Origin of the sequence: Microbacterium rhizosphaerae (genome assembly GCF_034120055.1) — a bacterium.
In the GTDB taxonomy this organism is placed as follows: Bacteria; Actinomycetota; Actinomycetes; order Actinomycetales; family Microbacteriaceae; genus Microbacterium; species Microbacterium rhizosphaerae.
On sequence record NZ_CP139368.1, the window covers coordinates 3,591,730 to 3,648,563 of the forward strand.

A 56,834-nucleotide genomic window follows, 5' to 3' on the forward strand; every position below is an offset into this window, starting at 1 on the left:
CTCATCTTCCACAGCACGGTGTCGCGGAGGACGCCAGCGTTCGTGACGAGGATGTCGAGCCCGCCGAACGTGTCGACCGCCGTGCGCACGAGCTCCTCAGCCGTCGACGTCGGGCCCACCGGGGCCACAACGGCGACTGCGCGACCTCCGGCCGCCTCGATCGACGCCACTGCGTCGGCTGCGGTGTCGGCATCCACATCGTTGATGACGACGGATGCGCCTTGCCGCGCCAGCTCCTGCGCGTATGCCAGTCCCAGCCCGCGTCCCGATCCGGTCACGACGGCGACCTTGCCCTCCAGCGTCATAGCTGCCTCTCCTCACTGCGGATTCCGTGGTTATGGAATCACACAATAATTGTGATTGTCAATCATTGAGTTGCAGCATCGTTGCTACGATGGCTCCGTGGGCAGCCTGGAGGAGACCGAGACCGCGCTGAGCGAGGACATCAGCTTCTTACTCGCGCGCGCCAGCGCTCTGTCCGTCGCCGCGGCGAACGCGGCGCTGGCGCCGCACGGGCTCCGGGCCCGCTCGTACTCCGTGCTCACGATCGTGGTCGAGGGGCTGAACCCGTCGCAGAAGGACCTCGCCGAGTTCCTCCGGCTCGATCCCAGCCAGGTGGTCGCCATCGTGGACGAGCTCGAAGGGCGCGGGCTGGTCGAACGAACGCCGGATCCGGCCGACCGGCGGGCGAAGATCATCACGCCGACGCCCGACGGCACCGAGCTGCAGGCGGACGCCGCGAGCGCCGTGAGTGAGGCCGAGCGGTCGACGCACGGGCTCCTGTCACCGAAGGAGCGCCGGCAGGTCGCGGAACTGCTGCGCCGTCTCGCCTTTCCGGGCGACCGATCCGCCTAGCCGCACGAGGGGGCCGCGCCGAGCGCGTACGCTTCCCCAGGGCGAACGTGAGGAGACCGCATGCGGACGGTGGCCGTCAGCGTGGTGCTCATCGCCCTGAGCGCGATCGCCGTCCTGACCGGCCTCCTGCCCGTCTCCGATGTCGTGCACCTGTGGGGGCGCGTCTGGCCGATCCTCCTCTTCGTGACCGCGATCACCGTCGTCGCCGAGCTCGCCGCGGCGGCCGGCGTCTTCACGGCGCTCGCACGTCAGGTCGCGCGCGGGGGCCGCGGGCGCGCCTGGCTGCTGTGGCTGCTCGTGGTCGCGGTGGCGGCGATCAGCACGGTGTTCCTGTCGCTGGACACCACCGCGGTGCTCCTCACCCCGGTCGTCGTCGTGCTCGCGCGCCAGGTCGGGCTGAATCCGCTGCCGTTCGCCCTCACGACGGTGTGGATGGCGAACACCGGCTCGCTGCTCCTGCCGATCTCGAACCTGACGAATCTCCTCGCGCAGCAGGCGATGGGCGATCTGCCGCCCGCGCAGTTCGTCGCGCTCATGTGGGCGGCCGCGCTCGTGGCCATGGTGCTCCCGATGGCGGTCGTGTTCCTGCTGTCCCGGCGCTCCCTGCTCGCCCGATACGAGCCCGCGGCGCGCGGCCGATCGTCCGACCCCGTGCTGTTCTGGACGACCGTCGCCGTGCTGATCGTGCTGATCCCGCTGCTCGTGTCGGGCATCCCGGTCTGGATGCCGTCGACGGCCGCCGCGCTCGTGCTGGCGGTGGCGTTCTTGGCACGCCAGCGAACCGCCGTCCGGCTCGGCCTCGTCCCCTGGCGCCTCCTGCTGTTCGCCGCCGCGCTCTTCCTGTTCGTCGCGGCGCTGCAGTCGGCCGGCCTCGGCGCGGTGCTCGGCCGCATCGCCGGTCAGGGCGAGTCGCCGCTCGCGCTGCTGCGCCTGTCACTGACCGGGATGCTGAGCGCCAACGCCGTCGACAACCTCCCCGCGTACCTCGCCCTCGAACCGGTCGCGGGCAGCCCGGTGCGCCTCGCCGCACTGCTGATCGGCGTCAACGTCGGCCCGCTCATCACGCCGTGGGCATCGCTCGCGACGCTGCTGTGGCACCAGCGCCTGACGGCGATGGATGCCGGCATCCGATGGCGCCGCTACATCCTGCTGGGCGCCGTCGTCGCACCGGTCACCGTCGTCGCATCCACCCTCGCGCTCGCACTGACGGCGTGAGCCGGACTCAGAGGCCCTGTGCGAGGCGGTAGTACGCCTGGTTCCAGCGCAGCTCGCGCTGGAAGCCGCGCGCGGTCGTGTCGTCGTCGATGACGAGCAGCTCCGTGCCGGCGATCTCCGCGAAGTCGCGGAACACCTCGATGCCGACCGCCGTGGTCATGACCGTGTGATGTGCGGCGCCGGCCGCCAGCCAGCACGCCGCGGAGGTCGCGAAGTCGGGCTGCGGCTTCCACACCGCGCGGCCGACGGGGAGGTTCGGGAGGTCGGGGGCCTCGACGTTGTCGACGACGTTGGCCACGAGCCGGAACCGATCGCGCATGTCGCTCATCGCGACGACGACGGCCGGGCCGGGGTCGGCCGTGAACACGAGCCGCACCGGGTCGTCCTTGCCGCCGATGCCCAGCGGGTGGATCTCCAGTCGGGGCTTCGCCGAGGTCAGCGACGGCGAGACCTCGAGCATGTGCGCGCCGAGGATCTTCTCGTCGCCCGCCACGAGGTCGTACGTGTAGTCCTCCATCAGGCTCGCGCCGCCGGGGAGGCCCGCGCCCATGACGTTCGCGACGCGTACGAGGATCGCCGTCTTCCAGTCGCCCTCGGCGCCGAAGCCGTAGCCCTCGGCCATGAGCCGCTGCACACCGAGACCGGGGAGCTGCTTCAGGGCGCCGAGGTCTTCGAACGATGTCGTGAAGGCGCCGAAGCCGCCCTCCTCGAGGAAGGAGCGCAGGCCCAGCTCGATCGCCGCACCGTCGCGCAGCGACTCGTGGCGGTCGCCGCCGGGCAGCAGTTCGGGCACGACGTCGTACTGCTCGAGGTACTCGTCGACGAGCACGTCGACGTCCGCGGAGGCGACGGCATCCACCGCCTCGGCCAGCTCGTTGACGCCCCACGTGTTGACCTGCACGCCGAAGCGGAGCTCCGCCTCGGTCTTGTCGCCCTCGGTGACCGCGACGTAGCGCATGTTGTCGCCGAAGCGGGCGAGCTTGAGGCTGCGCGCCGCCGCCCACCCAGCGGCGGCACGCTGCCAGTCTTCGATCTGCTGCCGCACGACCGGGTTCGAGACGTGCCCGACGACGGTCTTGCGCGCGACGCCCAGGCGCGTCTGGATGTAGCCGAACTCGCGGTCTCCGTGCGCGGCCTGGTTGAGGTTCATGAAGTCGAAGTCGATGTCGGCCCATGGCAGCTCGACGTTGGCCTGCGTGTGCAGGTGCAGCAGGGGCTTGCGCAGCGCGTCGAGGCCGCCGATCCACATCTTCGCGGGGCTGAACGTGTGCATCCACGCGATGACGCCGATCACGTCGTCACGCGAGTTCGCGTCGAGCGCGAGGCGACGGATGCCGTCCGCCTCGATCAGCACGGGCTTGAAGACGACGCGCACCGGCAGCTCGGACAGACCGGATGCCACGCCCTGCGCCTGCTCGGCCACCTGGCGCAGGGTCTCCTCGCCGTAGAGGCTCTGGCTGCCCGTGACGAACCACACCTCGTAGGTGTCGAGGGAGGTCGGCAGTGCGGTGCGGGTCATGCGGATGGTCCTTTCGGTTCCGGCGCTCAGCGGCCGGTGGCGAGGGTTCGGGCGGCGGCGGCCTCGACGGCGAGCCCGGCGCGGTAACGGTCGAGGTAGGCGGCGAAGCCGGCGACATCCGAGGGATCGGGGTCGGCGATGTCGATCGCGGCGCCCGAGAAGACGCGGTCGTCGAGGTAGGCGGCGAGGGAGGCGCCGGAGGCGGCGCGCGCGTAGGCCGCGAGCACGGCGATGCCCCACGCTCCGCCCTCGCTCGCGCTGTCGCCGACCGCGACCGGGGCATCGAGCGCCGCGGCGAGGAATCGCTGTGCGACCCCCGCCGTGCGGAAGAGCCCGCCGTGCGCGAACATGCGGTCGAGCTCGACGCCCTCGGCATCCAGCACCCGCATGCCGAGCGCGAGCGTGGCGAACACGCCGTAGACCTGGGCCCGCGCGAAGTTGCCGAGCGTGAAGGCGCTGTCGGGCGTGCGGACGACAAGCGGACGCCCTTCGTCGAGCCCCACGATCGGCTCGCCCGCGAGCTGGTTGTAGGCGAGGAGTCCCCCGGCATCGGCGTCGCCGTCGAGCGCTTCGCGCAGCAGCACGTCGAACACGGCGTCGGTGTCGACTGCGGTACCGGCGGCAGCCGCAGAGCCCTCCGAGAGCGCGGCTCGGGGGCGCCCTGAAAGCGCCGCGGCGAAGCGGCCGAACAGCCCGGCCCAGGCGCCCAGCTCGCTCGCGCCGTTGTTGCAGTGGACCATGGCCACGGCGTCCCCGCACGGCGTCGTCACGAGATCGAGCTCGTGGTGCACGCTCTCGAGCGGCCGCTCCAGCACGACCATCGCGAAGATGCTGGTGCCCGCGCTGACGTTGCCGGTGCGGGGCGCGACGGCGTTCGTCGCGACCATCCCGGTGCCGGCATCGCCCTCGGGCGGGCAGAACGGGATGCCGGCGGCCAGCGAACCGGTCGGGTCGAGGAGCCCCGCGCCCTCCGCGGTCAGCGCCCCGCCGGGCGACCCGGCGGTGAGCACGCGCGGCAGCAGCGTCGACAGGGCGGGGATCCGCCCGGCGGCGAGGCCGTCGTAGGTCGCGAGGAGGAACGCGTCGTAGTCGCGCGTCGCCGAGTCGATCGGGAACATGCCCGAGGCGTCGCCGACGCCGAGCACCTTCTCGCCCGTGAGCCTCCAGTGCACATAGCCGGCGAGGGTCGTGACGAACCGCACGTCGGGCACGTGCGGTTCGCCGTCGAGCACGGCCTGGTGCAGGTGCGCGATCGACCAGCGCAGCGGGATGTTCAGGCCGAACAGCTCGGTCAGCTCGGCGGATGCGACGCCCGTGCTGGTGTTGCGCCACGTCCGGAACGGGACGAGCAGCTCGCCGTGCCCGTCGAACGCGAGGTAGCCGTGCATCATCGCGGAGACGCCGATGGCGCCGAACGTCGTCGGACGCACGCCGTGGCGGGACTCGGCATCCCGGACCAGGTCGGCGTAGGAGGCCTGCAGGCCCGCCCATACGTCCGCGAGGTCGTAGGTCCACAGGCCGTCCGCGAGGCGGTTCTCCCACTCGTGGGCGCCGGTGGCGAGCACGCTCGAGGGGTCGTCCGCATCCACGAGGCACGCCTTGATGCGCGTCGAGCCCAGCTCGATGCCGAGTGCGGTGCGGCCGGCGGCGAGGGAATCGGCGGCGGTCATGACGAGGTCCGCCGCGCGTCGGCCGCCTGGCCGTACACGTTCTGGTAGCGGCCGTACAGGCTGTCGATCGCCTGCTGCGGGATGGGGATGAGCGGCCCGGCCTGGCGCGCGATGTGCACGGTGCGGGCGACGTCCTCGACCATGACCGCGGCCTTGACGGCATCCTTCGCGGAGACGCCGATCGTGAACGGGCCGTGGTTCTGCATGAGCACCGCACGCGACCGGTGGCCGGTGAGGGTCTCGACGATCCCCCGGCCGATCGAGTCGTCGCCGATGATCGCGAACGGGCCGACCGGGATCGGGCCGCCGAACTCGTCGGCCATCGCCGTGATGACGCAGGGGATCTCCTCGCCACGCGCGGCCCACGCCACCGCATACGTGGAGTGCGTGTGCACGACGCCACCGACCTCGGGCATGTGGCGGTAGACGTAGGCGTGCGCGGCGGTGTCGCTCGACGGGCTGCGCTCGCTGCCGGGGCTGCCCGGCACGACGACGCCGTCGAGATCGCACAGGATCATGTTCTCCGGCGCGAGATCGTCGTACGAGACGCCCGACGGCTTGATGACGAACAGGTCGGCGCCCGGCACGCGGCCCGAGACGTTGCCGCCGGTCCACACCACGAGGCCGTACCGGACGAGCTCGCCGTGCAGCGCGGCCACTTCCGCGCGGACCCGCGCGATGGCGGCCTCGGTGCTCGGGTCGAACGTGGTCACGCTGCCTCCTCGGTGCGTCGTCTCTTGAATGTTACCGGTAACAGTCTCCGAACACCACGTGGTGGGCGCGGTGATCCGGCGAATATCGGGCGGATTCGTCCGAATCGCCCGATATTCGCCGGATCACCGGGCCTCGGCCGGATCCCGCAGCAGCACGTGCCCTCAGGCCCGCACCCCGGTCTCGACCGCGACCGCGACCGTGCGTCCGTCGGACGCGGTCACATCGTGTGTCGGGCCGGTCAGCCGCATCGTCGCCGAAGTGTCCCGCTCCTCGCACGAGGGACCGACCCACAGCTCGACATCGCCCGGCTCGACGATGCGAACCCCGCGGCGGTCGGTGAACGCGAGTCGCCCCGCAGGGACGTGGAACCGGACCACGGCCCGCTCCCCCGCCTCGAGCGGCACCCGCGCGTAGCCGACCAGCTGCGCCACGGGTCGGGTCACACTCGCGTAGACGTCGCGCGCATAGAGCTGCACGACATCCACACCGGCTCGGCTGCCCGTGTTCCCGACCTCGACGACCACCGTGAAGTCCGCATCCGTCTCCGACTCCGCCGGCGCGGTCAGGTGCACGTGCTCGAAGCTCGTGTACGTCAGTCCATGGCCGAACGGAAGCGCGGGGCGGCTGTCGGCGCTCGTGATCTCGGACGGGCCGCCCAGGATCGGATGCAGGTAGCTGTAGGGCTGCGCTCCGGCCGAGCGCGGGAGCGAGACCGGAAGCCGACCGGACGGGGCGGTGCGGCCGGACAGGATCTCGGCGATGCCGGCCCCCCCGGCTTCGCCCGGGAAGAAGGCCTGGAGGACCGCGGCCGGAGCCGACGCTCCGGACAGCGCCCACCCGATGGCGTACGGACGCCCGGAGAGCACGACCACGATGGTCGGCACCCCGGTCTTCACGACCTCGTCGGCAAGGCGTCGCTGCAGCCCCGGCAGCTCCAGGTCGTCGACGTCGTTGCCCTCACCCACCGTGCCGCGGCCGAACAGGCCGGCGCGATCTCCCACGACGACGATCGCGACATCCGCCGCTCGCGCCGCCGCGACCGCCTCCGGGATGCCGCTGGCGTCGTCGCCCTCGACGGCGCACCCGGGGACGACGTCGATCGCGGCATCCGGCAGTTCCGCCCGGAGGGCGCCGGCGAGGCTCGGCAGCTCGAGACCGAGGGGAACATCGGGATGGTGCGCGAGGACGTGGTTGACGAACGAGTAGCACCCCATGAGCGCCTCGGGCGAGTCGGCGTTCGGGCCGATCATCGCGATGCGGGCGTTCGCGGGCAGCTCCAGCGGCAGGATCCCGTCGTTCGAGAGCAGGACGACCGACTCGGCTGCCAGGCGCTGCGCGAGGTCGCGATGCGCCGGGGTGTCGAGGTCGATCTCGGTCGGAGGCTCGTCGAAGGTCGCGTCGAGCAGTCCGAGCTCCTCCTTCTCGGCCAGCACCCGCAGCACCGCACGGTCCACCAGGGACTCCTCGACGCGCCCGTCCCGCACCGCGTCTGCGAGCGGCGCGGCGAACGCGTCCCCCGTGGGCAGCTCGATGTCGATGCCGGCCGCGAGCGCGAGCGCGGCGGCGGCACCGAGGTCTTCGGCGACGGCGTGCATCGTGTGCAGGAAGGCGACGGCGAAGTAGTCCGAGACGACGACGCCGTCGAACCCCCAGCGCTCGCGCAGCACTCCGGTGAGAAGCTCGTCCGAGGAGGCGACCGGCACGCCGTCGATCTCGGCGTACGAGTTCATGACAGAGCGGACGCCGCCGTCGCGGACCGCCATCTCGAAGGGCGGCAGCAGCACATCGGCGAGCTCGCGCGGCCCCGCGTGCACGGGTGCGTGGTTGCGGCCCGCTCGCGAAGCCGAGTACCCCACGAAGTGCTTCAGGGTGGCATGGATGCCGGCATCCTGCAGTCCTCGCACGTACGCGGTGCCGATGGTGCCGACCACGTACGGGTCTTCCGCGATGCACTCGTCGACCCGCCCCCAGCGGGGGTCGCGGATGACGTCGAGCACCGGCGCGAGACCCTGATGGATGCCGAGCTGCCGCATCGACTCCCCGATGAGCCGCCCCATCTCCTCGACGAGGACCGGGTCGAACGACGCCCCCCACGCGAGTGGTGTGGGAAACGTCGCCGCCTTCCAGGCGGCGAGCCCCGTGAGGCACTCCTCGTGGACGATCGCCGGGATGCCCAGGCGCGTCTCCTCCTGCAGGCGGCGCTGCTCGCCCCACAGCCACGCGGCCCGCGCCACGGGATCGACCGGCCGCGTGCCGTAGACACGGGTCAGATGTCCGATGCCGTGGACCGTCGCATCCTCGTACTTCGTGGAGGTGGCCATCTCGCCCGCCATGGGGGCGACGAGATCGTCCCCCTGATCGACCCAGTACCCGACGAGCTGTGCAAGCTTCTCATCGAGATTCATCCGGGCATGCAGAGACCGCACACGCTCCGAAACCGCCGGTAGACCGACTTCACTCATCCCTTGACCGCTCCCGTGAGGCCGCCGACGATGCGGCGCTCGAACAGACTGAAGAACACGAGTGCGGGAATCATCGACAGCGACGTGAAGGCGAGCACTTTCGCCGTGTCGACAGAGTACTGCGACGAGAACGCCTGCACGCCGAGCGGAAGAGTGAACGTCGCGTTGTCGTTCAGGAGATACAGCGGCAGCAGGTAGCTGTTCCAGCTTCCGATGAAGGCGAGGATGCCGACGGTGATCACTCCGGGCACCGCGAGCGGGATCACCATCCGCCAGAAGAACCCGAGACGTCCGCATCCGTCGATGAACGCGGCCTCCTGGATCTCGTCGGGGATCGCGCGCAGGAACGGCACCAGGATGATGATCGTCGTCGGCAGCGCGAACGCGATCTGGGGCAGGAACACGCCCGGCAGCGAGTTGATGAGCCCGATGTCGCGCACCACGATGTACAGCGGCGTGATGGCGACGGTGATCGGGAACATCAGTCCCGCGGCGAACACCGCGTACAGCGCCCCGCGTCCGCGGAACCGGTACCTGGCGAGCACGTAGCTCGCCATGAGGCCGAGCACGACCACTCCCGCCGTGGTGGCGACCGCCACGATGGTCGAATTGAGCACGAGCGGCCAGAAGGAGCCCCCGGTGAGCACGTCGATGTAGTTGCTGAACACCCACGGCTTCGGCCATCCCGCCGGATCGACGGTGATCTGCGAGTTCGAGCGGAAGCCGCCGATGATGATGTACAGAACCGGCCCCAGCATCAGCGCGATCACGATGAGCGCGACGAAGTACACGGCTGGTGTCGCCGCGCGGAATCGAGAGCGCCGAGGCTGCGGCAGCTCGATCGTGTCAAGAGCCGCGGTCATCGGGCAGTCCTTTCGGTGAGCGCGCCGGCCGTGTCGCGACGCAGGACGAAGCGCTGGTACACGAGGGCGACGACGAGGGAGATGAGGAAGATCACGACCGCCACGGCGTTGCCGTAGCCGAAGTTGCCCGCGTTGCGGCCGTTGGCGACCATGTAGGTCGCCATGGTCGACGTGCCTGCCACGGGGGCGATGTACTGACCCCAGATGATGTACACGAGGTCGAAGAGCTGCAGCGCCCCGATGATCGACAGGAACGCCCAGATCCGCAGCGTCGGGCCCAGCAGCGGCACCGTGATGCGCCGCTGGATCTGCCAGTAGGTGGCGCCGTCGATCGCGGCCGCCTCGTACAGCTCGTCGGGGATGCCCTGGAGTCCGGCGAGGAACAGGATGACGGCGAACCCGACGTACTTCCAGGTGAGGATCGCGATCAGCGTCCAGATCGCGATGCTGGGGTCGGACAGCCACTCCCTCGCGAGACCGGAGAGCCCCAGGTCGTCGAGCAGACCGTTCAACGCGCCGTCGGTCGCGAGCATCAGGCTGAAGCCGGTGCCCACGACGACCTCGGCGATCACGTACGGCACGAAGATCAGGACGCGGATGAGCGACTGCCCGCGCATCTTCCGGTTGAGCAGGAGCGCCAGCAGCAGGGCGACCGGCCCCTGGATCACGAGGGACATCAGCACGATGAAGCCGTTGTGCGCCAGCGCCTCCTGGAACTGCGGATCCGTCAGGATCGTGACGTAGTTCTTGAGGCCGATGAAGTCGGTCGCCGGGCCGTAGCCGTGCCAGTTGAAGAAGCCGTAGTAGCCCGCCATGACGACGGGGAAGATGACGAAGCCGATGAAGAAGAGCAGCGCCGGCCCCACCAGCAGTGCCACCTCCAGACGACCGGACCAGCCGAGCCCTCGACGGCCGGGGCGCGGCGACGCCGGGGGCGGCGACATGTCGCCGCCCCCGGTCCGCTGCGCGAGATCCGTGCTCGGGCGATCGTCCGTCTTCGGTGTCTCGCGTATGGTCATGCGGAGTGCCTAGCCCTTCGCGCCGGCCTGGTTGGCGGACTGGATGAGCTGTGCCGGCGTGCTCTTGCCGGCGAGCATGTCGACGACGGCCACGTTGAGCGCGTTGCCCACGTTCTGCCCGAGGACGGTATCGAGCCACTGCGAGACGTACGGAGCCTTGTTGTAGGCCTCGAGGATCTGCTTGAGGTAGGGCTCGGTGACCTCCTTCTGCGCGACCGTGTTCACGGGCGGCGAGTTGTAGGCCTTGTAGTAGGCGACCTGCTGCGCGTTCGACCCGATGAAGTTCAGGAAGTCGACGCACTGCTTCGGGGCCTTGGCCGAGCACGAGTACCCGTCCACGCCGCCCATGATCGAGCCGGGCTCGCCCTTGCCGCCGGAGATCTCCGGGAAGGGGTACCACGCCAGGTCGGGCAGCGGCTTCTGGTCAGGCGTGAGCGACGCGATCACGCCGGGATCCCACGCGCCCATGAGCTCGCCCGCGGCCTTGTGGTTGGCGACGAGGCCTGCGGAGCTGCCCGCGCCCTGCTGAGCCGAGGTGGTGAGGAAGCCGTCGTTGAACGGCTTGGTCGCGGCGAAGTCGTTGACGTCCTTCGCGGCCTTCAGCCAGCACGGATCGTCGAAGTTCTTCGAGTCGCCGGTCTTCTCCATGACCGACGGCGAGCACTCGCGGAGCGCGAACCAGTAGAACCAGTGCGCGGCCGGCCATGCGTCCTTCGCGCCCAGAGCGAGGGGCGCGACACCCGAGGCCTTGAGCTTGGCGTTGGCCGCCTCGAACTCGTCGATGGTGGTCGGCGTCTGGGTGACGCCCGCCTTGTCGTAGAGGTCCTTGCTGTAGAAGATGCCGCCCGGCAGGACCGACAGGGGCATCGCCCACACCTTGTCCTGGTAGGTCTCGGCCTTGAAGGACCCGGCGGAGATGCCGCTCTTGGCCTCGCCGGTGACCTTGCCGGTGAGGTCCATGAGCTGGCCGGCCTGCACCATGGCGGCCATCTTGCCGCCGCCGCGCTGCAGGAAGATGTCCGGCGGGTCGCCCGCGTTGAGCGCGGTCTGGAGCTTGCCGTCCAGGTCCTCGTTCTGGATCGACTGCATCTTGATCGTGACGTTCGGGTTGGCCTTCTCGAACGCCGAGATGGCGTCCTTCCAGAACTGCTGACCCGGACCGGTCGTGGAGTTCTGCCAGAGCGTCATCGAGACCTTGCCGTCGCCGCCCTGACCCGAGCCGGCCGTGCTGCAGCCGGCGAGCGCCAGCGCACCGACGACGAGCGCGGCAGAACCCGCGAGGATCCTGTTGACTTTCATGTGATTACCGTTCTCTTCCTTGAGGAGCACCTCTGCTCCGGGGTGCGGTACAGCGCGATGGGAATCGCGCGAACTCGGTTCGGGGTCCGAGCGGGTAAAAGTCTGCGTCGGCAACAAATACTTGTCAAACGTTTTCGAAAACGATTTCCAACCGTTATGATTCGGGAGTCATGAAGCATCGCGCGACGATCAACGACGTGGCCGCCGCAGCCGGCGTGTCGGTGTCCACCGTGTCCAAGGCGGTGAACGGCCGATACGGCGTGTCCAGCCAGACGGTCGACCGGGTGCTCGCTGTCGTCGTCGAGCTCGGCTACGAGTCGAGCCTCATCGCCAGCAGCATGCGCTCGCGCACCACCGGGGTGATCGGGGTGCTCGTCGCGGACTTCGAACCGTTCAGTGCCGAGATCCTCAAGGGAGTCGGCCAGGCGCTGCGCCACTCGCGCCATGATCTGCTCGCCTACTCCGGCTCGCACGGCTCCGCGGACGGATGGGAGCGCCGCTCGCTCTCCCGGCTGAGCGGCACGCTCATCGACGGCGCCATCATGGTGACGCCGACGGTGGTGGATGCCGGCACCGAGGTGCCGGTCGTCGCAATCGATCCGCACACAGGTCCCGCCGATCTGCCGACGGTCGAGTCCGACAGCTTCGGGGGCGCGCTCCAGGCGACGCGTCATCTCATCGAGCTCGGCCACACCCGCATCGGGTTCATCGCGGGCCGCCCGGACCTGCGCTCGTCCATCGCACGGGATGCGGGCTACCGCCGCGCCCTCACGGAGGCCGGCCTGGCCGTCGACCCGACGCTCGTGGGCTCGGGCAGCTATCGCGCGGATGCCGTGCGCGAAGCCGCACTCGAGATGCTCGCCCGCGCCGACCGCCCGTCGGCGATCTTCGCGGCCAACGACATCACCGCCATCGAGATCATGAGGGTCGGCGCCGAGCTCGGGCTCGACGTTCCCGGGGACCTGTCGATCATCGGCTTCGACGACATCCCGGAGGGATCGAAGTCGACCCCCGCCCTTTCCACCGTCCGCCAGCCCATGCAGATGCTGGGCGCCGAGGCGGCGCGCCTGCTGCTCGCGCTCATGCAGGGCGAGACCCCCGACCCGATCCACCTCACGCTGCCGACGCGGCTGGTGCCGCGGGCGACCACCGCACCGCCGCGCACGAGCGCGGCCGGGATCCGCTGACAGCTAGGGCGTGGGCGCCGCGGTGGAGTCCCGCACGACGAGCTCGGGTGCCGCCGGCATCTCTTCGGTGTCGTCGCCCATCGCCGCCGCGACGCACCGGCGCGCCTCGCCGGTGATGTCGAGACGCACCGTGGTGAGCGCGGGTCGGTAGTACGCGGCATCCGGATTGTCGTCGAACCCGGTGATGCTGACGTCGGCCGGAACGCGCAGCCCGTGCTCCGCGAGCCCCGCGATGAGGCCGAGCGCCATCTGGTCGTTGGCCACCGCGATCGCCGTCGGGCCGTCCGGGGCGCGGACGGCCGCGGCGATCTCGCCCGCACGGGAGGCCGCATCCTTCGCCGACCAGTCGCCCGACCACTGCGGGCCGGCAGCGAGACCCGCGGCGGCGAGGCCGGCCTCGTGACCGGCGGCGCGGGCGCGCTCTTCGGTCCATTCCGCCGGACCGCCGAGCCGCGCGATGCGCGTGTGCCCGAGGGAGGCGAGGTGGGCCACCGCGAGCGCGGCGCCTTCGGACTGGCGCGCCGCGCCCGGTCCGTCGTGCATCGCCACGAGCGGGACACCGAGGCTGCGCGTCGCGAGCGCCTCGAGCGTGCGCGCATGCGGAGCGACGACGACGACCCCGTCGACGCCCTGACCGAGCACGTGCGCGAGAGCGTCGTCGACGGCGGCCGCGTCATCCGCCTGCGCATAGGCGGTGGCCACCCACCTCCCCCGCTCCCGGGCCGCGAGCGCGAGGGCGGCGATGGCGAAGGCGGGTCCGAACAGCGTCGAGTCGGAGGCGATCACCCCGAGGGTCCGCGTGCTGTTGGTGCCCAGTGTGCGCGCCGCGTTGTTCACGCGATATCCGAGCTCCGCCATCGCGAGCTCGACCTTGCGGCGGGTGTCGTCGCGGATGTGCGGGTGGTCGTTGATGACCCGCGACACCGTCTGCGTGGACACGCCCGCGGCCTGCGCGACGTCCCGCACCCCCACGCGGCCCGAGTGCTGCCGTGGCTTCGTCATGCGTCCTCCGCTGAACACGGTAGCGCCCGTGACGGAGACGCCCGTCGAAGGCTCGGTCACCACCACCATGAGCGGCCGCGCAGCAGGTCGCCGAAGTCCTCGGGCGAGCCGCGCCAGGGCTGCCGCGAGCCGAGGTAGCTGTCGACGACGGCCCGGCCCAGTTCATCGAGCTCGGGCGCCACGACCTGACCGTGCGCACGTTGGGCGAGGGCATCCATGAACCGCGCGAGACCGGGGTCGTCGCCGAGCCGGAAGAACGTCGTCTGCGTTCCCAGCCGCTGCACGTTGTCGAGCTCGTGCACCGTGATGGCGACTGTGCGGGGATCCGGCGGGTACGCGAACGCCACACGGCCGTCCGACTCGAGGTGCGCCGTCGGCTCGCCGTCGGTGACGACGAGCAGCACGGGCTGGGCGGCGGGATTGCGCCGGAAGTGCCGCTGGGCCAGCAGCAGCGCATGGTGGAGGTTCGTGCCCTTGTCCCACACGGCATCCCTCGCCGTCAGCTGCTCGATGTCCATCACTTCGGCGTAGCGGGAGAACGCGATGAGCTGCAGCTTGTCGCCGCGGAAGCGGCTCGAGATGAGGTGGTGCAACGCGAGCGCCGTGCGCTTCATGGGCACCCAGCGGCCGTCCATCGCCATCGAGAACGACGTGTCGACGAGCAGGGCGACGGCGGCCGTCGTGCGCTGCTCGGTCTCCACGACCTCGACGTCGCGCGTGTCCAGGTGCACCCCGGCGGATGCGTCTCCCCCGTCGGCGACCGTGCGCAGCACGGCGTTCGACACCGTGCGCGGGATGTCCCACGGCTCGGTGTCGCCGAAGGCCCATTCCCGCGTCGCGCCGGTGCGATCGCCCGCCGCTCCCGCCTGACGCGTCTCGCGCTGGCCGGCGCGCCCCGACTGGTGCGTCGCGATGTCGCGCAGCAGGGCGCGGCCGAGCTGGCGCATCGCGCGCGGGGTGAGCCGGAGCGCGCCGTCCGAGGCCCGCTGCAGCATCCCGGTGTCCTTCAGCTCCTGCTCGAGGTCGCGCAGGGCGCGGGCGCTGACAGCCGCATCCTCGCCGACGAGCCGCGCGAGCGCATCGAGGTCGATGTCGTCCATGCGCGCGCCGGGAGAGAACTGGCTCAGCTGGTCGCTCAGCGAGTCGAGGTCGGAGAGGTCCTGCATGACGCCGGTCGCCTCGCCGAGACCGGTCGGCTCATCGCCGGAGAAGGATGCCGAGCCCGTCCAGTCCTCGCCGGGCCGCAGCGAGCGCAGGTTGTCGTCCAGCCGCGAGAGCCCCTGCATGAGCTCCGGGGAGCCGAAGGCCTGAGCCGCGAGGTTCATGAGCTCCGCGCGCTGCTCGGGCGTCATCGAGTTCAGCATCCGCTGCGCGGCCGCTGAACGCTCTGCGAGGGTGTCCAGCAGCTCGTCGAGGTTCTGCGGATTCTCCGGGAACTGGTCCCCGTGCCGGCGCATGAACTCGTCGAAGTCCTCCTGCGTGTCCTCCCCCAGGCGGCGCTTCTCGAGCAGGTCGTTCAGGTCGTTCAGCATGTCGCGAACGGCCTGGCGGTCCTCATCCGTCGCGTTCTCGAGGGCATTCTTCATGCCTGCGAACCGCTGGTCCAGCAGCTCGCGGCCGAGCAGCTCCTTGATGCGCTCGTAGTCGGCACGCGCCGACGGGCTCTGCCACTCGTAGTCGGCGAGGTCGTTGACGGCGGCGGCCGTGCTCGGCGGAAGGTTCTCCATGCGCATCTCGGCGAACGCGCGGGCGTCCTCGTCCATCGCGACGTCGGTCGCGAGGCGCTTGCGCTCCTCGAGCACCGCGTGGTCGAGGAGCTTGCGGATCTCCTCCAGCGTGCCGTCGAGGCGGTGTCGCCGCAGCAGCTCCGAGCGCCGCTCGCGCACCCGCCGGGCGAGGTCGTCGAGTCCCTCGCGATCGCGGTCGCCGCGGCGGAGGTACTCGCGCATCGCGCGCTCCGCCGAGGTTCCCGACATCACCTCGGCGCCGATCGCCTCGAGCGCGGCCTGCACCGGAACGGGCGGCTCGAGCGGATCGCCGCCCGAGTATCTGCCGTAGCGCGAGGTGTGCTGCGGCACACGGTGGAAGCCGCGCACCATCAGACGGCCCTCCCGCGGCCGCGGACGGCGACCGGCATCCCGTCATCCATAGACCGTCTCCCCCGCTGCGCTGTCCTTGCCGATCCGGCGGTCGAGGTACAGGGCCTCGAGCAGCAGCTCGAGAGCGCCCGCACGCTCGCCCGGCGTGCCGGCATCGAGCCGCTCGGCGACCTTGTCGTACAGGTCTGACTCGCCGAGCACCGGCATCGCCTCGAGCACATCGGCCGCGGGCACCTGCTCGCCCGTCATCACCGTGGCGCCGTCGCGGACGGCCTCGACGAGGATCCGCGTGTCGAGCCCCGCCAGGTGCGCCCGCGCCGTCTCCGCGACGGCGGTCCGCAGGAGGTGCTCCAGGATGGCGCGCTCACGCCCCTCCTCGCCGGTCTCGAACTCGATCTTGCCGCCGAGCACGTCGACGGCGGTCTCGAGGTCGACCGGACGGGCGACCGCGACCTGCTCGTGCTGTCGTGTCGCGCGGTGCAGGGCGGCTGCGGCGATCGTCTCGGCGCCGGCGATCGCGAAGCGGGCCGAGACTCCCGCGCGCTGGTCGACGGCATCCGATTCGCGGAGGTTGCGCGTGAAGCGCGCCAGGATCTCGAGCAGGTGATCCGGCACCTGGGCCACGAGGTCGGCCTCCTGGCGGATGACGGCGATCTCCTCGTCGATCGTCTGGGGGTAGTGGGTGCGGATCTCGGCACCGAACCGGTCCTGCAGCGGCGTGATGATGCGACCGCGGTTCGTGTAGTCCTCCGGGTTCGCCGTGGCGACGATGAGGACGTCGAGGTCCAGCCGCAGGATGTAGCCCCGGATCTGGATGTCCCGCTCCTCCATGACGTTCAGGAGCGACACCTGGATGCGCTCGGCCAGGTCGGGCAGTTCGTTGATCGCGACGATGCCACGGTGGCTGCGCGGCACGAGCCCGTAGTGGATCGTCTCGGGATCGCCGAGCGACCGACCCTCCGCGACCCGGATCGGGTCGACATCGCCGATGAGGTCGGCGACCGAGGTGTCCGGCGTCGCCAGCTTCTCGGCGTACCGCTCGGTGCGGTGGCGCCACGCGACCGGCAGGTCGTCGCCGAGCTCGGCGGCGCGGCGCAGCGACGCGGGGGTGATCGGGTGGAAGGGATGCTCGCCGAGCTCGGAGCCCTCGATGACCGGCGACCAGTCGTCGAGGAGGCCGACGAGACTGCGCAGCAGGCGGGTCTTGCCCTGCCCGCGCTCACCGAGCAGGACGATGTCGTGGCCGGCCAGCAGAGCGCGCTCGAGCTGCGGGATGACGGTCGTGTCGAAGCCGTGGATGCCGGGCCACGGGTCGCTTCCCTCCGCGAGCGCGGCGAGGAGGTTCTCGCGGAGTTCGACGCGCAGGGGACGATGCGTGTGCCCCGACGCACGCAACTGTCCGGTCGTGGTGATCGCGGGAGGCGGCGTTGTCATGTCCAGAGAGTAGGTCTCCCGGACCCACCCGAGGGCCGATTTCAGCAGATCTTCATGAGCTCGGCGGGCAGTCGGCGCCCCACAGCTCCTCGTACCCGAGGCCGGGGGCCGTCGGAGCGGAGACGCGTCCGAACGCATCGACCTCGGGTCCGCGGGTCACCGGGTTGGACGTGACGAGGCTCTCGAAGTAGGTCGTGTTGGGGATGGACATGCACAGGTGGATGTTGGGCTGGCCCATGCCGTGCACCTCGGCCCTCAGGTGGAACGAATCGGCGAGATGGGCGATCCGCAGCGACCCGGTGATGCCGCCGCGCAGCACGGAGCCCGTCCGGACGGCGGACGCGCATCCGGACGCGATGAAGTCCGCCGTGTTCATGTGGGCGCCCGCGCTCACCTCCGCGACGAGGAGCGGCACGTCCACGCGCTCGGCCAGCTGCGTGTACGCCGTCACGCTGAATTCGCGCATGGGCTCCTCGTACCAGAGGTAGGAGGCGTCGCTCAGCGCGCGGCCGACATGGATGGCGTCCATCAGGTCGAATCCCGCTGATCCGTCGTACATGAGGGGGACGTCGTCGCCGACGTGCTCCCGCAGCGCGGTGATGAGCCGTACGTCCTCGCGAGCATCGCCCCACGCGTGCAGCTTGATCGCGCTGTAGCCGAGATCCAGGCACTGATCCGCGACGTCGAGGTACTCCTCGATGCTCGAGTACGTCACCGTCGAGGCGTACGCCGGGATCGAATCGCGGAACGATCCGATCAGCCGATGGACCGGCTCTCCGGCAGCCTTGCCGGCGATGTCCCACAGGGCGTCGTCGACGAGCCCGTGCACGTATGCGGGGAAGTACTCGATCCTGTCCAGCTCCCACATCCGGTGCCACAGCCACTCCCGTCGCAGCGGGTCCTGGCCGGTCAGTTCGTCGCGGAGGCGACGGTCCACGAGGTCGGTGAGGATGAGTCCCCGCGGGCACGGCGCATAGCCGCGGATCCCCTCATCGGTGGTGAGCACGAGCCAGCCCATGGTGCGGGCGGGATCCGACCCGGGCAGGCCGCGCCGCCACGCGAAGGCGGGCTGGGTGGCCGGCTCGTCGGAGAGGAGGACGTCGACGGAGACGATCTTCATGGAACTGATTCCTTCACGCTGGTGCCCACGGATCGGGAACGGCGGGGATGCGGAGCGCGCGACGCTCCGCAGTCCTCGTCATCCTTCGGAGAGCGCCGGTTCCGCGCGAGCGAGCACCGGCGTCGTGGACCCGGGCTGCCCGAGGTCGAAGTACTCGACCACGCCGGCAGTCAGCGGCGGCACCGTCCGTCCTCCCTGGTCGGAGCGCATCGAATCAGTCGCGAGCACACCTGTCGCGATCGCCTGACGGGCGGCGATCGGAGACGTCTCGGTCGTTCCTCCGTGTCGGACGAATCGGAGGAACTCGCCGATCAGCTTGGGGTCGGCTCCTCCGTGCGAGCCGACTTCGTTCGGGACGCGGACGACCTCGTCCGGCGCGGCGTAGCCCCCGCGCCGGGTGGTCCACACGTTGATGACGGCATCGACGGTGTCGCCCACGTTCTCCAGACGCCCTCTCGTCCCGATGACGGTGTAGTTGCGCCAGTAGTCGGGCGAGTAGTGGCACTGCTGGTAGGTCGCGAGCACACCGTTGTCCAGTTGCATCGTGACCAGAGAGAGGTCTTCGACGTCGACCCGCGGGTTGATGCCGGTCATCGTGCTGGGCGGCCAGTTCGACTCGCTGATCCAGTCGGTCATCATCTCACCGTCCGGCGTTCCGCGTTCGCCGTGGTCGCCGTAGACGGTGAGTCCCCCCATCCCGGCGACGCGTTCGGTGTACCCGTCCGCGAGCCAGTGGATGATGTCGATGTCGTGGGCGCCCTTCTGCAGCAGCAGGCTGGTGGAATGACGGCGCTCGGCGTGCCAGTCCTTGAAGTAGTAGTCGCCCCCATTGCCGACGAAGTGGCGCACCCAGATCGACTTCACCTCCCCGATCCGTCCGGATCGGATGATGTCGCGCATCGCGCGGGTGAAGGCCATGTGTCGCATGTTGTGCCCGACGTACAGCCGGGATCCCGTTCGCCGGGCCGTCTCCAGCATCGCGTCGGCATCCTCGATGCAGATCGCCATCGGCTTCTCGCAGAACACCGCCAATCCGGCCTCGAGGCAGGCGATGGTGATCGCGGCGTGCGTGTCGTCGGGTGCGAGGACGAAGACGGCGGCGATGCCGGAGCCGATCAGGTCGTCGAGGGAGTCGGTCACGAATGCGTCGGGGAATTGCGCACGAGCGCGGTCACGGGCGGTGGGAGACGGGTCGCAGATCGCACGGATCTCGACATCCGGGGTCTGTGCGAGCTCCTCGGCCATGAGGGCTCTGATCCCGAACCCGACGATTCCGACAGGGGTGGTCATGTGATGTGGGTCCTTTTCGAGGAATGGAGGGCTAACCCTTGACGCCGGAGAAGGCGATGCCCTTGATGAATTGGCGTTGCAGGACGAGGAAGACGACGATCATCGGCAGAGACGCGAGCAGGGCTCCGGCCATGAGAAGGGGGTCGTCCTTGAGGCGCAGGTCGGTCAGCAGCGTCAGTCCGACGCTGAGCGGCATGGAGTTCTCGTCGCTGGCGACGACGAGCGGCCACAGGAAGTCGTTCCACGACCAGAGGGAGGTCAGAACGATGAGGGCGATGATGCCGGGCTTGGCCAGGGGAAGCATCACATGCCAGAAGATCTGCCACTCATTGGCGCCGTCGAGGCGGGCGGCTTCTTCCATGTCGATCGGAAGGGATTGGAAGAACTGCCGCAGCAGGAAGGTTCCGAAGACGCTGAACAGCCCGGGCAGGGCGATTCCGAAGATCGTGTTCAGCATTCCGAGGTGCTGGATGATCTCGTACTGCGGAAGGATGAACAGCTGCCCGGGCACCATCAGGATGGCGAGGAATCCGATGAAGAGGATGTTCTTGCCCGGGAAGGTGAATCGGGCGAAGCCGTAGCCGGCCATCGTGCACAGCGCGACCTGTCCGATCGTTCGGATCACGGTCAGCAGGACCGAGTTGCCGAGGAGGTGCCAGAACGGGATGGTGTTGAGCACCTTGTCGTATGCCCGCGTCGTCGGCGGCAGCGGCAGCACCTGGGGCGGGACGGATGCCGCGACCGAGAGCGTCTTGAACGAGGTCAGGATCTCCCAGATGAACGGGAAGATCATCAGGACGGCGCCCGCGATGAGCAGCGTGTAGACGAGCCACAGACGACGCGATTGACGCTTCCGACCGCTCGATCGCGCGAGCGTGATGCTCATCGTCTCACTCATAGTGCACCCACTTCTTCTGCAGCCCGAACTGGATGGCGCTCAGGATCAGGATGATGACGAGCAGGACACACGCGATGGCGGCGGCATAGCCCTGATCGTGAGTCATGAAGCCCTTCTCGAAGAAGAGCGAGACCATGCTCCTCGAGGCCGGATAGGCCGGGTTGGTCGCCGGATCGATCATGAGGTAGATCAGGTCGAAGACCTGCATCGACGCGATGACGCTCAGAACGCACAACAGGAACGTCGTCGGAGAGATCAGCGGCACGGTGATGGAGAGGAACCTCCGTACCGGCCCGGCGCCATCGAGCTCCGCGGCCTCGTACAAGGACTCGGGCACGCCTTGGAGGCCGGCGATGAAGATGATGATCTGCGTGCCCAGCCCCATCCAGATTCCGACGAGAGCGACGACGACGACGTTCACCACGGGCGTCGACAGCCAGGCGACTCCGGGCAGACCGATCCCGCGAAGCACGGTGTTGATGATCCCGTTGTCGACGTTGAGGAGGAGGCGCCACACCAGCGACACGGCGACCGGCATCGTCACGACGGGCAGGAAGTAGATCACGCGGAACGTGCCGCGGAATCGGAGACCGGCCGTGTTCAGCAGCGCCGCGATCACCAGTGCGATCGGGATGCCGAGCAGGGCGATCCCCGCATAGAGCAGCGTGTTCAGCAACGCGCCACCCAGTTCGGGCTGGGTGAAGACGGTCACGAAGTTGTCGAGCCCCACCCAGCTGCTTCCGCCGAACGCGCCCACCTTCTCGAAGGCCATCTCGATTCCGCGAACGATCGGCCAGAAATAGAACGCTGCCAGCCCGACGAAGGCCGGCCCGATGAACAGCAGCGCCCACCAGTTGGACTTGCGGTTGCGTCTCCGCCGCGTGGGCGCACCGGGAATGGTGCGCCCACGCGTGGTGGAGATCTCTTGTTCGAGGACGGTCACCGACTACTCCTTGGCGAGCGCGTCGTTCATCTGCTTCGCGAGGTCCTGCAGCCCCTGCTCCGGGGTGGTCTTCCCCGAGTAGATGTTGTTGATCTGCGTGGCCTCGAAGGCGTTCCACACCGCCGTGTTCTTGGAGATCGGGTAGGGAGCAGCCACCTTCGCCTCGTCCAGGAAGATCTGTGCGTCCAGGTCGGGCAGCGCCTTCACCCAGTCCTGCTGGGTGCCGTTGTACGCGGGGATGACGGTGCCGGTCGTGGCCTGGATCTCCGCGGACTGCTTGCCGCTCAGGAACGCGGCGAGCTTCTCGGCCCAGCCGACGTTCTTGGACTTCGCATTGGCGACGTTCGCGAGACCGTGGATGACAGAGACGTTGCTGTCCGGACCGGCCGGCAGAGGTGCCACGCCCACGTGACCCTTCAGACCGTCCGCCTTGCTGTACGTGCCCGCGGCCCAGGAACCGTCCCAGAACATGCCCATCTTGCCCGAGCTGAACGTGTCGCCCGGCCAGGTGTCCGTGATCTGCTGCAGGCTCGGCGAGGAGCCGTTCTTGATCAGGTCGTTCCAGAAGTTGATCCCCTGCAGCGCCTCGGGCGAGTCGTAGCCGGACGTCTTGCCGTCGCTGCTGATGATGTGGCCGCCGGCCTGCAGGATCGTGTTGTAGAACGTCATCTGGCCGTACGGGGCGGATGCGGTGCCCCACACGCCCTTGGCCGGATCGGACAGCTTCTTCGCGTCGGCCTGGAACTCCTCCCACGTCCATCCCGCCTTGGGGTAGGCGAGGCCGGCGGCATCGAACAGCGCCTTGTTGTAATAGACACCGATGGTGTCGTAGTCCTTCGGAGCCCCATACAGCTTGCCGTTGTAGGTGTACAGGTCGACGAGGGACTTCGGGTAGTTGCCCTTGTCTCGGCCCACGGCGTCATCCAGGGGGGCGAGCTGGTTGTTCGAGGCGTACAGCTGGAAGTTCGGACCGTTCAGCCAGAACACGTCCGGGCCCGCGCCCGCGGTCAGCTGCGTCTGCAGTTTCGTCCAATAGTCCTTCGCGGGAACGACCACGATGTCGACCTTGACGTTCGGGTTCGACTTGGTGAACTCATCCGCGGCCTTCTTCAGAGCGGGCTGCTGATTCTGGTCCCAGATCGCGTAGTTCAGCGTCACGGGACCCTTCGACAAGCCGCCGTCGGCGGCGCTCGACGATGCCGAGCAGGCGCTGAGGGCGACCGCGGCGGCGGCGGCGACGCTTGTCGCGACCACGAATCGGTGAGGCATCTTCGCCACGATTCTCCTACTTTCTGTGCTGTGGAACTTTGGTTGCTGAAACGTTTAGTCTCTGGAGAGTACGACCTGTGCTTAAACGTTTCGGACTGCCATGATCTTGCATGTCGCAGACATCGGATGTCAAGGGTTCGGGACAAGTTGCATGAAGAACGCGACGAGGGCGCTCCCCTGTCGGATCAGCGCGCCGGCCGTGCAGTGCGATCAGCTGCCCACCGTCGACTGACGCGCGAACAGTTCCAGCTGCAGGTCGAGCAATCGGCCGGGCGGAGTATCCGGGCGATCTGCCCGCTCGAACAGGAACTCGGCGATCTGGCGTCCGAGCTCCGGCGACCCGACCGAGCTCAACCCGACCGCGGCGGACTGCGCGGCATCGCCGATGCCGATCACCGCGACGTCTTCGGGAACCCGGAGCCCGCGCTCTCGCGCGACCTGCATGGTCGCGTACCCGGCGAAGTCGGCCGACGCGAAGACAGCGGTAGGGCGGTCGGGCCTGCCGAGGAGCTCGTGTGCCGCTCGGTAGGGATCCACGAGATTCCGCTCGTAAGGCTGGATGTACCCGTCCGGCACGGGGATGCCCGCATCCGCCATCATCGCCCGATACGCGTTCAAGCGCTGGTCCTGCTCGCCGCCGTACTGCGAGGCGAGGAAGCCGATCGCCCGATGCCGCTCGAGCAGGTGCGTCATCGCGATCTCGCTCGCGCGCCGGTCGTCGAAGCGCACGACGTCGAACCCGCGGGGCTCGAGAGTGGACGAGTAGATCGCCACCTTGCCCGCCACCGCCCCGAGCTGCTCGACGCACTCCTCGGGGGTGGAGCCGACCGCTGCGGCGACGAACGCCGCGTCGAATTCGACGCGCTTCAGCGCCGCGGAGTAGTCCGTGTCGACCGCGATCAGCGCCGTGAGCCCGTGCTGGGGGGCCAGGGCGGTCACGGATTCCGCGATGCCCACGGTCCAGGGATCGCTCAGCATGTGCAGCACCAGCTGGAGAACGCCCGTGCGTCCGGTGCGGACCGATCTCGCCATCGAGTTCGGGCTGTACTCGAGCTCGCGGGCGGCCGCTTCGACGCGGGCCCTGGTCTCCGACGACACGCGCGCACCGCGGGCCCGCGAGCCGGTCAGCGCATAAGACGCGGTGGCCACCGAGACATCGGCGAGCGTCGCCACATCGCGGATGGTCACCCGCCGCACTGGATCCACGGTTCCTCCTCGGCCATCGGACGACGGCGCACGCAGGGCATATCCTAGGCGCCCCGCCGGACCCCGCTGCGGACGATCACGGCAACACCGGCGAGACAGACGATCATGCCGATGACCTCGGGCGGCCCGGGCCACGGCTCCTGACGCAGCGCGATGTTCTCGATGCGAACGACGATCGGGACCGCGAGCGAGAGTGTCGCGGCGAACACCGCGCCCTTCTCATGGATGAGGCGATGCTGCAGGAAGTAGACCGGAACGTAGATCGCGATTCCGAGCACGGCGAGCCACAGCCAGGCGGAGATGGGGAGCGAGAGGAGCCCAGGGAGCCGGCCGGACACGGCCTGCATCGCCAGCAGACCCGCCGTGCCGAACAGGAAGATCCCGAGCAGCAGATCATCGGGCACGTGCCCGCGCGAGATGTGGGCATAGTGCAGACCGTAGAGGGATGCCGCGCACAAAGCGATGATGCCGGCTCCGATGCCCATGACCACCACGACCGGCGAGACCTCCTTGTGATGGAACGAGCCGAGCGCGTACACCACGGCGCCGACGACCGTCAGCGCGACCGCCGCGATCGCCGCTGGTCGATGGCGGTGCGCCAAGAAGATGTGGCCGATCACGAGCGTGAGGGTCGGAACCATGGCAACGATCAGATTCGTGATCGACGCACCGACGAGGGCGATGGCGCTGAGGGATGCGGTGGAGTACGCGCTGACCCCGAGGATGCCGCTGACGAGCAGGACCCGTGGCCTCCGCACGAGTTGGCTGAGCGAGCGCGTGATCGTCGACCGACTGCGGAGCGCGATGAGGGCGAGGCCGATGCAGCTCAGCATCGACCTGCCCGTGGCCACGGCATCCGGTGGCTCGTGCTGGACGAGGTGGGCGGACACGACCCACGTCGCAGACAGGAGGAGGACCAGGCCCACCGACATGACCACGACGGCCCGGCCGGACGCAGATCGCGGATGCGTCGTGCTGTTCATGTCCCCGCGCCTCCCATTCGCCCCGCGCGAGCGGGACGTGGCGGCCGCATCTGGAAGGCCGCCGGTCGCGAGGGCGCGAGGTGCTTAATCGTTTAGATTACTGGCGGCCAGTCATGCAGAGACTGTCGAAGATGCGATCAGGGCACCGGGAGGAACCGCTCCGGCACGTTCTGGTACGCGATCGGCCGGAGGAAGCGATCGATCGCGTGGGTTCCGACACTGGTGTGCAGACTGCTCGTCGCGGCCGGGTAGGGCCCGCCGTGCTGCTGGCCCACCGCGACGGCGACGCCCGTGGGCCAGTCGTCCCACACGATGCGACCGACGCGGTCCTCCATCACGCCCAGCACCCGGCGGACGATCGCATCGTCCTCATCGTCCGCGTGGATCGTACCGGTGAGGGACCCCTCGACGGTGCCGAGCGCGTCGACGAGCTCGGCACCGTCGCGGTACCGGATCACGAGTGCCGCCGGGCCGAAGCACTCCACGATCGACGCGGGGTCGGCGAGCACCGACGCCGCGTCCGTCGCAAGGAGCAGCGCACGCGAAGCGCCTGCCTCGGACCTGCTCAGGATGCTCACCCCCGGGTGGTTCTCGAGCGCTGTGCTGGTGTCTTCGAATCCCGCGGTGATGCGCTCATTGAGCAGTTCGTGCAGGGACGCGTCGCGCACCGCCGAGAGCAGCGAATCGGGGACGGGCACCGACTCCGGCCAGAAGAGCAGTCCCGGCTTCGTGCAGTACTGTCCCGCGCCCAGGGTGAAGGAGGCGAAGAAGCCCGCGGCGATCTCGTCGCCCCGCGTGGCGGCTGCATGCGGGGCGACGACCGCCGGATTCACGCTGCCCAGCTCGCCGTAGAACGGGATCGGTGTGGGCCGGGCACACGCGATGTCGAACAGGGCTCGGCCGCCCTTCAGCGAGCCCGTGAAGGCCGCAGCGCCGACCCTCGGATCCTGGAGTGCACGGATTCCTGCCTGCGTGCCGGCGATGAGGGCCAGCGTGCCCGGCGGGCAGCCGTGCGCCTCCAGCACCGGTGCGACCACCTGCCAGGTCGCCACCGAGAGGCGCGGATGACCGGAGTGCGTCTTGACCACGACCGGGCAGCCCGCGGCCAGGGCGGACGCGGTGTCGGTGCCGGCGACGCTGAAGGCGAACGGGAAGTTGCTGGCCGCGAAGTTCAGGACCACCCCGATCGGCCGGTGGCTGCGGTACAGCTCGGGGCGCGGCGCGGGATCGGCCGCTGCATCCGCGGGGTCGTGATCCACGCGGAAGGCGGTGGATGCCGCCTGACCGTACAACTCGAGCTGGAACGCGGTGCGCTCGATCTCGCCCCGCAGCCGCCCCTCGGGCAGATGAGTCTCCTCACGCGCGATCGGGATCAGCGCTTCGGCTGCGTCGCGCAGAGCCGCCGCGGCGGCATCCAGAGCCCGGCGCCGGCCGTCGATGCCGAGAGCAGCCAGCGGACCGCGTGCCGCCGCCGCGGCGGCGAACACGGCGTCGAGCTCTGCATCGGTCGTCGCGGAGAGGGTCGCGGTCGGCGTCGGGGTGGTGGTGGTCATGTCGTGCTCCAAGGCGGGACGGGCTGAATCAGGGGTCGCGAGGGGATCGATCGCTCGTGGGTCGGGGTGCGGCTGTCTCAGGCGGGAGGCTGGCTGAGCTCCTTCAGAATCGAGGCCAGGCCGGGCTCCAGATCGGCGCGGCCGCGGAGCACGTCGGCGAGGGGGCGGTCGAGGTCCGCCCCGTAGAAGCTCTCGGCTGCCTGGATGTGCGCGAGCATCGCGGCGCGTGCGCCTTCTTCGTCCTGTGCGGCGATCCGGTCGCACAGGACGTCGTGCAGGTCGGCCCCGACGACGCGCGGGTCGCTGAGGCTTCGCGCCATCATCGCGTGGGCGAGCGTGCGGATGGAGGCGAACATGACCTGCAGCACGGGGTTCCCGGTCGCCTCGACGATCGCGGTGTGGAATTCGAGGTCGACATCCGCCGCCTCCGGAATCAGCGCGGTATCGAACCGGGCGACGAGCTCGTGCAGTCGGCGCAGGTCCGCCGTGCTCCTGTTGCGCGCCGCCAGTGCGGCGGCCGCCGGTTCCAGGACGGCTCGTGCCGCCATGAGGTCCTTGGCGGTGACCAGGCCCGAGCGGGCCAGCTGCTCAGCCGTGCCGGCTCCGAGAGCGGGCTGGAACTCGCGCACGAACGTGCCGCGACCACCCGCGGTCACGATGAGCTGCCGTTCCTGCAGGATCCGCAAGGCCTCACGGATCGCCGAGCGAGCGACCTCGAAGCGCTCCGCCAGTACGCGCTCCGAAGGGAGGCGTACGCCCGCCTGCCATCGGCCGGAGACGATCTCGTCCTCGAGTGCTGCGACGATCTGCGGCACTCCGCGGAAGCCGGGGCCGGGGCCGGGGATCTCGGATGTCAGGCGGTTGCTCATGCCACAGTCCTTCTTCGTCTTCCGCTGCCCGACCGGGATTGTGTCGGTGCGACCGGTCGGACCAACAGTATCTCCGGAGCGGGAGGGTTCTTCCAGGGCATCACGGGTGCTCAGTCCATCGGCCGGAGGCTCGCGCCGCCGTCCACCGTCAGCACCGACCCGGTCATGTACGACGCCATCCTGGAGCAGAGGAACAAGCAGGCATCCGCCACCGACTGTGTCGTCTGCAGCGCCCCCAGCGGGATGGCCGATCCGGCGCGTCGCCGGTAATCGTCGTTCGTCTGCCACTGGTGCAGCGCCATGCCGGCGCCGACGATGCCCGGGGCGATCGCGTTGGCGCGTATGCCATGCGGCGCGAGTTCCAGGGCGAACTGCCGCATCATCGCAGTGATCGCGGCCTTCGTGGCGATGTACGGGCCGATCTCGGGCCACGGATGCTCCGCCACCCAGGACGTCGTGAAGAGCAGGTGACCCGGCATCCCGCCGCTCGTCCATCGCCGAGCCGCCTGGCGGGCGGTCACGTACGCGCTCCTCAGATTCGACCGCACGAGCGCATCGAATCCGTCCAACGGGTAGTCGATGAGCGGATGGGTGCCCACCGCCCCGGCATGGCACATGACGATCGTCGGGAGGCGGCCTTCGTCCGTCAGCCGGTCGAGCACGCCGTCGATCGCTGCGGGGTCGGCCGCATCCACGCCGGTCGTCAGATCAACGGATTCGACGAGGGCGCCCCGCGCACGAAGGGTGTCGACGATCGTCTGCCCGAGTGCGCCGCCGCCGCCGGTGATGAGGATGCTCTCGCCGGAGAGATCCAGTGCCGCGTCCGTGTCCATCGTCTCCCCGAGCTCCAGTTGACAGGAATAGCCGTGCTCGACATACTAGCCCGAAAGTGGTCTGACCGGCAGTACCAGTCCTACCAGCCTGGTGCGCCCCGAGCTGAACAACGAGGTCCAGGACGATGTCCGCTCTTCTCGAAGTACGGGATGTTTCGAAGCGGTTCGGCGGTGTGCGCGCGCTCAGCGGCGTGTCGTTCAGCGTCGACGCCGGCGAGGTCGTCGGCCTGATGGGCGACAACGGTGCCGGCAAGAGCACGCTCATGAAGACGATCGCCGGCGCCCACGCCCCCGACGCAGGCGAGATCCTCGTCGACGGCGCGCCGGTCGCCTTCGCCTCCCCCCGGGATGCGACGGCGGCCGGGATCGCGGTGGTCTATCAGAACCTCGCGCTCGTCGATCAGCGGGACGTGGCCGCCAATGTCTTCCTCGGTCGAGAACTGACGCGCTTCGGCTTTCTCGATCGCGCCCGGATGCGAGCGGAGGCGCAGGCGGTCATCACGGAACTCGGGGTGAAGATCCGCTCCATGCGGCTTCCCGTCGGCGGCATGTCCGGCGGGCAGCGTCAGGGAGTGGCGATCGCGCGCGCTGTCCACCTCGGCGGCCGCCTGGTGCTCCTCGACGAGCCGACCGCTGCGCTCGGGCCGGAGCAGCAGCAGGCCGTCCTCGACCTCATCACTCGGCTCCGCGACCAGGGCACCGCCGTGATCCTCGTCAGTCACAACATCGATCACGTCATGGCGGTCGCCGATCGCATCGTCGTCATGCGGGAGGGACGTGTCGCCGGGGTGAAGGCGGTGGCCGACACCGCCGCGCTCGAGGTCATCCAACTGATCATGTCCACCTCTGCCGGAGCCCTCGCATGAGCACAACCGCTCCCACGACGACCGCCACCTCCGCTGTGGTGGTCCACCGCCAAGAGCAGTTCGACCAGTCGGCGTGGTACCGGCTGATCCGTCGCGACGAGGTGGGCATCTTCGCGGCGACGGTGGTCCTCATCCTGGCCGCGGCGATCTTCGCACCTCACTTCCTGGATGCCGACAACCTGCTGAGCATCGCGCAGCAGATCGCCATCATCGCGATCGTCGCCGCCGGCATGACCTACGTCATCGTGGTCGGCGAGATCGACCTGTCGGTCGGCTCCCAGTACGGCTTCCTCGCCGTCTTCTTCGCCTGGAGCATCCACGACTGGGGCATCCCTGCGGGCGCTGCGATTCCCGCCACCCTGATCCTCGGCCTCGGCACCGGTGCCCTCAACGGTGTGGTCACGACCATCTTCGGCATCCCGTCGTTCGTCGTCACGCTCGCCGCGCTCGCCGTCTACCGGGGCGCCGCGCTGCTGCTGTCCGAAGGCGTACCGATCATCGCGTCCAAGAACGAGGTGTTCCGAGCGATCACATCCGGCTACCTCTTCCCCGGCCTCAGCGCACAGACACTGTGGATGATCCTCCTCTTGCTCGTCCTGGGTGTCGTCCTCGCCTTCACCCGATTCGGATCCAACGTCTATTCGGTCGGCGGCAATCGATCGGCCGCCGCCGACGCCGGCATCGATGTGAACGTCACGAAGATCATCTGCTTCGCCCTCACCGGTTTCCTGTGTGCGGTCGCCGCCCTACTGCTCACCGGCTGGCTCGGAAGCGGCAACCCGCTGACTGGCACGGGATTCGAGCTCAGCGTGATCGCCGCCGTCGTCGTCGGCGGCGCCTCCCTCACGGGCGGCAAGGGCACCATCGTGGGCACGTTCCTCGGCGCAGTCGTCGCCGGCGTGCTCAACAACGCGCTGATCCTCGCGGGCATCAGCAACAACTGGCAGCAAGTGGCCACCGGGCTCCTCATCGTCGTTGCGGTGTTCATCAATCGCCTGGTGGCCAAGCGCACAGGCGCCGACTTGCGCACCTGACCCGACGGGTCCGCACCGTGCCCGACCGAGCCGGTGCGGCGTGCCGGAGGACCGATCCACGCTCAATCAGCAGTCCCACCCCAACGAAGGAGTCGACCAATGTCAGAGAACAGTCAAGAAAACGGACACATCAGCCGGCGCGGTCTCATCGTCGGCGGTGGCGCCGCAGCCGCCCTCGGCGGGGCCGCAATGCTCCTTGCCGCGTGTTCGCCCGAGAAGCCGGCCGCGGCAGCGGCCGCATCGGTCGGAACGGGCAGCGCCCAGGCGGGCAAGAAGGTCGTCTTCATCGTGCACGACAAGAACTCCTTCTTCGCTCCGGTGCAGGCGGGGTTCGAGGACTTCGGCAAGGCGATGGGGTGGAAGACGCAGTTCAACGGCCCCTCCCCGCAGGATGTGCAGCAGACCGTCGACATGCAGAAGAATGCACTGAACAGCAAGCCCGACGGCGTCATCTTCACCTGCATCGACCCGACGGCCTTCGACGCGAACATCCAGCAGGCGATCGACTCGAAGATCCCGGTGGTGCTCTCGAACGTCGCCACGGGCGCCGACAAGAAGTTCCGTATCGGTTTCGTCGGTCAGAGCTTCATCGTCGCGGGCATCGACGCAGGCATGCTCGCAGCCAAGTATGCGAAGCAGCACACGGGGCAGACGAGCGGCGTGATCATCGTCGGCAACTTCGCGCCGGGCAACAGCGCGCTCGACGACCGCGCCACAGGCATCAAGCAGGGGGTGGATCGGTTCAACCAGCAGAACGGCACGAGCTACACGACGGAGCTCCTCGTCACCTCCACCGACGAGACGAAGGCGGTCGGCGCGATCGACGCGCGCTACCGCAAGTCGCCTGTCGTCGGATGGGCGATGACCGCATTCGACCACCAGTTCGTCGCCACCTGGGCCAAGCAGAACAACCTGGTCGGCAAGTTCGCCGTCGGGGGCTTCGACGAGACGGCACCCGTGCTGCAGGGCATCAAAGACGGAGGTATCGACTTCACGCTCGGGCAGAACCCCTACGCGCAGGGGTGGCTGGCCGCCGCGATGATCGCGGAGCAGATCGGCGCCGGATACCCCGGCAGCAGCGTCGACACCGGCGCGGAGATCGTGGACAAGTCGAACATCGCCGAGATCATGGTCCGCGAGGCGAAGTACGCCTGATGCGCATCACTTCCCTCGAGACCCTTCGACCGGCGCTGCAGCCGAACCTCGTCTTCGTGCTCCTGCATGCCGACGACGGAACGGTCGGCCTCGGTGAGGCGTTCTTCGGCGCGCGAGCGGTGGAGGCCTACCTGCACGAGACCGCAGCGAGGATTCTGTTCGATCTGGACGATGTCACCCCCGCGTCCGCGGCGCTGGCTCTGCGCCCTTACAACGGCTTCGCCTCGGGCGGCGTCGAGCAGCGGGGGAACGGGGCGGTGGACCTCGCCATCTGGGACGCCGTCGGCCAGCGGTCGGGGCTCTCGGTCGCACGTCTGCTGGGTGGTGCGGTGCGCACCACCCTCGAGACGTACAACACCTGTGCGGGTGCGGACTATGTGCGCACGTCCACCCAGCAGAACTCGGCGAACTGGGGCACCGATCATTCCGCCTCGCCGTGGGAGGATCTGGACGCGTTCCTGACCAGACCGGAGCAGTTGGCCACGGAGCTGCGGGCCGAAGGCATCACGGGGATGAAGATCTGGCCGTTCGATCGGGCGGCGGAGCGGACCGCAGGCACATCCATCTCATCGAGGGAGATGGATGCCGCGCTCGGCATCGTCGCGGCCGCCCGCGCCGGAGGCGGTCCTGATATGCGGATCATGATCGAGCTCCACGGCCTCTGGCAGCTTCCTGCGGCCACCGAGATCCTTCACCAGCTCTCGGAGTTCCAGCCGTTCTGGGTCGAGGATCCGATCCGCTCCGACGCCGTGGACGCATACGCCCAGCTTCGCCGCCGCACGGAGGTGCCGATCGCGGGGGGCGAGACGGCGGTCGGACGACGCGGGTTCGCACCGCTCCTGGGAGCGGGCGTTCTCGACTACGCCACCGTGGATGTGCAGTGGACCGGAGGACTGGTGGAGGCGAGGCAGGTCGCCTCTCTCGCCGATGCGCACGGGGTGCCGATCGCACCGCACGACTGCACCGGCCCCGCGACCCTCGCTGCCGCCATCCATCTGACGGCGAGCCAGCCGAACGGCGTGATCCAGGAGACGGTGCGCGCCTTCCTCCGCACCTGGTACCGCGATCTGGTGACCGGCCTGCCGGAGGTCGAGGATGGGCACGTGACGGTGCCGGATGATCCCGGACACGGCGTGAAACTCAGGCCGGAGGTACTCGCGGCAGCCGCCGACGGCACCGACGCTTCCGTCTGCCGTCGCGTGAGCACGCCGTGAGCGAGCCCGTCGGCGCTGCGATGCGCGCGCTCCGCTGGCACGCGCGTGGTGACCTGCGTGTGGAGACCGTGCCCACTCCTCGTCCCCGCGCCGGCGAGGCGCTCATCCGCGTGGAGAGGGTCGGATTGTGCGGAACGGATGTCGAGGAGTACCGCACCGGTCCGCACGACATCCCCGTGGACGCACCTCACCCCGTCTCCGGCGCGATGGCGCCGATGATCCCCGGCCATGAGGTGGTGGGCGTCGTCGTCGCATGCGCGGACCGCCCCGACCTGGTCGGCCGCCGGGTCATCCCCGACGTCGTGGACGGATGCGGCGACTGCTGGTGGTGCCGCCATCACGAGGAAGGGCTCTGCCCGCGCCTGGTCGTCAGAGGCCAGACCGGCGATGGGGGCCTCGCCGAGTTCATGCTGTGCCGAAGCCGCACGATGGTGCCGGTGCCGCCCGATGTGCCCGGCGATGTCGCGGCGTTCGCCGAGCCTGTCGCCGTCGCCACGCGGGCCGTGGCGAAAGCCGGCGATCTTCGGGGTCGTGTCGCGGCTGTGGTCGGCACCGGTGTGGTGGGGAATCTCATCGCACAGGTGTGCATCAGCGAGGGCGCGACCGTGGTCGCGATCGACCCGGCGGCACATCGGCGAGCGCTTGCCGCCGAGGTGGGAGCCGTCGCCGCGTCGCCGGACGACGGCCCCGCCGAGGTGGGACGCGTCAGCGGAGGACGCGGCGCGGATGTCGTGTTCGAATGCGCCGGTCGGCCGGACTCGTTCGATGCCGGCTTCCGCCTGGCGCGCCGCGGAGGATCGATCATCCTCGTCGGCATCAACGACTCCGGCCCCGCCTTCCCCTGGCGTCAGGCCGTCCTGCACGAGCTGCGGATACTCGGCACGGCCGCCCATATGTGGGACACCGACGTGACGGCGGCCGTTCACGCCCTTGCCGACGGCACGGTGCAGGTCGGGGCACTGCTCAGCAAGACGATCGCGTTGGAGGAGGTTCCCGCCATGCTCCACACGCTCAGCGAGCCGAACACGCTCGCCAAGGTGCTCGTGGACCCCGGCGCGACATCCGCCCTACGTTCGGAAGACAAGGAGGGCAGGTGATGGAGATCACGATCCTGTACGACGCGCACGCGGAGGTGGGTGAAGGTCCCGCCTTCGACGCGCGAACCGGCGAGCTCCGGTGGGTGGACATCCTCCGCGGCCAGGGATGGCGGGCCGCCGCCATCGCGGCCGCCGACGGGACCCTCGCCGCGCACGGGGCCTGGCAGGAGGAGCTGCGCGTCGATACGCACATCGGGGCCGTGCTTCCAACACGCGACCCCGGCGAGCTCCTGCTCGTCATCCGTGACGGCTTCGTGCGCCACGACCGCGCCACGGGACACCGCATCCCACTCGCGGCGCCGCTGCGCGATCGGCCGCTGGTGCGCTTCAACGACGCCAAGGTGTCGCCTGACGGCCGCGCTTTCGCCACGACCATGCCCTACGAGGCAGGGACGGATGCGGGCGAGCTGTATCGGCTCGACCCGGATGGCGCCACCCCGATTCTCGGGGACCTCGGACTCGGCAACGGCCTGGGCTGGTCGCCGGACGGCCGCACGATGTACGTCGTCGACTCGACCGCGCACACCGTGTACCGGGCGGACTACGACCCGACCACCGGAGCAGTGGGCGAGGCATCGCCGTTCCTCCGGCTCCGCCTGGCTCCCGATGCCATCCCCGACGGCATGTGCGTGGATGACGAGGGCGGGCTCTGGCTCGCGATCATGGGTGGCGGACGCCTCGAGCGCTATCTCCCAGACGGCACCCCCGACCGCCAGGTGCTCCTGCCGGTGCGCAGCCCCACGAGCGTGTGCTTCGCCGGCGCCGGGCTCGACACGCTCATCGTCACCTCCTTGAGCTACCGGTACAGCGCGGCCGACCACGCCGCAGACCCCCATGCCGGCGCCGTCCTCGCCATCACCGGCCTCGGTGTGACGGGCCCGGCCGCCACGCCGTGGGAACCGGCCACAGCCGGCCTGTGACGCGACGACTCTCCTCCCTCCCCGCATCCGATTGGACCTCCCTCATGACCCTCATCGACGGCTCGACGAGCCTGCGCCGCTGCTTCCCGCCGAACGGAGGAGCGCCGGCCGCCGGCGCCGTGACGACAGACGGCGACTGGCGTTCCCTCGGCTGCGATCTGGATGAGCTGCTGCGTCTCCGCCTCAGCGACATCCGTGCTGCAGTCGACGAGGCCCTCGCCCGCGACTTCGATCCCGACTGCGACCTCGAGGCCGCCGACGTCGAGGCCGCACAGGCCCTGCCCCCCGCGAGCGGGCAGATGGAGGTGTGGGCCGCCGGAGTCACGTACGAGAGATCACGCGACGCCCGCGAGGAGGAGAGTGAGGTGGCCGACGTCTACGCAAAGGTCTACGACGCCGCCCGACCCGAGCTCTTCTTCAAGTCGGTGCCATGGAAGGTCGTGACGGATGCGGCGCCTGTCGGCATCCGCGAGGACTCGGCCCTCAACGTCCCGGAGCCCGAGGTCGCCGTCCTGGTGAACGCGTTCGCCGAGATCGTCGGCTTCACGATCTGCAACGACGTGAGCTCCCGGAGCATCGAGGGCGAGAATCCGCTCTACCTGCCTCAGGCGAAGGTGTACTGGCACTCGTGCGCGATCGCGGCGTCCGTCCGGCCGGCCTGGGAGGTGACCGCCCCGGATGCACTCGACATCACCGCGGAGATCCGGCGCGGGGGCGTGCCGGTGTGGGATGCGAGGGGCACCACCGCGAAGATGCGCCGCAGCTTCGACGACCTCGTCTCATACGCCTTCGCCGCCGATGACTTTCCGGACGGCATGGTGCTCTCGACGGGCACGATGCTCGTCCCCGAGATGGACGTGACGCTGCAGGAGGGCGACGAGGTCGCGATCACGATCGCCGAACTCGGAACACTCGTGAACCCTGTCGTCGTCAGGGGCTCGCGCATGACTCGAGCCGACGGTCAGGCATAGGACCGCTTCCCCGGCGCGCGGCCGGCGGGAGCGACGTCGACCGTCGGTATCCTTGGCGGCAAGCATCCCGGGAGAGGGCGTCATGGTCGAGAGCAGCGGTTCGCCGGAGATGGAGGCGACGCGACGATCCCCGGACATGAGGGACTTCCAGCCCCGTGCCCGACCTGTGGTGAAGCGTCAGCGGATCTCCGACTGGGTGTACGACGAGATCTGCGAGGCGATCCGGGACATGTCGCTCCCGCCCGGCACGCCGATCTCCGAGCCCAGTCTGGCGGCGCAGCTCAACGTGAGCCGCGCGCCCGTCCGCGAGGCTCTGACGCGGTTGGCCGACCAGCGGCTGGTGGTGGTGACGCCGCAGGTCGGCACGCGCGTCGCCCCCATCCTGATGGGCGATGTCGCCGAGGCATGCTTCGTCCGGTCGGCCCTCGAGGTCGGCGCCTTCGAGACCGCGGCGGCCCAGCCCGACCTCGACACCACAGAACTGCGTCGGATCTTCGAGGCAGGGGCTCGAGCGGCACGGGCGCACGACGCGGAGGCCTTCTTCGAGGCGGACGAGCAGCTGCATCAGAAGGTGTTCGAACTCGCGGGCTTCCCGCACGTGTGGGATGTGCTCCGCGGCGTGAAGCTGAACCTCGACCGCCTCCGACGTCTGCACCTGGCGGATGCACTCGACAACCCCGACATCACCGCAGAGCATCGGACGATCGTCGAGGCGCTCGAGAACAGCGACCTGCCCACAGGCATCGAAGCGATCCAGCGGCACGCGCATCGCATCCTCATCGATAGCGACGACGCCTTCCGCGCCCGGTCGCCGGAGTACTTCGAGGAGTAGACCGGCGACGCGGGCGATGGATGCGGCGAGACCCTACTCCTCTCCCGCCGCCGTGAGGAGCGCGACGGCCGTCGTCGCGAACCGGGGAATCGTGACCGTGAGATGCCGCCCATCCGTCACGGAGAGCGACTCGCGTCGCTCGCCGTTCAGCGTCGCGCGCGCGGCTCGCACGACCTCGTCGCGCATGGTGAGCGTGACCGGAATCGCGGTCTCCGCGAGAGACTGCAGCGCCACAAGGATCCCGCCGTCGGGCTCGCGTCGGATGAACAGCACGCGTACGCGGTCATCGTCGACGGTCAGGAGCGCGTCCGCGGTGCCGGCGGCCTCCGCCGGGTCGGCCGCCACCGCGAGCAGGGGTCGGACGAGGTCCGCAGCCAGCTGCGCACCCCGCGTCCCCGCCTCTTCTGCGCCCTGGGTCTCCGAGGCGGCGACGCGGTAACGGAAAACCATGTCGAGCGACTGCTCGGACGGGAAGTTCGTGTCCCACAGGTTGTTGTGGATCCAAGAGAAGACGGTGCTGGGCTCGCGGTTCTTGAGCGTGCCGGGAAACGGCGCGTACGGCAGGGCGATGTCGCCGAGCTGGACCAGCGGCGCATCCCGCGTGACGAGCGTGACCGCGCGCCGGTCACCCCACAGGCTCACCCAGTCCCGGACGGCGTGCATGTAGTCGGCGCCGCCCGGCACGTGCGGGACGTCCGTACCGGCGACGGAGCCCGAGACCTCGTAGCGCACGACCGGGTCCTGGATCGCGAACGGGAAGGCGAAGAAGCCGGATTCCTTGCTCGCGGTCGACGCCTTGACGACCCGGTTCTCGATGTCGACGGCGCCGGCGCCGACATCGAGCCGGATCGTGGTCACGATCGCCTCGACCCCCGTGCAGAAGGAGCGGAATCGGATCCAGCTCGACACGTCGTCGCGACCCGCATCCTCGAATGCCACGTGCGTCTGGGTCGCTCGATCCGCGAGCAGCACCAGATCGGGCCCGCTGTCGGCGACGAATCCCGACAGGTGATTGAAGTGCCCCTGGCTGGCCAGCCGATCGTGGACGTAGGCGTTGAAGCCGAACGCGGACCCCCAATCGACCAGTTCGTGCCCCGTGGCGAGGTCGCGGATCGAGGTGATCCAGCCCCGCCGCGGATCGACCTCGACGCGGATCAGCCCGTTGTCGAGTCGCCAGATCGGGTCCGCGGGCCGGCGAGGCATCAGCGTTCCCTCCGAGGTCACGACGCGACCGCGAGGATCGACGACCTCCACGTCCACCCGCAACGATCCGAGGGCCGGCACACCCTCAGCACGGAACCGGAGCAGTCTGCCGGCATCGCGGTGGACGGGATTGACCTGATCGTCCTCAGCGAAGGTGATGTCGCGCCCGGTGCGGCTGTCCACGAGTCGTATGCCCGCCCGCGTATGCACGAGGCTCTCGGGGAGGAAAGCGGAGACGAGACCGTCGCGTGCGGTGCCTTCGGTGTTGACGACCCAGATGGATGCGTCGCCCGCTCCGCCTCTCTGCTCCGCATAGGCGCGCAGGACCTCCTGGGTGAGCAGCCAGGACTCCTGCTGCGCGCCGATCGCCTTCTCGGCCTTCCAGTGCCACTGATCGACCCCGGTGTCGTAGGCGGAGTCGCCCGCCGTCCACGGATGCGCGGCGCCCCATGTGTGCTCGTCGAAGAGTTCGACGCTCTCCCAGGCCGCGTCGAGCCGGTCGTCGAACCCCGGGACGGCATCCGTGCCGAGCAGCGCATTGATCGTGGTCGCCTGGGACAGAGCGGCCTGGGCCTCGCGGTTCATCTGCAGGTGGCGTGCCGCGGAGCCGATTCCGTCCGCCCACCAGTCGTTCCAGTCCCCGACGAACGTCTCGATCTCGTCGCCATGCCGCGCGTCCATGAGCTCGAAGAACTCCTGGGAGGTCGACACGGCAAGCCGCGGATACTCCCAGCGCTCGTTCCAGTCGCGGACGATCTCGTTCAGGCGTCGGTTGGGCGGACAGTTGTCGCCGACGCGACCCATCACCCGCAGGTGGAGCTCGTTCCACCCATACGGGTCGCGGTCGAAATCCCGGTCGCCCATCGCGAAGCCGAAGCAGTTGTCGTCGTACGGGTACCCGTAGGACGCCTCCGCGAGGAGGTAGAGGGGAAGGCGATCTTCGACGTCCTCGATCGAGTCGTGGAATCCGAGGTTCGCCCCTTCCTGATACGCCATCCCCTGTGCGGTCGTGGTCTGCCACACGAGCACGCTCGCGCCGCCGGGCGAGGCCCACCGGAAGAGACGGGGCAGATTGATTCCGTCCCTGAGGTACGGGACGGACCGGCCCGCCCAGTTGTGCGCGACCGCCAGATACTTCACGCCGGCATCGGAGAGCGCCTCCACGGTTCCGGCGACGCATCCGGGGACGTCGGTCTGATACGCCACCGGGATGTCAACCCCGAACCGTGCGGAGATCTCCCGGGCGTAGCGCAGCAGGCCGTGCAGCTCCTCGGTCGAGCAGGTCTCCGTGTGCATGTTGAACGGCATCGCGGCCAGTTCGATCCGACCGCATCGCACCTGCTCCATGAAGCGCTCGACGGTCTGCGGCCGGCGACGGCGGATCCATTCGCGCAGGACCCAGATCGACTCGACGCTCCAGCGGAAGGCGCTCGGCGTCGCCTCCGGCTCGCTCTCGGCAAGCCGCAGCGCGTCGTCCAGATACGCGAGCTGTTCGACGATGACCCTGCTCTGCAGGTCGGTGTACCCGATGTCGAAGTGGGAGTGGTGGATGAGCGACACCTCCCACGGTCGGACCGGAGCAACGGTCACCGCCACCGACAGGTCGTCGATCTCAGGGAGTCCGAGTCGCACCACGAGCGACTCGGACTGCGCCGGGATGAAGAACCGCGCGCCGTCCAGGGTGCGCTCCGCGGCAGGCGTGAGGATCGTGCCGTCCGGCAGGGTGATCTCCGCCCACGTCACCGCGTGCGACGTGCGGACGCGGATCGGCTGCTCCGGGCCCCGGTCGCCGCGCCTGAGCAGCGGCTCGACGGCCACGTCGACGGCTTCGCCGACCCCGGGCTGGGCGCGGAAGGCCCGATCGCGCAGACCATTGATCGCTCGGGGGTGGTCGAAGGGGTAGGTGCGGCGCAGATCTGCCTGCCCCTGGTCTTCCGTGAAGAGGCCGGGGGCATCGTCGACGTCGGACGTCACGTCGTCGTGAGACATGGGGGAGATGGCTCCTTCGGATTCAGAGGTTGCTGGTGAGGCCGGTCACGAAGAACCGCTGGAAGACGAGGAACACGATGATCGCGGGGGCCGAGACGGCGACCGCGGTCGCCAGGATCGCGGGCTGCGACAGGGCACTCGACTGCGTCTGCAGCGATGCGAGTGCCGCCATGACCGGCTGGTTCTCGGCGCTGATGGTCAGGGAGATGCCGAAGAACAGCTCGTTCCAGATGTAGATGAACTGGAAGACGAAGGCGGCCAGCAATGCGGGCCGCATCAGGGGCAGGAAGACCCGGAGGTACATCTGCCACCAGCCGGCACCGTCCAGTTTCGCCGCCTGACCGATCTCGGACGGGATGGTGACCAGATAGTTGCGCGTGATGAAGAACGCGAACGGGATGCACAGCGCGGTGTACACGATCAGCATGATCGTCTTCGTGTCATACAGTCCCAGCGCTGCGGAGGCCTGGTACAGCGGCACCGCGAACACCTGGAGCGGAAGAAGCGTGCCGGCGTAGATCAGCCAGAACCACAGGCGCGGGCGACGCACCGGCATGATCGTGAGACCGAACGCGGCCGCGGAGGACAGCGCGACCGCCAGCCCCGATCCGACGACCGCGTACAGGACGCTGTTCCAGAAGACCTGGTCGAACGACCCCGCCTGCCACCCTTGCGCGACATTGCTGAAGAAGGCGAAGCCGGTCGGCCACCAGACGGGACTCCCGGTGTACGACTTCACCGGCGTCATCGCATTGACGACGACGAGGTAGGTCGGGACGACCCACAGCAGCGTCAGCAGGACGACGAGGGTGTTGCGGAAGAGGACGCCGGGGCGCAGGCGCGCTTTCATGCTTCATTTCCAATCTGGCGGCGCAGGTAGATCCACGAGCAGACCACGACGATGATCGTCAGCACGACCGCGATGGCACTGCCCACCGCAGGGTCCAGAAGCAGGAACGACTCCCGGTACATCGAGAGCGCGAGAGTCTCAGAGGTCCGATTCGGTCCGCCCTGCGTCAGCACCCAGATCACGTCGAAGGCGCGCAGCGCGTTGGTGATCGTGAGGCCGATGACGACGATCGTGGTGGGACGCAGCTGCGGGAGGATCACATCCTTGAACCTCACCCATCCATCGGCGCCGTCGATGGCCGCAGCCTCGACGGTCTCGCGAGGGATCGTCTGCAATCCGACCATGTAGAGGACCACGTTGACGCCGGTGGACTGCCAGGAGGCGATCAGCAGCGCGCTGATGACGTTGAGCGGCCAATGGAGGAGCCACTGCACCGGCGCACCAGGAGCGAGCAGACCGATGAACTCGAGCGCCTGATTGAGCGACCCGGCGCTCGTGAAGATGATGTTTCCGATGATCGCCACGACGGTGCCGGCCAGCGCGTACGGCAGGATCACCGCGGCGCGCGCGACGCCGCCGAGCCTCATGCTGCTGGTCATGACGGCGATGCCGAGACCGAGGACGACCGGGATGATGAGCGATCCGATCGCCCAGAAGACGGTGTTGAACAGGCTCAGCTGGAGGTTCGGATCTTCGAACATCGTCACGTAATTCGCGAATCCGACGAATCCCTCGTCACCCGAGCCGATGAACGAGCGGATGATCGTGTAGACGAACGGAATCAGCAGGACGATGCCGACGACGAGCAGCGCGGCGAGGAAGAACGGCGCCGCCGCCATCCGGTCGCGTCGCTCGTAGCGAGGCTCGCTGCGCCGCTGCGGGCGGGACTTCGGTTCTGATCGGGTCTTGGTCTCGTCCAAGACCGATCCTTTCATGAGCGTCATGACAATCCTCGGGTCGTGGCTGCCGAAGGGAGCGTGCTGCGGGAGGGGCGGAGACCCTCCCGCAGCACGGGGGCTAGCCGATGCTCGGGTTCGAGTCCCAGGCGGCCCATTCGGTCTTCGCCTGGCTGTTGAGCGCCGCGATCGTCTGGTCGAGCGTGGAGGGGTCGACCATGAATCCGCCCAGTGTGCTGATGCTCGACTGCACGAGCTTCGGCGGGAAGGACTCGTAGTAGCGGTTGAGGATCGTCGGCTTCTCGTCCTTGACCTGCTGGGCCACGCTCTGGATCACCGGATCGGTCGCCGTGACGTTGGGGTTCGGCGAGGAGTCTCCGATGTACCCGGACCACACCTTCTGCACCGGCGCCGTCATCCACGCCGCGATCGCCTTCAGCGCCCCGTCCTTATGGGGCGCGTTCTTCGGCACCGCGATCGCGCCACCCTCCAGATACAGGCCGGGAGCCTGTCCGTCCTTCATCGACGGGGTCAGGAAGGCGCCGTACTCGCTGTCGGTGAGTCCGGCGGTCTTGAACATGCCGTTCGCCCAGGTGCCCATCGGCACCATCGCGATCTTGCCGGCCTTCATCGCTGCGGGGCAGTCGAACGTCTTCGTGTCCGCGGGCGACATCCACCCGCTGTCGATCCACTTCTTCCACGTGGTCATCGCCGTCTTCACGGCCGGGTCGTCGAACTTCGCCTTGTTCTGGGTGAGCTCGTCGTACGTGCTGGGCGACTCGGCGCCGAGGAACATCTGGAAGGGGACGAACGACGGCCACCCCTCCGACTGCCCGGTGCAGAACTGATAGCCGGCCGTCTTCAGCTTCGCCATGTCGGCCTCGAGGTCCGTCCACGTCGTGGGCGGAGCCGCGATGCCGGCCTTCTGGAAGGCGGTCTTGCTGTAGAACGTCACCCAGTACGACTGCACGAAGGGCACGGCGTACACCTTGCCCTTGTAGGAGTAGAACGGCCGCAGCGCGTCGTTGATCTCCCCGGCCTTCACCGCGGCGTCCCACTGTGTCGTGAGGTCCTGCAGCTGCCCGGTCGCCGCGAGGCCCTGGAGCATCTTGCCGCTCCACCACTTGATGATGTCGCCCGACTTGTTCGTCGGAAGAGCCGACAGCACCGTCTGGGTGTAGTTCGCCGTCGACGGCAGCGACAGCGGGCTCAGCGAGTAGCCCGTCGTCTTCGCGATCTCCTGCCCCGCCTTGACGAAGCCGTCCTTCCACTGCGGGTTGTCGTTGTACATCGTCAGCGCGACGGCCCCGCCGTCCTTCTGCGCGTGGGCGGCGCCGCTGCATGCGGCGAGCGCGACACCCACCAGTGCCACCGCGGTCACCGCTGCGGCTGCGCGCATCGTCGACCTGACTGTGTGTGATCCAAGAACCACGTGCATCACCTCTCTGTGATTACTGCAGGATTCGAGACCCGGTCTCGTTGAATCGAAGCTTACATACAAGTATTCAAGTCTGCAAGAGATTCTTGCCGGCGCCACTCGAGACCCGAGCCACGCCGCGGGGAACGCCTTCACCCAGGTCAACCCCGCCGCCATCGCGAGCTGCACCTCGCTGGGGGTCGCGACGCCGGGAAGGATCGGGATGCGGACAGCCTGCGCGGTCCGGACGACGGCGGGGTCGAATGGCGTCGACCAGACTCTCTGCCCACGCGGGCGCCACCATCGCCATCGTCTCCCCCACCGCGAGGAGGACGTGCGGCGCATGCTCGTGCCCATACGAGGTCACGGCGTCCTGCTCACGACCCGACCCGCTCACGACCCGACATAGAGCGCTTCGATGCCGGCGTCGACCGACAGGGCGACGCCGTTCGTCGACTGCGCATCCGGGCCGGCGAGGTACGCGACCGCGGCGGCGACCTCTTCCGCGGTCACGAGCCGGCCGTGCGGCTGCCGCGCCTCGAGCTTCGAACGCTCGACGCCCGCATCCGGAGCGGCTTCGAGGAGCCGCTGGATCCACGGGGTCTCGGTCGTCCCGGGGCAGACGGCGTTGAAGCGCACGCCGTCCGCGAGATGGTCGGCCGCGAGCGCCCGTGTCAGCGCGAGCAGAGCACCCTTGCTCGCGCTGTAGAGCGACCGGTTCGGGAAGCCGGTGAGGGCGACCGCCGACACGACGTTCACGACGCACGACGGCCGCGCCGCGATGAGGTGCGGGATCGCGGCGCGGATGACGCGCACCGCACCCATGAGGTTGACGTCGAGGACGTGCGTCCACTCGGCGTCGTCGTTGTCGACGATCCGGCCGGCCGCACCGACCCCGGCCGAGTTGACGACGATGTCGATGCGGCCCCACCGTGCGACGACGTCCGCCACGGCGCGCTCGACCGACCGGGGGTCGGTCACGTCGACGACGACGGAGACGGCATCCACCCCCTCGACGACGCTTCGATCGAAGATTGCGACCTGGGCTCCGTCGCGCGCGAGCCGCTCGACCGTGGCGCGCCCGATCCCGGACGCACCCCCCGTCACGATGGCGACCTTGCCGTCCCATGCATTCATGAGTGCTGCTCTCCTGGTTCAGACGGCCGCGGCGACGCGCTGACGCTGGCGCCCCAAGCCTTCGATGGCGATCTCGACGACGTCGTCGTCGGTGAGGTAAGGGAAGCGTCCGGACAGCGCGACGCCCTCGGGCGTGCCGGTGAGGATGACGTCCCCCGGTTCGAGGAGCGTGTGCGCGCTGAGCCGCGCGACGATGGTGGCGACGTCGAAGATCATGTCGGAGGTCCGGGAGTCCTGCCGCACGTCTCCGTTGACGAAGCTCTGGATCGACAGGTCGGAGGGGTCGGCATCCGTCACGAGCCACGGGCCGAGCGGGCAGAATCCCGGCGCTCCCTTGCCCTTGGACCATTGACCGCCCGAGATCTCGAGCTGCCACTGCCGCTCGGAGAGGTCGTTGGCCACGGTGTACCCCGCGATGTGGTCGAGGGCCGCATCCGGCCCCGTCAGCTGCCAGGCCGGCGTTCCGATGACGATCGCGAGCTCGGCCTCCCAGTCCACTTTCTGCGTGCCGGGCGGCAGCGGAATGGTGTCGTCCGAGCCGACCACCGTGTGCGGCGGCTTCAGGAACACGACGATGTCCGTCGGCGGCTCGCTGCCTCCTTCGCGGGCGTGCGCGGCGTAGTTCATGCCGATGCAGTAGACGGCGCCGGGACGAGCGATCGGAGCGCCGAATCGCGTGCCGTCCTCGGGCTCGACCACGGGAAGCGTGCCGATCGCCCTCTCGACGGCGCCCACCGGGTCGGCTGCGAGGAAGGCGCCGTCGATGTCGGGAGTCAGGGGGCGCAGGTCGAGGAGCTGGTCGCCGACGAGGACGACCGGGATCTCCCGCCCGGGGGCGCCGATTCGCGCGAAACGCATGAGGGTTCTCTCTTTCGTGTCGAGTGCTGGGGCCGGATGGTCGATCACCGCTCGGCCGAGCGGATCCGGGACAGCCGGGTCGTGGTGGTCAGGGGTTCATGCGGCGGTAGGGCGATGCCGGGTCCGCCGCGCGGGCGACCGTCGGACGTCTCCCCCTCGCCGGGCAGCACATTCGCAGGCTCGACGGCCACCGCGAAGAGCCGCCGGAACCACGGCCACCCCGCACCCGCATTGGCTTCGATCCAGAACCAGGCGTGCGGGTGGACCGCGCGGTCCCACGACAGCCGCACCCCGAATCCGTGCGTCGGGCTGTGGAACTCGGCCTCGGCATCGGTCAGGTCGGTGAACGCCGCGAACAGCGACTCGCGCGAACCGGGACCGGGCAGATGGATGCCGCGCGCACCGGCGCGCGCCCCGAGCACGGCATCCGGTGCACCCACCGCGCCGGGTGCGGCGAGGCTGCCCGGCGCGTCGGCGTCGGCGACGAGGGTGGCGGCAGCCACGGTGACGTAGCTCCGCTCGTCGAGGAAGGGGGCCCCGAACGCCGGATGCTGCACGATCCGCACGTGCACCTCATCCGGGGAGAGGTTCTGGAAGGTGTCGGTGACGACGAGCCCGTCGGCATCCGTCGCGATCGTCCGGTGCAGGTGCAGCGGCGCGGTCGCGAGCCGGGTCTCGAGCTCGCAGGATGCGGCGGAGCGGGCCTGCACCGTCCATTCCGCGAGCGCCGCCTCACCGTGGAAGCCCTGCAGGACGCCGTCGTGCAGCCGCTCGGGTCCGGCGTTCGGGACGAGCAGCTGCCACCCGCCGGGATAACCGGCCAGCCACTGTCCCTGCGAGTCGGCGCCGCTGGGAGCGCGGCCGACGCGACCGGTCGGAGACACGGCGAGCAGCGGCACGCCCGTGGCACGATCGGTCACCTGCACGATGTCGGCGCCGCGCTCCGGCGCCACCACGACATCGAACGCGTCGCCTGTCAGAGTGACCGTCACGTCAGCCGCCGAAGGGTGTCGAGGGGATGCCGGTCACGCCGAGATCGCGCACGACGAAGACGGAGCCCGCCCCCGGATCTGCGGAGGGGTCGATCCCGGCGGCCGCACTCGTCACCCACAGCTCGTCGAGCGCCGGTCCGACGAACGCGCAGGAGGTGGGCTGGGCGGTCGGGATCGGGACCGTCTGCAGCCGCTCCCCGCACGCGGAGAACTCGTGCACCGCCCCGCCCCCGTACTCAGCGACCCACAGATGTCCGCGCGTGTCGACGCACAGCCCGTCCGGATACGCGCGGAACGCATCGGCGTCGACCAGGACGGTCGGCGACGTTCCGATCGTGCCGCGGTCGGCATCCCACGCGAAGCGCAGCACCTGCCGGGCTTGCGTCTCGACGAGGTAGAAGGCGTCGTGGGCAGGACTCCAGTCCAGACCGTTCGGCTGGGTCAGATGGTCCAGGACCAGAGTCGCGCTCCAGTCCGGGGCCAGCATCCAGAGCCCTCCGCGGCCCGCCGCGAAGTCCATCGCGCAGCTGCCCGCCCAGAATCGGCCCTTCGGATCCACCTTGGCGTCGTTCATCCGGATGCCATTGGGCAGGCAGTCGACGCGGTGGTCGATCTCGCCGGCGGCATCGAACCCCACGAAGCCGCTCGCGACCGCGGCGACCAGACCGCCGTCCGCGCGCTGCGCGACCGCGCCCACCATCTCCGGGTACCGCGTTGCCGTCGTCTCGCCCGTCGCGGGGTCGGTGCGCAGGATCTCCCCGCGCACGATATCGACCCAGTGCATCGCGCCCGCGGATGCATCCCAGACGGGTCCCTCGCCGCACTCCGCGCGGCGACGGACGGCCAGGGCGGCCGCTTCGCTCATGATGGACTCCTTCGTCTGCGTGATGGGGATGGGGAGGATGCCGTCCCTGCGGCACCCGTGGTCACTGCCTGGCTCAGGGAGCGAAGAAGTCGGGGAAGGACGACTGCAGGCGCGCACTGTCCGTCAGCACGCGATGAGTGTGGGTGTGGATGACGGCCATCCCGGCCTCCTCGTCCCGATTCGCCAGGGCATCGACGATGGCCTGGTGTTCCGTGCACAGTTCGGGGTTGTCGACGGCGACGCCGAGGCTGAGGTGACGCAGCCGGTCGAGGTTGACCTTCATCCCCCGCACGAACCCCCACAGGCGGGACACTCCGGCCAGCGAGAAGACGAGCCTGTGGAGCTGCTCATCGGTCTCGAAGAACGCTTCGGCGTCTCTCTGGTCGAACGCCTCGCGGTTGAGGTCCACGACGCCCTGCAGCTCGGAGAGATCGAGCACGTGCGCGTCGATCGCCTGCCGGAATGCGCCGGTCTCGAGCGAGTTCCGCACGAAGACGGCGTCGCTGACGTCCCTCATGGAGATGGGTGCGACCTGACTGCGCACCTGCGGCACGACGGTGATGAGCCGCTGGTCCGCGAGACGTGTGAATGCTTCGCGGACCGGAGCGCGGCTCACGCCCAGCCATGTGGCGACGACCGGTTCGGACAGCGACGCTCCGGGCTGCAGGCGGAGGCTGCGGATCGCCTCGCAGAGCTCGTCGTAGACATAGTCCGAGATGCGACCGCGCGAGGCGGCCGTGTACCCGGACACGCTCCCGATGGGCTGCAATGCGTCGAGAGGGCTGACGCGGAGCTGACCGCGGATGCCGCTGCCGCCCGCGTCGGGTAGTGCCGTCATGGTGCTCCCTCGTAAGGTCGAGATCGATTCGAAGATCCGACTTGCAGGCTAGTATACAAGTACCTAGGCTGGCCGCAACGAACAAAGCCGACAAGGAGGTCGCGATGCGCGACGCAACTCACGCAGGGCGCGCCGTGGTCGTCACGGGCGGCTCGCAGGGAATCGGGCGCGGAATCGCGGAGACCTTCGCTGCGCACGGCGCCGCGGTCGTCGTGCACGGCCTGACGGAGGACTTCGTCGCAGAGACGGTGGACGCGATCCGCCAGGCAGGAGGCGCGGCGATCGGATCGTGGGGCCCCATCGACGATCCGCAGACGGCGATCGACGCGGTGGATGCCGCCATCCGCACGTTCGGCCGGCTCGACCACCTGGTCACCGCCGCAGGGGTCCAGCGCTACGGCGACGCCGTCTCGACATCGCTCGAGACGTGGGACGAGGTCTTCGACGTCAACGTCCGCGGTGTCTTCCTCGCGGCCCGCGCCGCGCTTCCGCACATTCGTCAGCGCCGGGGAACGGTCACGATCATCTCGTCCGTGCAGGCGACCGCGACCCAGCAGTCCGTCGTCGCCTACACCGCGAGCAAGGGCGCGCTCAACGCCATGACGCGGGCGATGGCGGTCGACGAGGCCGCCTACGGCGTGCGTGTCAACTCGATCGCCCCCGGCTCGGTCGACACCCCGATGCTCCGCCACTCCGCTGCGATGTTCTCGGACGGCACGGCGGACGGCATCGAGAGCACGATCGCCGCGTGGGGCAGCGCGCACGCCCTCGGGCGCGTGGCGCAGCCCGGCGAGATCGGCGAGGTCGCGTCGTTCCTCGCGAGCGACGCCGCGAGCTTCATGACCGGTGCCGAACTCCGCGTCGACGGCGGCCTCCTCGCGCGTATCGCGGCCGCTCTTCCGGCCCGCGACTGACACACGGACAGACGAACAGAAAGGCACCCGATGATCCAGCTGAGCGAGCTCCTGCCACCGCGCCCGGAGGCGTCGTGGAAGCTCATCCGCCAGGTCGGCGTCGACAACGTCGTGGGCGTCCTCAACGGCGCCGAGCAGGACCAGCGCATGTTCCAGTCGGTGGGAGCCGGAGGGTGGACCGCGGAGGACCGGGACGAGGTGCCATGGAGCGAGAAGGCGCTCGCGCACAACGTCGAGGTGTACGCGGACTACGGCTTCCGCCTCATCGCGACCGAGGACACGGCGCCCCTCGACAAGGCGCGCCTCGGCCTGGAGGGGCGCGACGAGCAGATCGACCACGTCATCGAGCAGGTCCGTGCGATGGGGCGGCTCGGCATCCCCACCCTCGCCTACAACTGGATGGCCCTGTCGAGCTGGGGCCGCACGAACATCGCGATCCCCGACCGCGGCGGCGCCCTGGTCACAGGCTTCCGCAAGGCGGACACCGATGCCATGCCGCGTCTGGTCGACGAGGGCGAGGTGTCTCGCGAGCAGATGTGGGACGCCCTCGCATATTTCCTCGACGCGGTCGTCCCGGAGGCCGAGGCCGCGGGCGTGCGCCTGGCGATGCATCCGGACGACCCGCCCCAGCCGTTCGACCGCAACCTGCCGCGGATCATGAGCTCGGTCGAGGCCTTCCGGCGGCTGCTGTCGCTGCATCCCTCGAACGCCAACGGCATCACGCTCTGCCAGGGCAACTTCGCCCTGATGCCCGAGGTGCTCGACGGGACCACACCGATCCCGGCCGTCATCCGCGAGTTCGGCGCCGAGCGCATTCCCTTCGTGCACTTCCGCGACGTCCGCGGCACCCCGGTGGAGTTCCAGGAGACGTTCCACGACGCCGGCCAGACCGACATGCCGGCCTGCATGGAGGCGTACCAGGAGATCGGGTTCGCGGGCGCGATGCGGCCCGATCACGTTCCGACGCTCGAGGGGGAGCCCAACTCGCGCCCCGGCTACGAGACGCTCGGCCGCCTGTTCGCGATCGGCTACATCCGGGGTCTCGAGCAGTCCGTGTACGGGCACCCCTGCACACGGGTCGTCGCATGACCAGCGCACCGACGACGGATGCCTCCACGGTCGACGGCGCGGACGCGCTGTCTGCGATCCTCGTACGGCTCGGCCTCGCCCGAGCCGGGCAGCCGATCGAGTTCGAGGCGCTCTCGGGCGGAGTCTCCTCCGACATCTGGGTGGTGCGCACCGCGGATCGGCCGTTCGTCGTCAAGCGCGCGCTCGAGCAGCTCAAAGTCGACGCGGACTGGCATGCGCCCCTTGCGCGCGTCGCGTCGGAGGCCGCGTGGCTCGAGTACGCGGGCGCCGTCGTCCCGGGCTCGTGCCCGCGTGTGCTGGCCTTCGACGCGGAGACCTTCACGATGGCGCTGGAGTATCTCGATCCCGCCGAGCACCGCAACTGGAAGTCCGAGCTCCTCGCCGGTCGGGTCGACCCCGGTGTGGCGGCATCCGTCGCCTCGCGCCTCGGCCGCGTGCATGCAGCGTCGGCGGGCGACACCGCGCTCGCCGCGCGTTTCGATCACGCCGACCTCTTCGAGTCGCTCCGGATCGAGCCCTACCTCGTCCGGGCGGGGGCCGCTGTGCCAGAGGCGCGTGAGCAGCTGGCCGAGATCGCCCAGTCCCTCCGCGCCACCCGTGTCGGCCTGGTGCACGGCGACGTGAGCCCGAAGAACATCCTCATCGGCGCCGAGCCGATGTTCCTCGACGCCGAGTGTGCGACGTGGGGCGACCCGGCCTTCGACGCGGCGTTCTGCCTCACGCACCTCGTGCTCAAGCGCATCCACCTGGCCGCTCAGGGCGCGGCGCTGCGCGCCTCGGCACATGCGTTCCAGGATGCGTACCTCGCCGAGGTCGACTGGGAGGACGCGGACGCCGCGTCCCGCCGCATCGACCGGATCGTGCCGGCCCTCCTCCTGGCGCGCGTGGCCGGGGCCTCCCCCGTCGAGTATCTCGACGACGGAAGCCGCGCTCGGGTTCGATCTCTCGCCATCACGGCGCTCCGCACCGGGGTGCCGGTCGGCGCCCTCCTCGACGACGAAGAAGGATGACCATGACTGACACCATCGCCGCCGTGTGCGCCCGTCGGGTCTGGGACTCGCGCGGGCTTCCGACCATCGAGGTCGAGGTGCGCACGAGCAGCGGCGCCCGAGGGCAGGGCATCGCACCCGCGGGAGCATCGACGGGTCGCCGGGAGGCACGGGAACTGCGCGACGGCGGCGACCGGCTCGGCGGATGCGACGTCATCCGCGCGGTCGAGCTCGCGATCTCGGTCGTCGGACCTCGGATCACAGGCATCGACGTCCACGATCAGGAGGCGGTCGACGCGATCCTCGCCCGGATGGGCCCCGAGGTCGGCGGCAACACGACGACCGCGGCGTCGCTCGCGGTGCTCCATGCCGCCGGCGCGAGCCGCGGCATCCCCGCGTGGGCGGTGCTGGATGCCGCGCCCCGCTGGATGCCCCGACCGCAGATCCAGATCATCGGGGGCGGGGCGCATGCGGCGCACCGCACGGCCGTCCAGGACTTCATGGTGCTGCCCCTCAGTCCCACGCGGATCGCGGACGCGTTCTTCGAGGTCGCCGAGGTCTATCGCGCCGTGGGCGCCGTCCTCGCCGAACGCGGCCCGCGCCGTGGCGTCGCCGACGAGGGCGGGCACTGGCCGGAGGTCACCGGCACCGAGGATGCACTGGACCTCCTGGTCGCGGGTATCGAACGTGCCGGGCTGGTTCCCGGTGTCGACATGGCGATCTCGCTCGACATCGCGGCGACGCAGTTCGCGTCCGCCGACGGCTACGGGGTCGGCGATCGCTCGTACGACACGGCCGACTGGATCGCCGAGCTCGATCGGCTCTGCCGCGCCTACCCGATCTCCACCATCGAAGACCCGGCGGGCGAGGACGACGCCCGAGGCATGCGGCGGGCGGTCGCGACCCTGGGCGACACCGCGGTCGTGGTCGGCGACGACTACCTCGTCACCGACGCGGATCGGATCGAGGCGGCTGCGCGCGACGAGGCCGTCCAGGCGGCGCTCATCAAGGTCAACCAGGTGGGGACCGTGACGGGCGCGGCGCGCGCTGTTGCGGCCGCGCGAGCGAACGACCTGTCGGTCATCGTCTCGGCGCGCTCCGGCGAGACGGAGGATGTGTCGGTCGCACATCTGGCCACCGGCTGGGGCGCCGACATCGTGAAGGTCGGCTCGATCACCCGCGGCGAGCGCACCGCGAAATGGAACGAGCTGATCCGCATCGACGAGGCCCTCGGCGGGCTGCCCCTCGCCCCTGCACCCTGACGTGGGTGATCGTCACCCGGAGGCCGGCTCCCCCTGAGGCTCGGAGGCCGGGATCAGCCCGCGCGCCTCGAGCTCGGCCCAGAGGCTCTCGGGGATGTCGGCCGCCATGCGTCGCGCGTTCTCCACGACGGCCTCGGGACGGGAGGTCCCGACCACCACGGTCGCCACCAGAGGATGGCGCAGCGGGTATCGCAGCGCCGCCGCCGGCAGCTCGACACCGAACTCGCGGCAGCAGTCGGCCAGCAGTCGTGCGCGCGCCAGTGTCGCGTCGGGCACCGCGCCATAGTCGTAGTGCGCGTCGGCGCCGGGGTCGTCGGTGGCCAGCAGGCCGGAGTTGAACACCGCCGCATCCACGATCCGCACCCCGCGCTCCGCGCACGCGGGGAAGAGGTCGACAAGGGCCGGCTGCTCGAGGAGCGTGTAACGCCCCGCGATCATGACGAGGTCGAGGTCGCCCTCCCGCACGGCGCGGGTGGCCACGGCCGGATCGTTGACGCCGACCCCGATCTGGGTGACGACGCCTTCGTCGCGCAACGCGGCGAGGGCCGGCAGCCCTTCGCGCAGGCCCCACTCGAGGTCGTACGCGTCGGGGTCGTGCAGGTAGAGGATGTCGATGCGGTCGAGCCCGAGCCTCTCGAGGGAGTCCTCGAGGCTGCGCCGGATGCCGGACGCGCTGGGATCGAACCGCCGGACGAGGTCGTCCGGCACATCGAACCCGTTCGCCAGGTCGCGCCCGCCGTCGTGGTCGGCGTTCGGGACCAGCAGGCGCCCGACCTTCGTCGAGAGGACGTACTCGTCCCGCGGCTTCTCGCGGAGGAATGCGCCGAGCCGGCGCTCGGACAGCCCCAGTCCGTAGTGGGGAGCCGTGTCGAAGTAGCGGATGCCGGCATCCCACGCCGCGTGCAGCGTCTCGGACGCGCGCTCGTCCGGGACCGCGCGGTACAGATTGCCGATCGAGGCGCCGCCGAAGCCGAGCGGGCCGATGTCGGCCGTCACGATGCCGCCGCCGATCGCCGCCACGTGTGCTCGGCGATCGAGGCTCTGAGCATCTCGGTGCCGGCGCCGGGGGCCGTGGGCGCCAGGTAGCGTCCGCCGGCGACGTGCACCGGGGTCGCGAAGTGCTCGTGCAGGTGGTCCACGTACTCGATCATGCGCTCGTCCATGCTTCCGGACACGGCGACGAAGTCGAACATCGACAGGTGCTGCACCGCCTCGCACAGGCCGACGCCGCCCGCGTGCGGACACACCGGGACGCCGAACTTCGCGGCCAGCAGCAGGTTCGCGATGTTCTCAGCGACTCCGCCCACGCGGGCCGCATCGATCTGCATGATCCCCATGCCGCCCGCCTGCAGCAGCTGCTTGAACACGATCCTGTTCTGCACGTGCTCTCCGGTCGCGACGCGGATCGGGGCGATCGCGCGTGCGATGGCGGCGTGTCCGAGGATGTCGTCCGGACTCGTCGGCTCCTCGATCCAGGCGAGGTCGAACGCGGCGAGCTCGCGGATCCGGTCGATGGCGACGGGCACGTCCCAGCGCTGGTTGGCGTCGACCGCGATCCGGATGTCGGGGCCGACCGCTGCCCGCGCGATCGCGAGCCTGCGGGCGTCGTCCGCTGGGTCGCCGCCGACCTTGAGCTTGATCTGGCCGAAGCCATCGGCGACGGCCTCCCGGCTGAGGCGCTCGAGCTTCTCGTCGGAGTAGCCCAGCCACCCCGGCGTCGTCGTGTACGCCGGGTAGCCCTCGGCGCGCAGCCTCTCGATCCGTTCGGCGCGACCGGGCTCGGCCCGCCGCAGGATCTCCAGCGCATCGTCCTCGGTCAGGGCGTCGGTGAGGTACCGGAAATCGATGAGCGAGACCAGCTCCTCGGGGCTCATCCGGGACAGGTGCAGCCACAGCGGTTCACCGGCCCGCTTCGCGCGCAGGTCCCACAGCGCGTTGAGGGCGGCTCCGATCGCCATGTGCATGATGCCCTTCTCGGGGCCGAGCCATCGCAGCTGGGAGTCGTGGATGAGACGACGCGAGATGCCTCCCATGTCACGCAGGAGGTCGTCGAGATCCTCCCCGACCAGGTAGTCGCGCAGGGCGTCGAGCGCCGCGACCTGGACCTCGGTCCCGCGGCCGATCGTGAACACGAACCCGTGGCCCTCGAGTCCGTCCGAGGAGTCGGTGCGGACGATGAGGTACGCGGCGGAGTAATCCGGATCGGGGTTCATGGCATCCGATCCGTCCAGCGTGATGGATGTCGGGAATCGGATGTCGAACGTGTCGACAGCGGTGATGATCGTCATCTCATCCTTTCCGGTTCGAGCTTAGACATCGGATGTATGTGCGTCAACGCGGATCGGATTGTGCCATTATGGGAGTCATCGCGGACCTGACGGCTTCAGAGTTCCGATGTTCTTGGATGACTTCCTCCGACGAAGGAGTGCACATGCGATTCGCGCGACTCGGTCCCCGCGGCGAGGAGATTCCTGCCGTCCTCCACGACGACACCTGGTTCGACATCCGCTCGATCACGGCCGACATCGACGGCGCGTTCCTCGCCGGCGGCGGGGTCGAACGGGTGCGTGCAGCGCTCGCCGCAGCATCCCTGCCCGAGCTTCCGGCCCCGAGTCGGTTCGGCGCTCCGATCGCGCGGCCGTCCGCCGTGTACTGCGTCGGGATGAACTACGCGGCGCACGCAGCCGAGTCCGGCTCGGCGCCTCCCGAGAACCTCGTCATGTTCATGAAGGCGCCCAACACCGTCGTCGGACCCGACGACGACGTCGAGATTCCGCCCGGCAGCCTCAAGACCGACTGGGAGGTCGAGCTCGGCATCGTAATCGCCGCGCAGACGTCCCGCCTGGCATCGCCCGCCGAAGCGCGCGACCGGATCGCGGGGTTCGTCCTCGCCAACGATCTCTCCGAGCGCGATTGGCAGCTTGCGGTGTCCGGGGGTCAATGGTCGAAGGGGAAGTCGGCGCCCGGCTTCCTGCCGCTCGGACCGTGGCTCGTCACGCCGGACGAACTGGATGCCGACGACGTCCGGCTGCAGTCGTGGGTCAACGGAGATCCGCGGCAGGACTCGCGCACAGCCGACCTCATCTTCCCGATCGACACCATCGTGTGGGAGCTGAGCCGCTATCTGACGCTCGAGCCGGGCGATGTCGTGCTCACCGGGACACCCGAGGGGGTCGCGCTGTCGGGCCGGTTCCCGTACCTCGCCGCCGGAGACGTCGTCGACCTCGAGATCGAGGGTCTCGGGCATCAGCGGCAGCGCTATGTGGCGGCGGACGTCGGAGAAGGGAACCGCTGACATGAGCACGAATCTCGACGGCCTGGTCGCGATCGTCACCGGGGGCGCCTCCGGGATCGGCGCCGCCATCGCGGCGCGACTGCGCGCGGGCGGCGCCCGCGTCGCGGTCTTCGATCTCAACCCGGACGAGGCGAAGGAGGCGGATGCCGCGATCCGGGTCGACGTCACCGACGACGCATCCGTCGTGGCCGGCGTGGCCGCGGTCGTCGCCCGGTTCGGCCGGATCGACATCGTCGTGAACAACGCAGGAATCGGTGCACAGGGTGACATCGCCGCGAACAGCGACGAGGAATGGCACCGCGTGTGGGACATCAACGTGGTCGGCATGGCACGCGTCTCGCGCGCGGCTCTGCCGCACCTGCGGAAGTCTCCGGCCGCGGCGATCTGCAACACCTCGTCGATCGCTGCGACGGCGGGCCTCCCCCAGCGCGTCCTCTACAGCGCGACGAAGGGCGCCGTGCTCTCGATGACCCAGGCGATGGCGGCCGACCATCTGCGCGAGGGGATCAGGGTCAACGCGGTCAATCCGGGCACAGCCGACACCCCGTGGATCGGGCGCCTCCTCAGCTCCGCAGACGACCCGGCGGCGGAGCGCGCGGCCCTCGAGGCTCGCCAGCCGCACGGACGACTCGTGTCCGCCGACGAGGTCGCCGAGGCCGTGGCCTACCTCGTCAGCCCGATGGCCGGCTCGACGACGGGCGCCTCGATCGCCGTCGACGGAGGGATGCAGGGGCTCCGCCTCCGCCCCGAGTAGCCGCGGTTCGACGGCGCGGGAGCCCCTCGGGCGTCACGCGGTGGCGTCGAGACGGTAGAAGCGGGTCGCAGACGCCGTCGCCACCGCATCCCACGACGCGCCGTCGGGCGTCTGCTCTCGGACGAGGTCCACCCACGCCGCGAAGCCGATATCGGGTCCCCAGATGCCGCTCACCGGCCAGTCGCTGCCGAGCATCGCACGATCCGGCCCGAACGCCGCGAGCGCTGCCCGCACGAAGGCCGGCCCGTTGCGACGGAGGGTCCTCTCGTCGGGCGCCTCGGGGATGAGGCCCGAGAGCTTCACGTACGCGCCGGGGAGCGCAGCGATGCGCTCGATCCCGGTGCGCCAGGCACGGCCCCGCGCACTGTCGATGCCGTCCGCCACGGGCGGCTTGCCGATGTGGTCGAGCACGACGCGCAGGGCGGGCACCCGCTCCAGGAGGTCGGCCAGCGCTCCGAGCTGCTCGTGCCGCACGCAGGCGTCGAACGGCAGGTCGCGCGCCGCGAGCGTCTCCAGCCCGCGTCGCAGTGCCGGCTCCTCAAAGCGTTCGACGGCCTCCCCCTGCAGGAGGTGCCGGATGCCGCGGAGGGGTCCCGCCGATCCGAGCTCGTCGAGTCGGTCGCCAAGGGCCGTGTCCCGCAGGTCTGCGGCCGCGACGACACCGGCCAGTTCCGGCCACGCCGACTCCGCGACCCAGCGCACTTCCGCGACGCTCTGCTCGGGGAGGCAGTCCGCCTGCACGAACACCATGCGCGTCGACTGCCCGTGGGCGCGATCGATGGCGACCGGCAGGTGCGGCGCCGCGGCGGCGCCGGCATCCCTCAGCCACGGATAGGTGAGCACGCGCGGATCCCACACATGCACGTGGGCGTCGACGATGCTCACGCGCCGCTCCGCTGTGCGCCCAGCGACCAGATCGGCTCGAGCGGCGCGAAAGCATCCTCGCCGTCCGGCCCGAGGAAGCCCGCGACATACCGCCCGATGACGCTTTGCCACGCCTCATTGGCCGGGTCGCTGTCGACCACACGAATCGCGGCGTCGAAGTCGTCGCAGTCGACCAGGTGGAAGAGGCGGTCGCCCGAGCGCCAGATCGAC

The 56,834-nt window shown here is 69.6% G+C and carries 51 protein-coding genes and 1 pseudogene (2 of these 52 only partly in view); 17 read left to right on the plus strand and 35 right to left on the minus strand.

Going from position 1 to position 56,834, the window contains the following annotated elements; genetic code table 11:
• A protein-coding gene (locus tag SM116_RS16305; RefSeq protein WP_320942020.1) for an SDR family NAD(P)-dependent oxidoreductase crosses the window boundary here: on the minus strand, nt 1-305 show its start. 613 nt of this gene lie to the left of the window's left edge; only the first 305 of its 918 coding nucleotides appear in the window; its start codon is at nt 303-305; its stop codon lies beyond the left edge, outside the window.
• A 97-nt stretch (nt 306-402) separates the two neighbouring features.
• Between SM116_RS16305 and SM116_RS16310 the strand changes: the two genes are divergently transcribed.
• A complete protein-coding gene (locus tag SM116_RS16310) occupies nt 403-855 on the plus strand; it encodes a MarR family winged helix-turn-helix transcriptional regulator (protein ID WP_320942021.1) in 453 nt (150 codons plus the stop codon).
• A gap of 60 nt (nt 856-915) precedes the next feature.
• A complete protein-coding gene (locus SM116_RS16315) occupies nt 916-2,070 on the plus strand; it encodes an SLC13 family permease (protein WP_320942022.1) in 1,155 nt (384 codons plus the stop codon).
• 7 nt (nt 2,071-2,077) lie between these two features.
• On the opposite strand, the gene araA is transcribed toward SM116_RS16315, so the two are convergent.
• The 7 genes from araA to SM116_RS16350 all read right to left on the minus strand — a co-directional run bounded on the left by araA (nt 2,078) and on the right by SM116_RS16350 (nt 11,616).
• A complete protein-coding gene (gene araA, locus SM116_RS16320; protein ID WP_320942023.1) occupies nt 2,078-3,589 on the minus strand; it encodes an L-arabinose isomerase in 1,512 nt (503 codons plus the stop codon).
• 26 nt (nt 3,590-3,615) lie between these two features.
• On the minus strand, nt 3,616-5,259 hold the full coding sequence (locus tag SM116_RS16325) for a xylulokinase (RefSeq protein WP_320942024.1): 1,644 nt from the start codon (nt 5,257-5,259) through the stop codon (nt 3,616-3,618).
• Nucleotides 5,256-5,972 (minus strand): L-ribulose-5-phosphate 4-epimerase, encoded by a 717-nt coding sequence (locus SM116_RS16330; protein WP_320942025.1) that lies wholly within the window; start codon nt 5,970-5,972, stop codon nt 5,256-5,258. The genes SM116_RS16325 and SM116_RS16330 overlap by 4 nt, the downstream gene beginning before the upstream one ends.
• A 162-nt stretch (nt 5,973-6,134) precedes the next feature.
• Entirely contained in the window at nt 6,135-8,435 is a 2,301-nt protein-coding gene (locus tag SM116_RS16335) for a beta-xylosidase/alpha-l-arabinosidase (protein ID WP_320942026.1), read from the minus strand.
• Nucleotides 8,432-9,298, minus strand: a complete 867-nt coding sequence (locus tag SM116_RS16340; protein WP_320942027.1) for a carbohydrate ABC transporter permease — start codon at nt 9,296-9,298, stop codon at nt 8,432-8,434. Before SM116_RS16340 ends, SM116_RS16335 begins: the two co-directional genes overlap by 4 nt.
• A complete protein-coding gene (locus tag SM116_RS16345; protein WP_320942028.1) occupies nt 9,295-10,317 on the minus strand; it encodes a carbohydrate ABC transporter permease in 1,023 nt (340 codons plus the stop codon). Before SM116_RS16345 ends, SM116_RS16340 begins: the two co-directional genes overlap by 4 nt.
• Nucleotides 10,318-10,326: 9 nt before the next feature.
• Nucleotides 10,327-11,616, minus strand: coding sequence for an ABC transporter substrate-binding protein (locus tag SM116_RS16350; RefSeq protein ID WP_320942029.1), 1,290 nt, complete (start codon nt 11,614-11,616; stop codon nt 10,327-10,329).
• A gap of 170 nt (nt 11,617-11,786) precedes the next feature.
• Here SM116_RS16350 and SM116_RS16355 point away from each other — a divergent pair, with 170 nt between their 5' ends.
• The gene (locus tag SM116_RS16355; RefSeq protein WP_320942030.1) at nt 11,787-12,803 is read left to right on the plus strand and encodes a LacI family DNA-binding transcriptional regulator; all 1,017 of its coding nucleotides are present in this window, start codon (nt 11,787-11,789) and stop codon (nt 12,801-12,803) included.
• Nucleotides 12,804-12,806: 3 nt separating this feature from the next.
• On the opposite strand, the gene SM116_RS16360 is transcribed toward SM116_RS16355, so the two are convergent.
• The 13 genes from SM116_RS16360 to SM116_RS16420 all read right to left on the minus strand — a co-directional run bounded on the left by SM116_RS16360 (nt 12,807) and on the right by SM116_RS16420 (nt 28,302).
• The gene (locus SM116_RS16360) at nt 12,807-13,805 is read right to left on the minus strand and encodes a LacI family DNA-binding transcriptional regulator (protein ID WP_320942031.1); all 999 of its coding nucleotides are present in this window, start codon (nt 13,803-13,805) and stop codon (nt 12,807-12,809) included.
• A gap of 56 nt (nt 13,806-13,861) precedes the next feature.
• A complete protein-coding gene (locus SM116_RS16365; protein WP_320942032.1) occupies nt 13,862-15,904 on the minus strand; it encodes a vWA domain-containing protein in 2,043 nt (680 codons plus the stop codon).
• Between the two features lie 42 nt (nt 15,905-15,946).
• Nucleotides 15,947-17,338, minus strand: a complete 1,392-nt coding sequence (locus tag SM116_RS16370; RefSeq protein ID WP_320942033.1) for a sigma 54-interacting transcriptional regulator — start codon at nt 17,336-17,338, stop codon at nt 15,947-15,949.
• Between the two features lie 52 nt (nt 17,339-17,390).
• On the minus strand, nt 17,391-18,458 hold the full coding sequence (locus tag SM116_RS16375; RefSeq protein WP_320942034.1) for an enolase C-terminal domain-like protein: 1,068 nt from the start codon (nt 18,456-18,458) through the stop codon (nt 17,391-17,393).
• 78 nt (nt 18,459-18,536) lie between these two features.
• Complete coding sequence (locus SM116_RS16380) at nt 18,537-19,748, minus strand: Gfo/Idh/MocA family protein (RefSeq protein WP_320942035.1); 1,212 nt, start codon at nt 19,746-19,748, stop codon at nt 18,537-18,539.
• A gap of 31 nt (nt 19,749-19,779) precedes the next feature.
• Nucleotides 19,780-20,634: a carbohydrate ABC transporter permease gene (locus tag SM116_RS16385; RefSeq protein ID WP_320942036.1), complete on the minus strand. Its 855-nt coding sequence runs from the start codon at nt 20,632-20,634 to the stop codon at nt 19,780-19,782.
• Between the two features lie 4 nt (nt 20,635-20,638).
• Nucleotides 20,639-21,589, minus strand: coding sequence for a carbohydrate ABC transporter permease (locus SM116_RS16390; protein ID WP_320942037.1), 951 nt, complete (start codon nt 21,587-21,589; stop codon nt 20,639-20,641).
• 3 nt (nt 21,590-21,592) lie between these two features.
• Complete coding sequence (locus SM116_RS16395) at nt 21,593-22,858, minus strand: ABC transporter substrate-binding protein (protein ID WP_320944199.1); 1,266 nt, start codon at nt 22,856-22,858, stop codon at nt 21,593-21,595.
• 210 nt (nt 22,859-23,068) lie between these two features.
• Nucleotides 23,069-24,046, minus strand: a complete 978-nt coding sequence (locus SM116_RS16400; protein WP_320942038.1) for a LacI family DNA-binding transcriptional regulator — start codon at nt 24,044-24,046, stop codon at nt 23,069-23,071.
• 62 nt (nt 24,047-24,108) lie between these two features.
• Complete coding sequence (locus SM116_RS16405) at nt 24,109-25,047, minus strand: DMT family transporter (RefSeq protein WP_320942039.1); 939 nt, start codon at nt 25,045-25,047, stop codon at nt 24,109-24,111.
• 137 nt (nt 25,048-25,184) lie between these two features.
• Nucleotides 25,185-26,600 (minus strand): aldehyde dehydrogenase family protein, encoded by a 1,416-nt coding sequence (locus SM116_RS16410; protein ID WP_320942040.1) that lies wholly within the window; start codon nt 26,598-26,600, stop codon nt 25,185-25,187.
• 77 nt (nt 26,601-26,677) lie between these two features.
• Nucleotides 26,678-27,469 (minus strand): FadR/GntR family transcriptional regulator, encoded by a 792-nt coding sequence (locus SM116_RS16415; RefSeq protein WP_320942041.1) that lies wholly within the window; start codon nt 27,467-27,469, stop codon nt 26,678-26,680.
• Nucleotides 27,470-27,579: 110 nt separating this feature from the next.
• Nucleotides 27,580-28,302: an SDR family NAD(P)-dependent oxidoreductase gene (locus SM116_RS16420; RefSeq protein ID WP_320942042.1), complete on the minus strand. Its 723-nt coding sequence runs from the start codon at nt 28,300-28,302 to the stop codon at nt 27,580-27,582.
• 125 nt (nt 28,303-28,427) lie between these two features.
• Here SM116_RS16420 and SM116_RS16425 point away from each other — a divergent pair, with 125 nt between their 5' ends.
• The 8 genes from SM116_RS16425 to SM116_RS16460 all read left to right on the plus strand — a co-directional run bounded on the left by SM116_RS16425 (nt 28,428) and on the right by SM116_RS16460 (nt 36,391).
• Entirely contained in the window at nt 28,428-29,168 is a 741-nt protein-coding gene (locus tag SM116_RS16425) for an ATP-binding cassette domain-containing protein (protein WP_320942043.1), read from the plus strand.
• Complete coding sequence (locus tag SM116_RS16430) at nt 29,165-30,202, plus strand: ABC transporter permease (protein ID WP_320942044.1); 1,038 nt, start codon at nt 29,165-29,167, stop codon at nt 30,200-30,202. Before SM116_RS16425 ends, SM116_RS16430 begins: the two co-directional genes overlap by 4 nt.
• 99 nt (nt 30,203-30,301) lie before the next feature.
• Nucleotides 30,302-31,357, plus strand: coding sequence for a substrate-binding domain-containing protein (locus SM116_RS16435; RefSeq protein ID WP_320942045.1), 1,056 nt, complete (start codon nt 30,302-30,304; stop codon nt 31,355-31,357).
• Nucleotides 31,357-32,571, plus strand: a complete 1,215-nt coding sequence (locus tag SM116_RS16440) for a mandelate racemase/muconate lactonizing enzyme family protein (protein ID WP_320942046.1) — start codon at nt 31,357-31,359, stop codon at nt 32,569-32,571. The genes SM116_RS16435 and SM116_RS16440 overlap by 1 nt, the downstream gene beginning before the upstream one ends.
• Nucleotides 32,568-33,668, plus strand: a complete 1,101-nt coding sequence (locus tag SM116_RS16445) for a zinc-dependent alcohol dehydrogenase (RefSeq protein ID WP_320942047.1) — start codon at nt 32,568-32,570, stop codon at nt 33,666-33,668. Before SM116_RS16440 ends, SM116_RS16445 begins: the two co-directional genes overlap by 4 nt.
• Nucleotides 33,668-34,588, plus strand: coding sequence for an SMP-30/gluconolactonase/LRE family protein (locus tag SM116_RS16450; protein WP_320942048.1), 921 nt, complete (start codon nt 33,668-33,670; stop codon nt 34,586-34,588). The genes SM116_RS16445 and SM116_RS16450 overlap by 1 nt, the downstream gene beginning before the upstream one ends.
• A gap of 44 nt (nt 34,589-34,632) precedes the next feature.
• Nucleotides 34,633-35,559 carry a fumarylacetoacetate hydrolase family protein gene (locus SM116_RS16455; protein ID WP_320942049.1) on the plus strand — a complete coding sequence of 309 codons (927 nt, stop codon included), beginning with the start codon at nt 34,633-34,635 and terminating at the stop codon, nt 35,557-35,559.
• A gap of 136 nt (nt 35,560-35,695) precedes the next feature.
• Nucleotides 35,696-36,391, plus strand: coding sequence for a GntR family transcriptional regulator (locus SM116_RS16460; RefSeq protein ID WP_320942050.1), 696 nt, complete (start codon nt 35,696-35,698; stop codon nt 36,389-36,391).
• A gap of 33 nt (nt 36,392-36,424) precedes the next feature.
• Here SM116_RS16460 and SM116_RS16465 read toward each other — a convergent pair whose 3' ends face one another.
• From SM116_RS16465 to SM116_RS16510, 10 genes and pseudogenes are all read right to left on the minus strand, one after another.
• A complete protein-coding gene (locus tag SM116_RS16465; protein ID WP_320942051.1) occupies nt 36,425-39,583 on the minus strand; it encodes a glycoside hydrolase family 38 N-terminal domain-containing protein in 3,159 nt (1,052 codons plus the stop codon).
• A gap of 22 nt (nt 39,584-39,605) precedes the next feature.
• Nucleotides 39,606-40,433, minus strand: coding sequence for a carbohydrate ABC transporter permease (locus tag SM116_RS16470; RefSeq protein ID WP_320942052.1), 828 nt, complete (start codon nt 40,431-40,433; stop codon nt 39,606-39,608).
• Nucleotides 40,430-41,377 (minus strand): carbohydrate ABC transporter permease, encoded by a 948-nt coding sequence (locus SM116_RS16475; RefSeq protein ID WP_320942053.1) that lies wholly within the window; start codon nt 41,375-41,377, stop codon nt 40,430-40,432. Before SM116_RS16475 ends, SM116_RS16470 begins: the two co-directional genes overlap by 4 nt.
• A gap of 73 nt (nt 41,378-41,450) precedes the next feature.
• Nucleotides 41,451-42,728, minus strand: a complete 1,278-nt coding sequence (locus SM116_RS16480) for an ABC transporter substrate-binding protein (RefSeq protein WP_320944200.1) — start codon at nt 42,726-42,728, stop codon at nt 41,451-41,453.
• A 156-nt stretch (nt 42,729-42,884) separates the two neighbouring features.
• Nucleotides 42,885-43,103, minus strand: a pseudogene (locus SM116_RS16485) (hypothetical protein); the annotation flags it as partial.
• 36 nt (nt 43,104-43,139) lie between these two features.
• A complete protein-coding gene (locus tag SM116_RS16490; protein ID WP_320942054.1) occupies nt 43,140-43,883 on the minus strand; it encodes an SDR family NAD(P)-dependent oxidoreductase in 744 nt (247 codons plus the stop codon).
• Between the two features lie 18 nt (nt 43,884-43,901).
• Entirely contained in the window at nt 43,902-44,741 is an 840-nt protein-coding gene (locus tag SM116_RS16495; protein ID WP_320942055.1) for a fumarylacetoacetate hydrolase family protein, read from the minus strand.
• Between the two features lie 44 nt (nt 44,742-44,785).
• Nucleotides 44,786-45,733: a DUF4432 family protein gene (locus SM116_RS16500; protein WP_320942056.1), complete on the minus strand. Its 948-nt coding sequence runs from the start codon at nt 45,731-45,733 to the stop codon at nt 44,786-44,788.
• Nucleotide 45,734: 1 nt separating this feature from the next.
• Entirely contained in the window at nt 45,735-46,598 is an 864-nt protein-coding gene (locus SM116_RS16505; protein ID WP_320942057.1) for an SMP-30/gluconolactonase/LRE family protein, read from the minus strand.
• 73 nt (nt 46,599-46,671) lie between these two features.
• A complete protein-coding gene (locus SM116_RS16510) occupies nt 46,672-47,436 on the minus strand; it encodes a GntR family transcriptional regulator (RefSeq protein ID WP_320942058.1) in 765 nt (254 codons plus the stop codon).
• A 104-nt stretch (nt 47,437-47,540) separates the two neighbouring features.
• Between SM116_RS16510 and SM116_RS16515 the strand changes: the two genes are divergently transcribed.
• Genes SM116_RS16515 through eno form a run of 4 tightly spaced genes read left to right on the plus strand, consistent with a single transcriptional unit; the run spans nt 47,541 to nt 51,690 of the window.
• Nucleotides 47,541-48,350, plus strand: coding sequence for an SDR family NAD(P)-dependent oxidoreductase (locus SM116_RS16515; protein WP_320942059.1), 810 nt, complete (start codon nt 47,541-47,543; stop codon nt 48,348-48,350).
• Nucleotides 48,351-48,380: 30 nt separating this feature from the next.
• Nucleotides 48,381-49,439, plus strand: a complete 1,059-nt coding sequence (locus SM116_RS16520; protein ID WP_320942060.1) for a mannonate dehydratase — start codon at nt 48,381-48,383, stop codon at nt 49,437-49,439.
• Nucleotides 49,436-50,449 carry an aminoglycoside phosphotransferase family protein gene (locus SM116_RS16525; protein WP_320942061.1) on the plus strand — a complete coding sequence of 338 codons (1,014 nt, stop codon included), beginning with the start codon at nt 49,436-49,438 and terminating at the stop codon, nt 50,447-50,449. Before SM116_RS16520 ends, SM116_RS16525 begins: the two co-directional genes overlap by 4 nt.
• Nucleotides 50,450-50,451: 2 nt before the next feature.
• Nucleotides 50,452-51,690, plus strand: coding sequence for a phosphopyruvate hydratase (gene eno / locus SM116_RS16530; protein WP_320942062.1), 1,239 nt, complete (start codon nt 50,452-50,454; stop codon nt 51,688-51,690).
• Nucleotides 51,691-51,702: 12 nt separating this feature from the next.
• Here eno and SM116_RS16535 read toward each other — a convergent pair whose 3' ends face one another.
• Both SM116_RS16535 and SM116_RS16540 read right to left on the minus strand, forming a co-directional pair.
• The gene (locus tag SM116_RS16535) at nt 51,703-52,710 is read right to left on the minus strand and encodes an aldo/keto reductase (protein ID WP_320942063.1); all 1,008 of its coding nucleotides are present in this window, start codon (nt 52,708-52,710) and stop codon (nt 51,703-51,705) included.
• Complete coding sequence (locus SM116_RS16540; protein WP_320942064.1) at nt 52,683-53,978, minus strand: enolase C-terminal domain-like protein; 1,296 nt, start codon at nt 53,976-53,978, stop codon at nt 52,683-52,685. The genes SM116_RS16535 and SM116_RS16540 overlap by 28 nt, the downstream gene beginning before the upstream one ends.
• A 143-nt stretch (nt 53,979-54,121) precedes the next feature.
• Here SM116_RS16540 and SM116_RS16545 point away from each other — a divergent pair, with 143 nt between their 5' ends.
• The gene (locus tag SM116_RS16545; RefSeq protein WP_320942065.1) at nt 54,122-54,985 is read left to right on the plus strand and encodes a fumarylacetoacetate hydrolase family protein; all 864 of its coding nucleotides are present in this window, start codon (nt 54,122-54,124) and stop codon (nt 54,983-54,985) included.
• A 1-nt stretch (nt 54,986) separates the two neighbouring features.
• Nucleotides 54,987-55,739, plus strand: coding sequence for an SDR family NAD(P)-dependent oxidoreductase (locus SM116_RS16550; protein ID WP_320942066.1), 753 nt, complete (start codon nt 54,987-54,989; stop codon nt 55,737-55,739).
• Nucleotides 55,740-55,772: 33 nt separating this feature from the next.
• On the opposite strand, the gene SM116_RS16555 is transcribed toward SM116_RS16550, so the two are convergent.
• Together SM116_RS16555 and SM116_RS16560 are read right to left on the minus strand one after the other, a co-directional pair.
• The gene (locus SM116_RS16555) at nt 55,773-56,624 is read right to left on the minus strand and encodes an amidohydrolase family protein (protein WP_320942067.1); all 852 of its coding nucleotides are present in this window, start codon (nt 56,622-56,624) and stop codon (nt 55,773-55,775) included.
• Nucleotides 56,621-56,834, minus strand: partial view of an L-rhamnose mutarotase gene (locus tag SM116_RS16560; RefSeq protein ID WP_320942068.1) — the 3' portion only. The gene runs 119 nt beyond the window's last position; only the last 214 of its 333 coding nucleotides appear in the window; the start codon falls outside the window, past its right edge; the stop codon is at nt 56,621-56,623. Before SM116_RS16560 ends, SM116_RS16555 begins: the two co-directional genes overlap by 4 nt.

Excerpts from the sequence above, each read along its gene's own strand:
- SM116_RS16315 (WP_320942022.1), top strand. The coding sequence starts at position 916 with ATGCGGACGGTGGCCGTCAGCGTGGTGCTCATCGCCCTGAGCGCGATC.
- araA (WP_320942023.1), bottom strand. The coding sequence starts at position 3,589 with ATGACCCGCACCGCACTGCCGACCTCCCTCGACACCTACGAGGTGTGG.
- SM116_RS16325 (WP_320942024.1), bottom strand. The coding sequence starts at position 5,259 with ATGACCGCCGCCGATTCCCTCGCCGCCGGCCGCACCGCACTCGGCATC.
- SM116_RS16335 (WP_320942026.1), bottom strand. The coding sequence starts at position 8,435 with ATGAGTGAAGTCGGTCTACCGGCGGTTTCGGAGCGTGTGCGGTCTCTG.
- SM116_RS16340 (WP_320942027.1), bottom strand. The coding sequence starts at position 9,298 with ATGACCGCGGCTCTTGACACGATCGAGCTGCCGCAGCCTCGGCGCTCT.
- SM116_RS16345 (WP_320942028.1), bottom strand. The coding sequence starts at position 10,317 with ATGACCATACGCGAGACACCGAAGACGGACGATCGCCCGAGCACGGAT.
- SM116_RS16350 (WP_320942029.1), bottom strand. The coding sequence starts at position 11,616 with ATGAAAGTCAACAGGATCCTCGCGGGTTCTGCCGCGCTCGTCGTCGGT.
- SM116_RS16355 (WP_320942030.1), top strand. The coding sequence starts at position 11,787 with ATGAAGCATCGCGCGACGATCAACGACGTGGCCGCCGCAGCCGGCGTG.
- SM116_RS16360 (WP_320942031.1), bottom strand. The coding sequence starts at position 13,805 with ATGACGAAGCCACGGCAGCACTCGGGCCGCGTGGGGGTGCGGGACGTC.
- SM116_RS16365 (WP_320942032.1), bottom strand. The coding sequence starts at position 15,904 with ATGGTGCGCGGCTTCCACCGTGTGCCGCAGCACACCTCGCGCTACGGC.
- SM116_RS16370 (WP_320942033.1), bottom strand. The coding sequence starts at position 17,338 with ATGACAACGCCGCCTCCCGCGATCACCACGACCGGACAGTTGCGTGCG.
- SM116_RS16375 (WP_320942034.1), bottom strand. The coding sequence starts at position 18,458 with ATGAAGATCGTCTCCGTCGACGTCCTCCTCTCCGACGAGCCGGCCACC.
- SM116_RS16380 (WP_320942035.1), bottom strand. The coding sequence starts at position 19,748 with ATGACCACCCCTGTCGGAATCGTCGGGTTCGGGATCAGAGCCCTCATG.
- SM116_RS16385 (WP_320942036.1), bottom strand. The coding sequence starts at position 20,634 with ATGAGCATCACGCTCGCGCGATCGAGCGGTCGGAAGCGTCAATCGCGT.
- SM116_RS16395 (WP_320944199.1), bottom strand. The coding sequence starts at position 22,858 with ATGCCTCACCGATTCGTGGTCGCGACAAGCGTCGCCGCCGCCGCCGCG.
- SM116_RS16405 (WP_320942039.1), bottom strand. The coding sequence starts at position 25,047 with ATGAACAGCACGACGCATCCGCGATCTGCGTCCGGCCGGGCCGTCGTG.
- SM116_RS16410 (WP_320942040.1), bottom strand. The coding sequence starts at position 26,600 with ATGACCACCACCACCCCGACGCCGACCGCGACCCTCTCCGCGACGACC.
- SM116_RS16415 (WP_320942041.1), bottom strand. The coding sequence starts at position 27,469 with ATGAGCAACCGCCTGACATCCGAGATCCCCGGCCCCGGCCCCGGCTTC.
- SM116_RS16420 (WP_320942042.1), bottom strand. The coding sequence starts at position 28,302 with ATGGACACGGACGCGGCACTGGATCTCTCCGGCGAGAGCATCCTCATC.
- SM116_RS16425 (WP_320942043.1), top strand. The coding sequence starts at position 28,428 with ATGTCCGCTCTTCTCGAAGTACGGGATGTTTCGAAGCGGTTCGGCGGT.
- SM116_RS16430 (WP_320942044.1), top strand. The coding sequence starts at position 29,165 with ATGAGCACAACCGCTCCCACGACGACCGCCACCTCCGCTGTGGTGGTC.
- SM116_RS16435 (WP_320942045.1), top strand. The coding sequence starts at position 30,302 with ATGTCAGAGAACAGTCAAGAAAACGGACACATCAGCCGGCGCGGTCTC.
- SM116_RS16440 (WP_320942046.1), top strand. The coding sequence starts at position 31,357 with ATGCGCATCACTTCCCTCGAGACCCTTCGACCGGCGCTGCAGCCGAAC.
- SM116_RS16450 (WP_320942048.1), top strand. The coding sequence starts at position 33,668 with ATGGAGATCACGATCCTGTACGACGCGCACGCGGAGGTGGGTGAAGGT.
- SM116_RS16455 (WP_320942049.1), top strand. The coding sequence starts at position 34,633 with ATGACCCTCATCGACGGCTCGACGAGCCTGCGCCGCTGCTTCCCGCCG.
- SM116_RS16460 (WP_320942050.1), top strand. The coding sequence starts at position 35,696 with ATGAGGGACTTCCAGCCCCGTGCCCGACCTGTGGTGAAGCGTCAGCGG.
- SM116_RS16465 (WP_320942051.1), bottom strand. The coding sequence starts at position 39,583 with ATGTCTCACGACGACGTGACGTCCGACGTCGACGATGCCCCCGGCCTC.
- SM116_RS16470 (WP_320942052.1), bottom strand. The coding sequence starts at position 40,433 with ATGAAAGCGCGCCTGCGCCCCGGCGTCCTCTTCCGCAACACCCTCGTC.
- SM116_RS16475 (WP_320942053.1), bottom strand. The coding sequence starts at position 41,377 with ATGACGCTCATGAAAGGATCGGTCTTGGACGAGACCAAGACCCGATCA.
- SM116_RS16480 (WP_320944200.1), bottom strand. The coding sequence starts at position 42,728 with ATGCGCGCAGCCGCAGCGGTGACCGCGGTGGCACTGGTGGGTGTCGCG.
- SM116_RS16490 (WP_320942054.1), bottom strand. The coding sequence starts at position 43,883 with ATGAATGCATGGGACGGCAAGGTCGCCATCGTGACGGGGGGTGCGTCC.
- SM116_RS16495 (WP_320942055.1), bottom strand. The coding sequence starts at position 44,741 with ATGCGTTTCGCGCGAATCGGCGCCCCCGGGCGGGAGATCCCGGTCGTC.
- SM116_RS16505 (WP_320942057.1), bottom strand. The coding sequence starts at position 46,598 with ATGAGCGAAGCGGCCGCCCTGGCCGTCCGTCGCCGCGCGGAGTGCGGC.
- SM116_RS16510 (WP_320942058.1), bottom strand. The coding sequence starts at position 47,436 with ATGACGGCACTACCCGACGCGGGCGGCAGCGGCATCCGCGGTCAGCTC.
- SM116_RS16515 (WP_320942059.1), top strand. The coding sequence starts at position 47,541 with ATGCGCGACGCAACTCACGCAGGGCGCGCCGTGGTCGTCACGGGCGGC.
- SM116_RS16520 (WP_320942060.1), top strand. The coding sequence starts at position 48,381 with ATGATCCAGCTGAGCGAGCTCCTGCCACCGCGCCCGGAGGCGTCGTGG.
- SM116_RS16525 (WP_320942061.1), top strand. The coding sequence starts at position 49,436 with ATGACCAGCGCACCGACGACGGATGCCTCCACGGTCGACGGCGCGGAC.
- eno (WP_320942062.1), top strand. The coding sequence starts at position 50,452 with ATGACTGACACCATCGCCGCCGTGTGCGCCCGTCGGGTCTGGGACTCG.
- SM116_RS16540 (WP_320942064.1), bottom strand. The coding sequence starts at position 53,978 with ATGACGATCATCACCGCTGTCGACACGTTCGACATCCGATTCCCGACA.
- SM116_RS16545 (WP_320942065.1), top strand. The coding sequence starts at position 54,122 with ATGCGATTCGCGCGACTCGGTCCCCGCGGCGAGGAGATTCCTGCCGTC.
- SM116_RS16550 (WP_320942066.1), top strand. The coding sequence starts at position 54,987 with ATGAGCACGAATCTCGACGGCCTGGTCGCGATCGTCACCGGGGGCGCC.